This window comes from Streptomyces sp. CB02959, assembly GCF_002803155.1.
Lineage (GTDB): Bacteria > Actinomycetota > Actinomycetes > Streptomycetales > Streptomycetaceae > Streptomyces.
Genome location: NZ_NNBP01000009.1, coordinates 115,344 through 172,636 on the forward strand (window position 1 = coordinate 115,344; position 57,293 = coordinate 172,636).

Genomic DNA, 57,293 nt, shown 5'->3' on the forward strand with positions numbered 1-57,293 from the left:
AACCGGGAAAAGCCCGCTGAGCCGCCAGCACCCGGTCCTGCCAGCGCACGAATTCCGGTTCCTGGTCGGGCCGGACCACATGGGAGATCACCGCCGTCACCGAGTCGTGTACCGGGGTGCCGCCGACGAGGACTTCCTGGGTGGGGGGCTCCTCGAACAGGTCGCCGCCCTGCTCGATCAGTTCGTGGCGGGCCTCGGAATCCAGCCAGGTCGACAACTGGTCGAGGTGCGAGAAGCGGAAGACGACGACCCACTCGTTTCCCCCGGCGCCGGCGGAAGCGCCTCCGGGGGAATCCGGCGGATACAGCTCCGTACCCTCGAATCCGGCGAACCCCCGCACGGTCTCGCTCGTCCGATCCTGCCAGCGCCGGTAGTCGTCCTCACGACCCGCCCGGACCTTCTGCGAGATCACGACGGTCGCGACGTCGCTGCGGGAGCCACGGCTTGCACGGGAACTCACCCTTACTAGACTAAACCAGAAAAGGACATACGGTACAAACTTCCACCTTCGAATCGTTGAATCGTCGAGGTTCCGCTCGAAGTGCGGGTCTCCGGTGACGTGAAAGTCCTTTCGGCGTGGAGGTTCTTTTGACGTGGAGGTTCTTTTGACGTGAAGCACGGGGCGCGAAAGCGGCTCCTGCTCATCGGGGTTCATCCGCCCATCGAGGATCAAGCGCGACGCTCTGCTCGGAGGCACCGATCATGGGGCACAGAGAATTCATGGCCGAGGCGGTCGCGTTGGCCGCCGAGTCCGTCGAGAAGGGCTGGGGCGGTCCGTTCGGCGCGGTGATCACCCGCGACGACCAGATCATCGCGCGGGGCCAGAACCGCGTGCTGCTGACGGCGGATCCGACAGCGCACGGCGAGGTGGAAGCCATCCGCAAGGCGGTGCAGTTCCTCAACCCCGAGGCGCCCACGGTCTCCGAGGAACACCGGAACGAGTACACGCTGGAGTTGGTGCCCCGTCCGGCGGGGTCTCCGGACGTCCTGCCGGAACGTGCGCGCATGCTCCAGGGCTGCTCGATCTACACCAGCGGCGCCCCCTGCCCGATGTGCATGAGCGCCATCTACTGGTCGCGGATCGACGCCGTCTACTACAGCTGCGACTGGAAGGCCACCGAGACGATCGGGTTCAGCGACGCCTTCCAGTACGAGGACTTCCGGAAGCCCCCCAGCGAGCGGAGCATCACCATCGCGCAGATGTATCCCGAGTTGGGCGCCCATGCCTACCAGGCGTGGGCGGACAAGCCGAACCGCCACCCGTACTGACGGTCTTCCCTCCGTACGCCCGGGAGCACCGGATGGACCTCGACACCATCACCGCGGTCGTGACCGCACCCACCCGCGCGGCCCAGGCGACCTGGAAGCCGGGCGACGCCTGGCTCGCCGGCGGCACCTGGCTGCTCTCCGCGCCCCAACCGCGGCTCCGCCGCCTCATCGACCTGCGGGGTTTCGGCTGGCAGCCGTTCCGGGTCGACGCACACGGGTTGGAGATCGCGGCCACCTGCACGCTGTCCCAACTCTCCGACATCACCGCACCGGTGGAGTGGACCGCGGCCCCGCTGATCGCCCAGTGCCGGCAGGCGCTGCTGGGGTCGTTCAAGGTCTGGAACGAGGCCACCGTGGGCGGCAACCTGTGCCTGGCGCTGCCCGCGGGCCCGATGATCTCGCTCACCGCGTCCCTCGACGGCAGCTGCACCATCTGGCGGCCCGACGGCGGAGCCCGGCAGGTCGCAGCGGTCGACTTCGTCACCGGTCCGCAGCGCAACGTGCTGGCACCCGGCGAGCTGCTGCGCTCGGTCACCCTGCCGGCCTCCGCGCTCCGCTGCCGTACCGCCTTCCGCTGTATCTCGCTGACCCCGCAAGGCCGTTCCGCGGCGCTGCTCATCGGCAGGCGGTCCCCGAAGGACGGTTCGTTCGTGCTGACCGTGACCGCCTCCACCGTCCGCCCGGTGCGCCTGGCGTTCCACGGACTGCCCGGGTCGGCGGAGCTCCGCGCCGCGCTGGAACGGGCCGTCCCGCCGCGGCTCTACCACGACGACGTGCACGGAGCCCCCGCATGGCGGCGGCTCATGACCCTCCGGTTCGCCGAGGAGATCCGGTCCGAGTTGGCGTCGTCACGACAGGAGGAGGGACGGCGATGAGGGTCGAGGTCAACGGCCGGTTCTTCACCGGGGAGCCGCGCCCCGGGCAGTGCCTGCGCAGCTATCTGCGGGAGCTCGGCTGGTTCGGCGTGAAGAAGGGCTGCGACACCGGGGACTGCGGTACGTGCACCGTGCACGTCGACGGGCGGCCCGTGCACAGCTGCCTCTTTCCGGCGTTCCGCGCGGCCGACCGCCGGGTGACCACGGTCGAAGGGCTCGCCGACGAGGCCGGGTTGCATCCGGTGCAACGGGACTTCCTGGCGGCGCAGGGTTTCCAGTGCGGCTTCTGCACGGCGGGGTTGATCATGACGGTGGCCGCGCTCGACCCCGGGCAACGGCAGGACCTCCCCGCGTCGTTGAAGGGGAACCTGTGCCGGTGCACCGGTTACCGTGCGATCGAGGACGCCGTCCACGGAGTCGTACGGGTCGAGGAGGATGCCGAGGGGCAACCGCTGGGGCGGAACCTGCCGGCGCCCGGCGGCCCGCAGGTGGTGACCGGCACGGCCCGCTACACCCTCGACGTCCACGTCGAGGGCCTGCTGCACATGAAGCTGTTGCGTTCGCCGCACGCCCACGCCCGGATCACGGCGATCGACACCGGCGCCGCCCGTGCCGTGCCCGGAGTGCGGGACGTGTTCACCCACGAGGACGCACCGTCCCGGCCGTACTCGACGGGGCGGCACCAGGACCTCACCCTCGACCCCGCCGACACCCTGCTCTTCGACGACGTCGTCCGCTTCGCCGGGCAGCGGGTCGCGGCAGTGGTGGCCGACAGTGCGGCCGCCGCGGAGGAGGGCTGCCGCAGGCTGGCCGTCACCTACGACGTACTGCCCGACGTGTTCGACCCCGAGGTGGCGATGACGCCCGGTTCCCCGGTGCTGCACGGCGACAAGGGGCCCGCGCAGCACCTCGCGGACGCCGGCCGCAACATCGCCGCCGAGGTGCACGGGGACATCGGCGACGTGGCGGCGGCCTTCGCGACGGCCGACGTCATCCACGAGGACACCTACGTCAGCCAGCGCCTCCAGCACGCGCACCTGGAGACCCACGCCTCGATCGCCTGGCTGGACGCCGCCGGCCGCCTCACCGTGCGGACCAGCAGCCAGGTGCCGTTCCTCACCAGGGACGCCCTGTGCACCCTCTTCGACCTGCCGAGGGAGAAGGTGCGGGTGCTGTGCGGTCGCGTCGGCGGCGGTTTCGGGGCCAAGCAGGAGATGTTCACCGAGGACGTCGTCGCCTTGGCGGCGCTGCGCACCGGGCGGCCGGTGCAGCTGGAGTTCACGCGTGCCGAGCAGTTCACCTCCACCGCCGTCCGCCATCCGGTCAGTGTGCGGGTCAAGGCCGCGGCCCGGCGCGACGGCACCCTCACCGCACTGCAACTGCGGGTCGTCTCCAACACCGGCGCCTACGGCAACCACGCCAGCACCGTGTTCCACGGCTGCAACGAGTCGATCGCCGTCTACCGCTGCGCGAACAAGAAGGTCGACGGATACTCCGTCTACACCAACACCGTGCCCTCCGGGGCCTACCGCGGATACGGGCTCAGCCAGACGATCTTCGCCGTCGAATCGGCGCTGGACGAACTCGCCCGTGCGCTGTCCATGGACCCGGTCGCCTTCCGCGAACGCAACGTGATCCGGCCCGGCGATCCGATGCTGAGCTTCAGCGCCGAACCGGACGACGTCGAGATCGGCAGCTACGGCCTGGACCAGTGCCTGGCGCTGGTCGGCGAGGCGCTGCGGCGCGGCAACGGCGTCCGGCCGCCGGAGGGGCCGGACTGGCGCTTCGGGCAGGGCATGGCGCTGGGGATGATCGACACGATCCCGCCCTACGGGCACCACGCCGAGGCCCGGATCTCGCTACGCGCCGACGGGCACTACGAACTGGCCGTCGGTACCGTCGAGTTCGGCAGCGGTACGACGACCGCGCACCGGCAACTCGCCGCGAGCATGCTCGCCACGCGTCCCGAGCGGATCCGCATCGTGCAGGCGGACACCGACCGGGTCGGCCACGACACCGGGGCGTTCGGCTCCACCGGGATCGTGGTCGCGGGACTGGCGGCCACCCGGGCCGCGGAGGCGCTGCGCGCACGCGTCCTGGCCGCCGGGGCGCGCTACGCCGGTGTCGAGCCGTCGGCATGTGCGCTCGCCGGCGACCACGTGCGCTGCGGTGAGGCCCGTATCCCGCTCGCCGACCTCGCGACGCGGTCCCGGGCCGCCGGTCAGGAGTTGTCCGCGACCGGGACGAGCGAGGGCTCCCCCCGTTCGGTCGCGTTCAACGTCCAGGGTTTCCGGGTCGCGGTGCACACCGGAACGGGCGAGGTCAGGATCCTGCAGAGCATCCATGCGGCCGACGCCGGCCGGGTCGTCAACCCGATGCAGTGCCGCGGGCAGATCGAGGGCGGCGTCGCCCAGGGCGTCGGCACGGCCCTGTACGAGTCGCTGCCGCTGGCCGAGGACGGACAGCCCGTCACGACCTCCTTCCGCGACTACCACGTTCCGACGTTCGCCGACGTGCCGCGGACCGAGGTGTACTTCGCCGACACCGCGGACGTGCTGGGGCCGCTGGGCGCCAAGTCCATGAGCGAGAGCCCGTTCACCCCGGTCGCCCCCGCCCTGGCCAATGCGGTCCGGGACGCCACCGGGATCCGCTTCGGCACCCTCCCGTTGTCCCGTGACCGCGTCTGCCTGGCCCTCGCCGCCGAGCGCGAGGCCACCGCCGGGGCGTATCTCACACTCGGGCAGCGGTCCTGAGGTCGCGGTCGAAGGCGCGGATGTCCTCCTCCGTCAGGGTCGTCCGGATGTGCGCGATGGCCTGGAGGTAGTCGCCGGTGAGCCGGGCCGGGTCGACGGCCTCCTCCTCGCCCGAGGCCAGATGGCGTTCGAAGGCGCTCTGGGCGGCGGTGCGCGCCGCGTACTCGATGTCCGCCGGGGTGAAGCGGTCACTGGCCTCGACCAGCGCATCGAGTTCGATGCCGGCCGCGCGGTCGGGACCGATGTAGCGGATCCAGATGGCGCGTCTGGCCTGGGGGTCGGGCGGGCCGACCGGGATGAGGTAGTCGAAGCGGCCGGGGCGCAGGAACGCCGGATCGAGGGACCGCACGACGTTGGTGGCGCAGATCAACAGCCGGCGTTCGCCCCGCCGGAACTGCGGGATGAGCTTGAGGAGTTCGTTGGTGACGCGGTGTGCCAGCGTCGTCGGATCGTGCCGCTCGGAGGCGATCTCCTCCGCCTCGTCGAAGAACAGCACGGCCTGCTCCAGGTGCTCCACGCGGGCGAACAGCCGGCGGAGCCCGGCCGCGACACCGTGTGCGTCATCGGCGAGCTGGTAGGGGAACACCTCGATGAACGGCCAGCGCAGCCGGGAGGCGACCGCCCGCGCGAAGGTGGTCTTGCCGGTTCCGGGCGGGCCGAAGAGCACCACGGCGCGGGGCGGCACCAGCTGGTACTGCCCGGCGACCTCGGGGTGCTCCAGCGGGAGGACCAGGCGGCGTTCGATCAGCGTCTTCTCGGCGCTCATGCCCGCGATGCTGTCCCACAGGCCGTCGTCCGGGACCACCCCGCCGAGCTGGTCGAGCAGGGTGGCCTCGGCGGAGTCCGCGGCCAGCTGCTTCTCGACGTAGCACAGGTCGGGACGGCTCACGTATCCGGCGCGGGTGAACGCCCGCTGCCCGGCCTCGTCGTCCGGCAGCAGCGCCCCTATGCGGCGCACCCCGGACCGCCCCAGCCGCTCTTCCAGGGCCGTCAGCAGCGCCTGCCCGACGCCGTGCCCCCGCCACGGCCGGCCGACCGCCATCCGCAGGACCCAGGCCCGTTCCTGTGCCATCAGGGTCACCGCGGCGCCGATGATCTGGTCCCCCACCACGGCCACCACGGCAGGCGCCTCGGCGTGCAGTGCGCTCACCGCCTCCCCCAGGGTCGCCGCCAGGTCCACGCCGGTGTCCGGCGCCTCCTCCCAGATGCGCACCACCTGGTCCAGATCACTCTCCTCCAGCGCGCGGACCCGCCATGGGGACATTCCTCATCACCTCTCCCGAGTGATGTCGATGGATCGCGCCTCGGAGCGTCGGGGGCGGGCCGCTCCACCCGGTGAGGAGCGGAACACGGACCGGCGTCACCGGTCCTCCTGGTCGTCGATCCCCTCTCCGCGATTGTCACTCGCCCCGCTGTGTGCCGCGAGGGACGGGCGGGGCTCGCGGCCGGGCCTGGACGTTTCGTCCATGCCATCCGGGGCCGGATGTGCCGGCCGGCCGGTGAAGCGCCGCGCCGGATCCTGGCCGCCCGGCCCGATGCGGCCGTCAACTACGGCTGGGACAGGGCGATTTGGCGGGCACGGAGCGCGGCGGACCGGCCGGGCCGCCGGCCGCCGCCCGCCGCGGGGGTCTGGGCCGGGGCGCGGCCGCCCCGGGCCGCCGGGGCGGCGGGGGGGGGACGGCCGTGCCCGGGCATGTGGCCGGGGCCGCCCGATCGCCACGTTGCGCATGCGGACCACCCGGTTCGGTGATGGGCTGGTGCCATCTGCCGTGCAGCAGCTGACATTGGAATATGCCCCTCCCGCTCCACGCGGTGACCGCACGCCCGAGTACCAGGGACACCGGTGCCACGTGGGCGAAGCCCTGTGCCGTCCCCGTCCGCCCGCGCTGCCGGCCCGTGCCCGCAGAGGAGAACAGTGATCACCGACACCGCCCGCCGCCACACCGGGGCCGAGCGCGCCAACGAGATGACCTACGAGCAGCTGGCCCGCGAACTGCTGCTGATCGGCCCCGCGCCCGCCAACGAGGACCTCAGGCTGCGGTACCTCGACGTACTGATCGACAACGGACTCAATCCCCCCGGACCGCCCAAGCGCATCCTGATCATCGGCGCCGGTATCGCCGGTCTGATCGCCGGTGACCTGCTGACCCGCGCCGGACACGACGTGACGATCCTGGAGGCCAACGGCAACCGGGTCGGCGGGCGGATCAAGACCTTCCACACCAGGAAGGGCGAGCCGTCGCCGTTCGCCGACCCCGCGCAGTACGCGGAGGCGGGCGCGATGCGCCTGCCCAGCTTCCACCCGCTGACCCTGGCGCTGATCGACAAACTCGGCCTGAAGCGGCGGCTGTTCTTCAACGTCGACATCGATCCGAAGACCGGCAACCAGGACGCGCCGGTCCCCCCGGTGTTCTACAAGTCGTTCAAGGACGGCAAGACCTGGACCAACGGCGCGCCCAGCCCGGAGTTCAAGGAGCCGGACAAGCGCAACCACACCTGGATCCGCACCAACCGCGAGCAGGTGCGGCGCGCCCAGTACGCCACGGACCCCTCCAGCATCAACGAGGGCTTCCACCTCACCGGCTGCGAGACCCGGCTGACCGTCTCGGACATGGTCAACCAGGCACTGGAGCCGGTGCGCGACTACTACTCCGTGAAGCAGGACGACGGGACCCGGGTCAACAAGCCGTTCAAGGAATGGCTGGCGGGCTGGGCCGACGTCGTCCGCGACTTCGACGGCTATTCGATGGGGCGCTTCCTGCGCGAGTACGCGGAGTTCAGCGACGAGGCCGTCGAGGCGATCGGCACCATCGAGAACATGACCTCGCGCCTCCACCTGGCGTTCTTCCACAGCTTCCTGGGGCGCAGCGACATCGACCCCCGCGCCACGTACTGGGAGATCGAGGGCGGCAGCCGCATGCTGCCGGAAACGCTGGCCAAGGACCTGCGGGACCAGATCGTGATGGGTCAGCGGATGGTGCGGCTGGAGTACTACGACCCCGGCCGCGACGGGCACCACGGCGAACTCACCGGTCCCGGCGGCCCGGCCGTCGCCGTGCAGACCGTTCCCGAGGGGGAACCGTACGCGGCGACCCAGACCTGGACCGGTGACCTGGCGATCGTCACCATCCCGTTCTCCAGCCTGCGGTTCGTCAAGGTGACCCCGCCGTTCTCGTACAAGAAGCGCCGCGCCGTCATCGAGACCCACTACGACCAGGCCACCAAGGTGCTGCTGGAGTTCTCGCGGCGCTGGTGGGAGTTCACCGAGGCGGACTGGAAGCGGGAGCTGGACGCCATCGCACCGGGTCTGTACGACTACTACCAGCAGTGGGGCGAGGACGACGCCGAGGCAGCGCTGGCGCTTCCGCAGAGCGTCCGGAACCTGCCCACCGGGCTGCTGGGCGCGCATCCGAGCGTGGACGAGAGCCGGATCGGCGAGGAGCAGGTGGAGTACTACCGCAACTCCGAGCTGCGCGGCGGGGTACGGCCGGCCACCAACGCCTACGGCGGCGGTTCCACCACCGACAACCCCAACCGCTTCATGTACTACCCCTCCCACCCGGTGCCCGGAACCCAGGGCGGTGTGGTGCTGGCCGCCTACTCCTGGTCGGACGACGCCGCCCGCTGGGACTCCTTCGACGACGCCGAGCGCTACGGCTACGCCCTGGAGAACCTCCAGTCGGTGCACGGCCGCCGGATCGAGGTCTTCTACACCGGCGCCGGCCAGACCCAGAGCTGGCTGCGCGACCCGTACGCGTGCGGAGAGGCGGCGGTCTACACCCCGCACCAGATGACCGCTTTCCACCTCGACGTGGTCCGGCCCGAGGGGCCGGTGTACTTCGCCGGTGAGCACGTGTCGCTGAAGCACGCCTGGATCGAGGGGGCGGTGGAAACCGCCGTACGCGCCGCCATCGCCGTCAACGAGGCACCCGTGGGGGACGCGGGCGTCACCGCGGCCGCCAGCCGCCGCGGGGCCGCCGCGGCAACGGAACCGATGCGAGAGGAAGCACTGACGTCATGACCACCTCCCCGACCTGCACGGTGGCCGAGTACCTGGCCGTCCGGCTGGAACAGCTCGGCATCACCCACCTGTTCGGCGTGCCGGGCAACCACCTGGGCCCGTTCCTGTCGACCCTGCACGAGAAGACCAAGGTGCGTTGGGTGGGCACCCCCACGGAGGGCGGCGCCGGCCAGGCAGCGGACGCCTACGCCCGGGTGAAGGTCGCCGACGCGGAGATCGAACTGGGCGAACAGGGCGTCGGCGCGGTCGCGGTCACCTACGGCGTGGGCGCCTTCAACCTGCTCAACGCCATCGGCGGCGGCTACACCGAGTACATCCCGCTGATCGCGATCAACGGTGCGCCCACCTACGAGCAGTGGATCAACCAACGGGCGATCGGCCTGCTCACCTCGCACATGTCCCAGCGCCCGGAGAGCAACCTCGACGTCTACCGGCAGGTGACGGTGGAGGCCCAGACGATCTCCAACCCCGGGCTGGCCCCCGGTCAGATCGACACCGCGCTCGTCGCCTGCCTCTCCCACCGCAGGCCGGTCTACCTGGAGTTCATGGAGGACGTCTGGGAGGAGAGCTGCCCGGCGCCGCAGGGCCGGCTGAGGCGACAGGAACGGCCGCTCACCCCCCAGAACGAGAAGATGCTGAGCGCCGCGGTCACGGCGTGCGTGAAGCTGGTGAAGGAACACGGCGGCAACCCGATCCTGTGGGCCGGCGAGGAGATCGACCGCTTCAACCTGGCCGACTCGTTCGAGGAACTGGTCCGGGCCACCCTCATCCCGTACTGCACGACCGTCGGCGCCAAGTCCGTGATCTCCGAGGACACCCCCGGCTTCAGCGGCGTCTACAACGGCAAGGCCAGCAATCCGGACGTGGCCGCGGTGTTCCAGAACGCCGGCTGCCGCATCGGACTGGGCACCTGGGCGACGTCGAAGAACCTCGGCGGGAAGCTGTCCATCGGCGACGACTGGGCGGTCGCCGCCCATGAGGGGGTGCATGTGGGCGCCTCGTACTTCCCGGACGTCCAACTCGCCCAGTTCATCCCGGCGTTGCGGGACGCGTTCGTCGAGGAGTTCGGCATCGGGCACTTCTCCGCCGACTACTACGCCGACGCCCACCGGGCCGGCCTCGACGTACCGGACAGCATCGGCGCCTTCCTGGACACCCTGGCCGGCGGCCCCTACCCGCCACAGCCGACCTACGACAGCTTCTTCCGGCACATCAACGACTTCCTCGCCACCCAGACCACCGAACGCTCGGGTCAGCGCACCACCCCGTTCACCGTGATCAGCGACGCCGCGTTCGCGCTGATCGGCTCGATGAACCTGCGGATGCCCGAGCGGGCCTCGTACGTGGCGCAGAACAGCTGGCTGTCCATCGGCTACTCGGTCGGCTTCGCCACCGGGGTGGGCCTGGGCCGCCTGGAGGCAGGCAAGCGGCCGATGGTCTTCGTCGGCGACGGCTCGTTCCAGGAGACCTGCCAGGAGATGTCCACACACGTCCGGCACGGCCTGAAGCCGGTGGTGTTCGTCCTGGACAACGAGGGCTTCTACGGCATCGAGCAGATGCTGGTGCACCCCTGCTACTACAAGCCGAACGGCGCACCGCCGTCCGACGGGGCGGACTTCTACAACGAGCTCCACCCCTGGCACTACGAGAAGCTCGCCGAGGTCTTCGGCACCGACAAGCAGCCGATGCACGGGTGCGCCGTCACCACCCACGACGACCTCACCGCACTGCTCAAGAAGATCGGCGAGCCCAGCAACCCGATCAACCGCGGCCCGATCGTCGTGCGGGTGGCGCTCCCCCGGCGCGACTACCCCGAGGCGCTCCAGTACAAGATCGAGGAGAACTGCCCGCCGCCGGCCGGCGCGGTACTGAGGGAGCGGACGGTGTAGCTCCGCACACCACCGGGCACCCGTCCCCGGCCACCGGACCCGCGAACGCCCTCCGGCCCGCCCCGAGCGAGCCGGAGGGCGTCGTGGCGCCCCGATGCCCCTTCCGCGGAAGCTCCCGGCACGGCGGGCCGGTCGGCGGGGAAGGCTCACTGCCATGAGGACCTCCACAGACGAGCCGCACCGGGCGACGGGCCGGACGGTCCCCGGCCCCCGGGCCGTCGCCGCGGGCGCGGTCGGCAACTTCATCGAGTGGTACGAGTTCGGTGTCTACGCGTACTTCGCCACCGTCATCGCGGCCGACTTCTTCACACCACACGGTGGTGGCGCCGCGGAGGCCCTGGTCAGGACGTACGCGACCTTCGCGCTGGCCTTCTTCTTCCGGCCGCTGGGCGCGCTCCTCCTCGGCCGGGCGGGCGACCGCTTCGGGCGCCGGCCGGTACTGATCGCCGCGGTGGCGACCATGACCTGCGCGACGACGCTGATCGGCGTGCTGCCCACGTACGCCACGGCGGGCGCGGCCGCCCCCTGGCTGCTGACGGCGCTGCGGATCGTCCAAGGACTGTCGGCGGGCGGGGAGTTCAGCGGTTCGGTGTCCCTGATGACGGAGTGCGCGCCCGCCGGGAAGCGGGGGCGGTACGGCGCGTGGCAGTCGTTCACCGTAGCGCTCGGACTGCTCGGGGGCGCCGCCGCGGCAACCCTGGTGACGGCCGTGCTGTCGGAGGCGCAGGTCGCGGCGTGGGGATGGCGGCTGCCGTTCCTGGCGGCACTGCCGATGGGGGCGGTCGCCCTGCGGCTGCGACTGGGCCTGGTCGAATCCCCGGCGTTCCGGCGCACCGGGCCCGACTCCGCGGCCGACCCCGTAGCCGCCGGGGGCGTCCCGCCCACGCCCCCGGTGCCCTTCCGGAGCACGGCAAGGGCGGTCGTCCTCGGGTGCGGACGCCTGATGGCCTGGTCGGCGGCCGGCTACACGTTCCTCGTGGTCCTGCCCTCCTACCTCCAGAACACCGTGGGGACGAGCCCAGGGCGGTCACTGCTGGCCACGGTCATCGCCAACCTGGGCTTCGCCGCCACGATCCTCCCGGCGGGCGCGCTCAGCGACCGGGTGGGCCGGCGGACGGTGATGGTCACCGGCGCCGCCCTCGCCGCACTGTCCGCCCTGCCCCTGCTCCATCTCGTCCAGGAGCGGGACTCCCCCCTGTGGGCGACCTGCGGCGCGGTGGCGCTCGCCGGCGCCCTGGTCGGCCTCATGGCCGGGCCGGGGCCGGCGATGCTCGCCGAGATGTTCCGCACGCCGGTCCGCACCACCGGCCTCGGCGTGGCCTACGCGCTGGCGAACGCCGTCTTCTCCGGCTGCGCCGGCCTCCTCGTCACCGAACTCGTCCGGCGCACCCACGATCCCGACATCCCCGCCTACTACGTCATCGCCACCTGCTCCCTGGGCGCCCTGGCCCTGGCCACCCTCCGGAACGACGACCATCGCCGGGGACTGCGCGACTAGGGGGTCTGGTCTGGATCACCGGGCTAACCGGCGGACGACACCGACGATGTGATGCCCAGCCAGGTAGACGGTTGCGGTCTTCCCGTAGCGGGTGGCTATGCCGCGCAACCGGAGCGACCGGATCGGCGTTCAACCGGCGCGGTCGACGAGGAGTCGGTGCGCCGCGGCTGCGTCGGCCCGGGGAATTCGGCGGTGGCGGGTGTTCCGCGGTCCCGAGTGGCTCTTCGGTCATCGCGCACGTACGAGCGGAAGGCCCAAACCGGCCTGCGGTATCGACCCTTATCTGACACATGACCTGTCCGGACATACTTAAGTTGGAGAACGTGGACCACCGGTGTCCTGTCATGTTCAAGTGACGGAAGTCATCCGACACATGCGGGGGAGCATCCGTCACGCGACTGGCGTCATGACGAAGGGACACCGATCTCATGATCTTGGGGCGGCAGCGGGAACAGCAGCAGCTGGCCGATCTGGTCCTCGGCACACGGCAGGGACGCAGCGGCTCGGTCGTCCTGCGCGGACCGGCCGGAATCGGCAAGAGCACGCTGTTGGACGACCTGGCGCACACCGTCCCCCCTGACGTCCGGGTGCTGCGGGTCGTCGGCGTGGAGAGCGAGGTCGAGCTGTGCTGCGCGGGCCTGCACCAGGTGCTGCGTCCGCTCCTGCCGCGGCTGGACCGGCTCCCGGATCCGCAGGCCGAGGCGATCCGCGCGGCGTTCGGGCTGGGCTCGGCCCCCGTCGACCGCTTCCTCCTCTCGCTGGCCGCGCTGACCCTGCTGTCCGACGCCTGCGAGGAGGCGCCGGTGGCGGTGCTCGTGGACGACGCGCACCGGCTGGACCCGGCGTCCGCCGACGCGTTGGTCTTCATCGCCCGGCGGATCGAGGCGGAGGGCCTGGCGATGGTCTTCGCCGCCCGGGACGGCTGCGGCCGCTTCGACGCCCCGGGCCTGCCCGAGCTCGCCCTGGGGCCGCTGCCCCCCGACGCCGCCGAGAAACTGCTGGCCCGTACGGCGCCGGAGGCCGTCCGCGCGGTACGCCAACGCCTGCTGCACGAGTCCGAAGGCAATCCGCTCGCACTGTGCGAACTGCCCGCCGCCCTCACCGCCGAACAGTTGCGGGGCGGCTCCCCCCTCCCCGAACACCTCCCCCTCAACTCGCGTCTGCAGCAGATCTACTCGGACCGCACGGCCCGGCTCTCCGACCGGCACAGCGACGCGCTGCTGCTGGCGGCGATCGAGCACGACGGGGATCTCACGGTGATCCTCGGCGCCAGCGACGACCGGGACGCGGCGACCGCCGATCTGTACGCCGCCGCGGCGGCCGGGCTGATCGAGCTCGACGAGCAGCGCGTGCGCTTCCGCCATCCGCTGGTCCGCTCCGCCCTCTACCAGGCGGCTCCGGTCCGCACTCGCCATGCCGCGCACCAGGCGCTGGCCCGGAGCCTGGACGCGGACGACGAGCGTCGGGTCTGGCACCTGGCGGCCGCGACGATGGGCGCGGACGACACGGTGGCCGATCTGCTGGCCCACTGCGCGGACCGTTCCCGGCGCGCGGGCGGTGTGGTCACCGCAGGTCATGCGTTGCGCCGGGCCGCCGCGTTCGCCACCTCGCCCCGGGCCCGGGCACGTTGGCTGATCGACGCGGCCGCCTGCGCCTGGGAAGCCTCCGATCCCGCGCACGCCCTGCCGCTGCTCGACGAGGCCGAGACGCTGGTCTCCGAGCCCGCGCTGCGCGCCCGGTCGGCCCGGGTGCGCGGCACCGTCATCCACGCCGGCGGCGACCCCGCGCTCGCCTGCCGCACGCTCCTGGACGGCGCCCGCCTCGTCCTCGACGGTGACGCGGGGCTGGCCGAGGAGATGTTGGTGCTGGCAGCCCGCTCGGCGTGGGTGGCGAACCGTCCTCAGGAGGTGGCACGCATCGCCGAGCTCCTGGAGCGGACCCGGTCCTCGACGGGCCGGGTTCCGGACCACTTCCGGGCACAGCTCGCGTATGTGGGCGGTCTGTCGTCCGACGCGGCGCCCCGCACCGCTTCCCCGGCGCACGACCCGCATGCCACCGCCGACCGTGCCCCGCTCTGGTACGGCGCGGCCGACGCCCCGCCGTGGATGTGGCCGCCGTCGTTCCTCCCGCATCTGGCGGGCGACACCGAATCCACCGTGGACGCCTTGCAGCGGGCGGTCGCCACCCTGCGCAAGAACGGTGCGGTGGGGGCCCTTCCGCTGTCGGTGCTCCCGCTCGTCTCGCTCCAGCTCGTCACCGGCCAGTGGACGGCGGCGACCGCCCTTGCGACCGAGGCGCTCCGGCCCGCCGACGAGACCGGGCAGCGTACCGCCGCCGCCGACCTGCGCGCCGTGCTCGCCTGGGTTGCGGCTGCCCGGGGCGACGGCGACCGGTGCCGCGAACTGGCCGAGGAAGCCCTCGACCTCGCCGTACCGCAGGGGAACGCGTCCACCGCGGCGCTCGCGTACTGGGCGCTCGGCCTGAACGCCCTGGCCGAGGGCAAGGCGTCCGGCGCCGCCCGGCTGTTCCGCGAGGTCACCACGCCCGGCGCCCGCGCGGAACACTTCATGATGAGCTGGCTCGTGCTGCCCGACCTCGTCGAGGCATATGTGCGCGCCGGGCAGACGGAGCTCGCCCGGTCGGCCCTGGAGCAGCTGGAACGCTGTGCCGCGCCCGCGGACGTGCCCGCCCTGCACCCCGCATGGCAGCGGTGCCGGGCGCTGCTCGCCGCCGACGACGCGGCGGACGCCCTGTTCGCCGCGGCCCTGGCCGCCGAGGCCCCCTCGGCCTTCGAGGCCGGGCGCACTCACCTGCTCTACGGGGAGTGGCTGCGGCGGGCCCGCCGCATCAAGTCCGCCCGGGACCACCTCCACCAGGCGCTGCGGTCCTTCCAGGCAGCCGGAGCCACGCCCTGGGCGGAGCTGGCGCGCTGCGAACTGCGGGCCGCCGGTGAGCAGGTGGCGGAGCCGGCTCCGGGTCCCGGCGACGGGCCGCAGCGGCTCACCCCGCGGGAACTACAGATCGTGCGGCTCGCCGCCCAGGGGATGAGCAACAGCGACATCGCGGCGCAGTTGTTCCTCAGTCCGCGAACCGTGGGGCACCACCTGTACAAGGTGTTCCCCAAGCTCGGCATCACCTCGCGGCACCAACTCCGCTCCGAGCGGCTGGAGTCGGCGGAGCGGCCTTCGTCCGTGCGCGCCTGAGCGGGCGCGTCGGGCCGCGGTCGTGACCGCGGCCCGACGCCGATTCCGGATCCGCTCAGCCCTGCTGATCGTGCGGCGGGTGCAGCACCGCCTGTCGGAAGGCGTCGAGCCCGGCGGTGTAGCCGGCGTCCGACCGGTCGTCCGGCATCCCGGCGGCCAGGACGTAGAGGGCGGTTTCGCGGATGCCGTCGACGCCGAGGGCGTCCTCCACCTCGCTGTCGCGGAAGGCCGCGGTCTGGAACGGCCCGAGGCCCAGCGCGGTGGCGGTGAGCGCGAAGGTCTGCCCGAGGTGACCGGCGTTCAGCAGCATCACCCGATACGCGCGGGGCGCCCGGTACTTGCTGCTCATGCGCTCGACCACGGCGGTCACGAACACCACCAGCGCGGCGTCGCCGACCCCGGACTGGTCGAAGCACAGGTGTGCCGCCTGTTCGCGGGTGAATGCGGCGTCCAGCATTTCCAGCGAGTGTTCGAGGCAGTTGTAGTGGTAGAGCCCGGGGGTGACCCCGTCGACGGTGAAGATCCCGACGTACGCCTCCAGTTCGTGGCGGGCGCCGCCCGCCGCGCTGGTGCGTTTCATCAGGGCCCCGAAGTCCTGGCCGTCGAGGAATTCGCTGGGGCCGAACACCATCGCGAGCAGTCCGGAGAGCAGCGGCAGCGGCAGGTCCACCTGCGTGAAACTCCGGTGGGTGCGCCGCCGGTAGAGCGTCCGGACGAAATCGGCGTCCGGGTCGAGCGGGACGCGGGGCAGCAGGATCCGGTCCGCGGTCGGGTAGTTCTTGAACAGCGCGGGACGCTTCCCGGCTCGGAAGTCGTCGTTGACCTCCGGTGATTCCGTGTAGTCGGCGTCCTTGCTGGAGAAGTGCAGTGCGGTGGCCTCCGGCGACCAGGTCTCCCAGTGCTCGGCCAGGAGGGCGTCGCGTTCGCTCTCGCCTTCGGAGACGAGGAAACCGTACGTGTGCAGTTCCCGCACGGCCGCGCGGCAGGAGTCCGGGTCGTATTCCGGGAATTCCTTCAGGGCGTCGTCCTCGGTCGTCCATTCGGTGAACGCCGCGAGGACGTCGGCGGCCATCGGGGCGAGCGAGACCGGTGTGCCACCGAGGTAGTTCTGGATGACGAAGGACCCGTCCCGCCAGTAGCAGACGAGGTTGTGTGCGCGCCGCAACAGCATGGATTCTCCTTGAGGATCGGGGGCCGGTGTGCCCGGCCCCCGATCGGTTATCTCGTGATGCCTCAGCGCTGGAAGTGAATCTTGATGGAGCGACCCTCGACCGGCTTGGCAGCGATATCCATCTTCTTCATCACGCACTCCTCTCTGTTGGAGAGCCCGTTCGGCTCGACGCCCAGCAAACCCGCTCGGCGCGGACGGCGGCATCCGTCGGGTGACCGGTCCGACTCGTCCGGTATGCGACGGCGCCGGGTGGGCACTCGCACCGGTCGTGGCCATGGTTTGCCCGGCGCATCGGTAAAGTGACGTGACCGTGTATGCGGACTGCCGCACCGCAGATTTCCCGAGCGCGTTGCGTGATCAAGTCGCCCGACCGATGCGGTGGTTGCGGAATTGCGTCGGACGGCGATGACGGATGCCCCGTCCGACGCGCACCGGCCGTTTCGAACCGGTCGTCCGACTGATGCCGCCGACGGCACGTCATGGGTTGACTGTGCAGCGAGCCAAACGGGCTCACCATCCGAGAGGAGAGCGTGATGAAGAAGATCGAACTCGCTGCCAAGCCGGTCCAGGGTCGCTCCATCAAGGTGCACTACCAGCGCTGAGCGCCCGGGTAGTTCGATCGGGGGCCGGCCTGTCCGGCCCCCGGTCACCCGGAGCCCGCTCCTGCCGCATCCAGGCCATTGAGGGGGCGTGTGGACGGTGGAAATCGACGAGCTCAAAAGCCGGATGGCGAGTGGCGAGCCCTATCTGGCCAGCGACCCCTCGTTACGGCCGTACCGCAAGCGGTGCGAGGAACTGCTGGACCGATTCAACGCCACGGCCCTCGGCGACCAGCGGCAAAGGGAAGCGATCCTTCCGGAGCTGCTGGGGTCCATTGCGCCGGGCGTGCGTGTGGTGCCCAGATTCCTCTGTGAATTCGGGTTCTTCATCGAGATCGGCGAACGGTCGCGGATCAACTTCGATGCCGTTCTTCTCGACTGCGCGCCGATCACCATCGGCGCCGACGTACGGATGGGCCCCCGCTGCCAGCTGTACACCGCCAATCATCCGCACTCCGCCGAGCTGCGGCACGGCATGTGGGAGAGCGCGCAACCCATCCGGGTCAAGGACGGTGCCTGGCTCGGCGGCGGGGTGATCGTCCTGCCGGGCGTCACGATCGGCGCCAACACGGTGGTCGGGGCCGGCAGCGTCGTGACGCGGGACCTTCCGGACGAGGTGGTCGCCGTGGGAAACCCGGCGCGCGTGGTGCGGGCCCTCGGCTGAGGCGTCGCGCGTCCTTCCCCGTTCCGGCCGCGGGACCGGCGTGGCGCCGCGCCACAACGGATTTCCCGGCTGCGCCGGTGAGGGATGGGGACACATGGATTGCTCATTCGACTTCGACGCGGTGGTGTTCGACCTCGACGGGACGCTCATCGATTCGGTGCGGCCGGATTTCCTGGCCTGTGCGGCGCTCTTCGAGGAATACGGCGCCGAGTTCGTCCCCGACTTCTGGGCGCGTGAAGTGTGCGGCCACGTGGGCGGCTACACGGCGCTTTTCGAGGTCCTTCGGCAGCGGGCGGCGGTCGCGTCGACCGATGCGGAGTTACGGGACCGGCTCGCCGCCCAGTGGGACCGCTTCTTCACTCCGGAGCACGTCACGCTGCTGCCGGGAGCGGGTGACCTGCTGGACGAACTCCGTTCTTCCGGGCGGAAATTGGCCGTGGCTTCGTCGTCCGACCGGGAATGGGTCACCCGCTGGCTCCGGCACTTCGCGGTCGAGCGGTATTTCCCGGTGGTCGTGTCGGGCGACGACGTGGCCAGGAAGAAGCCCGATCCGCTGCCGTACGTGAGGGCGGCCGCGGAATTGGGTGTGGCGCCGGAGCGGTGTCTGGCCGTGGAGGACTCGTTGGCGGGGGTGGCCGCCGCCAAGGCCGCCGGATGCACCGTCGTTGCGGTCCCGACCCGGCACACGCGTCATCTCGACCATGCGTCGGCCGACCATGTCGTGTCGGACCTGCACGAAGTGCGGAGGCTGTGGCCGGCCCTCGGTCCGGTGCCGCCGCGGTGAAGGCGCTGTCTTTTCAGAGTGCGTGCGATCAGTAAAGGCGAGAAGAATGCTAAAAGGTTACGTCGCGATCGTCGACGCGAGTCCCGCCGGCCTCTCGGGCGGCCTGGTCTCCGAGTTCGAGAAGGCCGGCTACGCGTCCGTCCACGTGCAGAGCGTGCCCGTGCGCCCGAAGATGTACGAGAAGGTCGTGCCCACCGGCTATGTGGGCGAGGTCGTCCATGACGGCGACCTCGACCGCACCATCGAGCTGCTTTCCGCCTACCAGCCGGTCGCGGTCCTTCCGGACAGCGAGTTCGGTGTCCCCTTCGCGGATCTGCTCAGCGAGAAGCTGGGGCTGCCGACGAACGGGACGGACAAGAGTCTCGCCCGGCGCGACAAGTACGTGATGATCGAGACGATCAAAGCGGCGGGGCTGCGCGGCGCACGGCAGCTGCTGGTCCGGGACGCCGAGGAACTGGCCGCCTGGCACCGGGAACTGGGCTGCCGGATCGTGGTGAAACCGCTCAGCAGCGCGGGCAGCCAGGGCGTGCACTACTGCGACACCCCCGAAGAGGCGGTGCGCGCGTACGAAGCGCTGGCCGGCACGGAGAACATCTTCTCGATGCCGAATGACACGGTGCTGGCGCAGGAATACCTCGTCGGCACCGAATTCGCGATCAACACCGTCAGCCGGGACGGGAAGCACCATGTGTGCGATATCTGGACCGCGACCCAGATCACCGCGAACGGGGTCCTCGACCTCTGTGACGGTCTGGTCCTGCTGCCGCACAAGGGCGAGCGGATCGACCGGGTCGTGGCCTATTGCGAGCAGGTCCTGGACGCGATGGACATCCGCCACGGACCGGCCCACATCGACGTCAAGCTGACCCCGTCGGGTCCGTGCCTGATCGAGATCGGCGCGCGCATGGGAGGCGGGTACACCGACCATTACGCGCGGATGGGCATCGGGGAATCGCAGTTGAACTGGACGGTGGACGCCTATACCGATCCGGAGCGGTTCTTCGCGCGCCGCCCGGAGCGTTACGAGGTCCGGCAGTTCATCGCCGGCGCGCCGATGATCTCGCCGGTCGAGGGGACCCTGCGGGGATACCGGGGCCTCGACGACCTCAAGAAGTTGGAGAGTTACCACGGTGTGCGGGAATTCCGCCGGCCCGGCGACCGGATCGTGCCGACCGTCGACGACCTGACGTATCCCCTGCTCGTCGAATTGCGCCACGACGTGCTCGATGTCGTGCTGCGCGACCTCGCCACCGTCCGCTATCTCGACGGCAAAGAGTTCTACGACGTCGACTGACCGTGCTCCCCCGGGATGGCCGAGGAGTGAGAGAGGAGAGTCGATGACCGTCGCCGCCCCCGCAGGAACCGAGGGCTGGATACGTCACGTCCTCACCGTCCACTGGGGCGCCCGGTGGGGCGCCGGCGCACTGGCTCCGCTGACCGTCGGCGGCGCCGAGCCCCTGACACACACGGCGGGACTGTGGCACGTCACCGGCCCCGAAGCCGACCACGTCCTGAAGGTGCAGCTCACCGCCGAGGCCGTGCGCGCCGAGCGGTTCGCCCCGCTCAAGGAGCGCGTCCTCACCCACTGCCGCCGCCAGGGGGTCCCCGTCCTGCCGGTGGTGCCGACCGCGGACGGCAGCCCCGGTGCCCGGCACGACGGCGTCGTCTGCGAGCTGAGCCCCCGCAGCGACGGCACGGTCAGCACCGGCAGTCGGGCGCACGCCGCGGCGATCGTCCGCACCGGGTTGGACCTGCGACAGACCCTCGACGGGCTGCCGCCGGGCACCGCCGACGAGCTCGCCACCATCCACCTGCCCCGGCTGGTCGAGGAGGAGGACTGGTCGGCGGCGCTCGACGACGCCGAGCGGCGGCTGCTGCCGAAGGCGGTGGCCGGCCACGACCGCTGGCACCGCGCCGCCGCCGCCGTGCTGCACGAACTGGCCGCCGCCGCACCGCTGTTGCGCCGCGATCCGGTCGGCGGGGCGTCCGGTTCGGCGGCGCGCCCGGCGGTCGTCCACGGTGACCTGCACCTCCAGCACTTCCTGCTGGCCCCGCAGGCCCCGGCACGGGTCGTGGCGGTGCTGGACTTCGACAACCTGCACGTGCAGGACCGGCTGCTGGACCTGGCCTGGCTCGCCGACACCGCGGTGCACGCCTGCGGCGACGACCTCGCCGGTGCCCGCCGGGTCGTGGCCGACTTCGCGGCCGCCGGGCGGCGGCGCGGGCTGCTCGGTCCCGGCGACACGGAACGCCTGATGCCGCTGCTGCTGGCGCACTCGCTGCCGGTGATCGTCGACATCGCCAAGGACATCCTCGACCGCGGCATCCTCGCCGCCCAGTGGCTCGACTACTTCGCACTGCTGTCGCCCGCACGGCGCCGCACCGTCCATCGCCTGCTCACCTGCGCCGACGGCCGCTGACCCCGGCCGCCCGCCGTCCCGAGCGCCCTCCCCCGCCCGCCGTCCGACCCACTCGCCAGCGAGGAGCTGCCCATGACCACCGCCGACCCGACGCCGCTGTCCGCCTGGCCGACGGACCTCTCCGCGTTCTGCTTCGAGGTACCGCACTCGGAACAGTCCCTGCTCTTCGAGTCCGGCAAGGGCATCCGCCTGTCCGACGCGGCGGGCCGCAGCTACCTGGACGCGCTCTCCGGCGTCTTCGTCACCTGCTTCGGATACGACTGCGAGCCGATCGTCCGGGCCGTCACCGACCAGCTGCGCACCCTGCCCTTCAATCCGCCGCTGCACGGCACCAACCGCGCCGCCCTGGAGCTGGCCCGGGCCCTCGTCGACCTCGCCCCGCCCGGCATCACCGCGGCGAAGCTCGTCAACGGCGGTTCCGAGAGCGTGGAGGCGGCGGTCCGGCTGGCCCGGCTGTACCACCGCAGTCACGGCAACCCCGGCAAGGTGAAGGTCCTCAGCTACTACCACGGCTACCACGGAGCCACCTTCGGTTCCCTCTCCCTCACCGGGCGGCCCGACGTCACCCGGTTCGGGCCCGGCCTCCCCGGCGTCGTGCACGTGTGGCCGCCGGACTGCCTGGAGGAGTTCTGGGACGTGCCGCAGGAGCGGTCCGGCGCGCTGGCCGCCGCCATGATCGAGCGGACCATCGAGGCCGAAGGGCCCGACTCGGTCGCGGCGCTCGTCATGGAACCCGTCATCCACCTGCGCGGTATGGCGATCCCGTCGGCCGACTACCTCACCCGCGTCCGCGAGGTGTGCGACCGGCACGGCGTCCTGCTGGTGTTCGACGAGATCGTCACCGGCTTCGGCCGCACCGGGGCGCCCTTCGCCGCCCAGACCTTCGGCGTCACCCCGGACATCCTCTGCGTCGGCAAGGGCATCTCGGGCGGCTACGCGCCGCTGGCCGCCGTCCTCATGGCGGAGCACCTCGCGGCGGTCCTCGGCGAGTCCGGCGGGCCGACGTCGTTCGCCCCCTCGCACACCTACGCCGCCAACCCGCTGGCCTCCGCCGCCGGACTCGCCGCCGTCACCCACTTCCGCGAGGGCGGCTACCCCGACCGGATCCGCGAGCTGTCCGGGTACCTCGGGCCCCGGCTGCGCGATGTCGTCGGCGAGCGGGGGACGGTGCGCGCCGTCGGCCTGCTGTACGGCGTCAAGCTCGCCGGGGGCGCGGCGGACGTCGGCGAGCGGCTGGCCGCAGCCTGTCTGCGGCGCGGCCTGATCCTGCGCGGTCAGGACGACTGGGTGGTGCTGGCGCCCGCCTTCGTCACCACGACCGCCGAGGCCGACGAGATCCTGCACACCCTCGGCGAGGCCCTCGACGAGGTCTGCGGGGCCCACCGGTGAACGCGCTGCGGGACCGCTTCGCCGGACCGGCCCGAGCGGCGCTGGCCCGGCTCACCCCGGCCGAAACGACCGTGGTGCAGCGGGAGTTGGCGGAGTTGGAGCGCGGCGGTCACGGGGGCGGCTCCCTCCTTGAGGGTCTGCGCAAGCTCGCCGCGCAGGTCCCGGAGCGGCTGTACACCGACAGCGCCGACGTCCTGCTGCGCATGCACGAGATAGCCGGCTCGGGCAACCACCAGAGCAACCTGTCGTCGCTGCCACTGGTACGCGCCTGTTTCGCGCTGGGCCTGGTCGACGACGAGGACGGGCGCGGACCGGCCGAACTCATCGTGGGCCGCGGCCACATCGCCCCCGCCTTCTACGCCGAGCACTACGTGCGCGGCACGCTGCCGTTCACCCCGCTGGCCACCCTCCACCAGGGCGGGCTCACCGGGGTCGTCCACCGCGACCTCGGCTTCCGCAACACCATGCGCTACAGCCTCGGCGTCGGCGTGGCCCAGGCGGTCAGCCTGGCCTGGGAACTGACCCGGCGCGGCGAGGACCGCACGGTGGTGTGCCTGGCCGGGGACGGCGAGTTGCACGAGGGGGTCGCCTTCGAGGCGCTGCGGTTCGCCCACGACATGGGCCTGACCAATCTCGTCCTGGTCGTCGACGCCAACGCCAAGGGCATCGAGCCGCTGGCCAAGCCGGTGAACACCGGGTACCTCGGCGCCTACCTGGGCCGGGTGGTGGAGGCCGACGGCCGTGACGAGCACGCCGTGGCGGAGGCGCTCGGCGCGCTGCTGGCCGGCCCCGGGCCCGCGGCGCTGGTGTGCCGGACCCGCAAGGGCGACCACAGCTTCAAACCGGCCGGCGCCGCGACCGCCGCCCCGGCCCGGCCGACGTTCGCCGCGACCGCCGGGCGCATGCTCGCCGCCGAGCAGGAGCGCACCGGGCGCGACCTGGCCGTGTTCACCCCCGACATGGCCGCCCGGTTCGGGCTGCGCGGCCAGGTTCCGTACACCAACACCGGGTTGGCGGAGACGCTGACGGTCGGTATGACCCTGTCGCTGCCGGCGGACACCCTCAAGGTGGTGGCCACCGACGCGATGTACTACATGGACTCGCTGAGCATGCTCACCGAGGCGACCACCAGCGTGCGGAACCTGCTCGTCCTCGCCGGACGCAGCTGGGGTGCCTGGGGCGGCGCCCACAACGCCACCAACCTGCTCGGCCAGCTGCTCCACACCCGGGTCCACGAGCCGGTCACCGCCGGGGAGTTCGCGGCATGCCTGGACCGGCTGCGCCGGGACCCGACCACCGCGCACGTGGTCAGCATGGTCGACGCGCGGTTCGACCCGCCGTCCCGCGACTGCTCGGCCGACATCGACGGCGCGGTCTGGCTGACCCCGCCCGGCGGTGCCGGGACCGAGGCGGCCGTGGTGACGTTCGGCTACGCGAGCGTCCTGGTCGAGCAGGCCAACCGGGACCTCGGGGTGCCGCATCTGCACTGTGCGGCGCTCGCCCCGCACCTCGCCCCCGACGACGTGGCCGTACTGCGGGGCTGCCGGCGCCTGTTGAGCGTCGAGTACAACGGCGCGCGGGGCGGCTTCGGCGAGTTTCTGCGCGCCGAGTACCTGCTGCCGGTGGAGGTGCACGGGGTGCGTCGCGACATCGCCAACCAGGTGCACGCGCGCCAGCTGCCGCTGCACGGTATGACCCCGACCGTGCTGCGGGAACGCCTGGCGGCCCTGCTGAAGAGCCGGGAGGCCGGCCGTGCGCCTGCACACGCATGACTACCGCGCGGCGGACTCCGACGGCATCGTCGACGGCGCGATCCTGATGCACCGCGAGATGTCCGAGCTGCTGACCCGCCGGGGCTCCGTCGCGTGGCACGACCTGACCCGCGGCCCCGACTGCGTGACCGGGGTGGGCGCCGGGGAGACGGTGTACGCGGGTTCGGGGCCGTACGCCTTCCTGTACCACCACTGGCGGGAGCGGACCGGCGGCGACTTCCGGATCGTCCGGGAGGTGCACACCGCGCTGTGGTCCGGCTACTGGGCCCAGGAGGAGCTGTGCGCGCCGTTGGTGCGCCCGGGGGACCTGGCGCTCTTCCCCACCGCGTACACGCGTGAGCTGTTCCTGCGGAACTTCCCCGCGCTCACCGAGGGGGGATCGGCGGTCGCCTACCCGATGCTCGACCGGATGCCGCGGCGCGCGGCCCGCCCCGTGCCGCCGGCCGGACGGCGCCTGCGCCTCGGCTACCTCGGCGCGCTCTCCCTGGCCAAGAACTTCGACCAGGTCCTGTCGGTCTTCGCCCGCTGCCACCGGGAGACCGGCGGGCGGGTGGACCTGGTGTGCGCGGGCAAGCCCAACGCCCCCCGCTGGGAGGCCGACGCGGTGCGGGCGCGGCTCCGGGCGGCCGGGGTGGCCGACGGTTCGGTCCGCATCGAGGGGGTCTGGCCGCAGGCCCGCCTCGCGGAGTTCTTCGACGGCGTCGACGTGCTGTTGTTCCCCAGTACGGCGTCGCGGGAGACCCTGGGCCGCGTCGTCGTCGAGGCCCTCGCGCACGGCGTGCCGGTGCTGGCCGCCGACGTCGGCCCGGCCGTCGAACTGCTCCCCGCCCGGAACCTGGTGCCCACCACGCTCGACACGGCCGGCACCTTCGACATGGGCCGGGTGGGCCCGCTCGGCCGGGTCGACGAGGACGCCCTGGTGGCGAAGGTCCTCACCCGCGACTTCGCCGAGGCTTCCGTGCGCTGCCCGGCGCCCTACACCGACGCGGCGTTCCTGCGGGCGCTCGGCGGCCCCCCGGCCCCCGTGGACACCGCCCACGACCGGGCCCTGCCGGCGGCGATCCGCGTCGCGCCGCGCACCGGTACCGACCCGGCGGAGCGGACCGCGGCGGCCACCCGCCTGTTCCGGGCGTTCTTCGAGCGCCGCGACGACACCGTGACGACCGCCCTGGACGCACTGGCCGCCCGCACCGGCCGGGACGACCCGGCGCTGCGCCGCATCGTCGCCGCGCCGCACCGCAACCTCGCCGACTACCGGGCCTTCCCCCGGCTGTTGGACGCCCTGGTCCTGCCCCCGCTGACCTACACCCTCGCACCCGCCCCGGTGGGTGCCACCACGATGGGAGACACCGCATGACGTCAGACGTGACACCGGACGGGACGACGGATCCGGCGGAACGGTTCGCCGGCGAAGTGGTCCTCGTCGTCGGCGGCGGTCGCGGTATCGGGGCCGCCGTGGTCGAGGGCTTCGCCCGGCGCGGGGCGCAGGTCGTCGTCGCCGACACCGACCGGCTGCCCTCCGCGTACAACCACTACCGCTCGACCGCCGTCACCGGCTACGCCGAGGCCCGCGAGCTGGCCGACCGGCTCGCCGTCGAGGGCCTGTCGGTGACGGCCGCCGCCGCGGACGCCACCGACGAGGACGCGGTCCGCCGTCTCTACGAGGGCATCGCCGACGGTCCGGGCCGCCTCGACACCGTCGTCAACGCCTTCGGCGTGACCCATGTCAGCCCCGTCGAGAAGATGGAGCTGAGCGAGTTCCGGCACGTGGTCTCCGGCAATCTGGACGGGGTGTTCCTCTCCTCGCGGGCGGCGCTGCCGCTGCTGCGCGCCTCCGGGGGCGGTTCGATCATCAACTTCTCGTCCGTTTCGGGCCGTTCCGGCTTCGCGAAGGTCGCGCACTACTGCGCGGCGAAGTTCGGTGTCGTCGGTTTCACCGCCGCCCTCGCCCAGGAGGTCGCGAAGGAGAACATCCGGGTCAACGCGGTCTGCCCCGGCATCGTGCGCTCCAACATGTGGCGCTACCTGCTGTCGGAGTTCGTCCGGCCCGGTGAGACCGAGGACGAGTGCTGGGAGCGGATGCGCGGCATGATCCCGCAGCGCGCGTTCCAGACGCCCGAGGACATCGCCGGCCTGGTGCGCTACCTGGCGTCCGCGCCCAGGGTCACCGGCCAGGCGATCAGCGTGGACGGCGGGATGAGCGCACCGTGACCGCGCCCTCCCGCCCGGTCGACCCGACGGGGACGCGGGCGATCGGCTTCGACGACCCGGGCTGGCGCTTCGACGGCCCCGGCACCGCACCCGTGCGCCACGCCGCGGAACTGCGGGTCCGCGCCCCGCGCGGCGCCGACCTGTTCCGCATGCCGGGCGCGTACGAGGCGTCCGGGATCCCGCGGTTGAGCCGCCGGGTCACGGGCGACCACACCCTGTGGACCCGGGTCACGGTCGACGGGCGGGAGTTCGGGGACGCCGGCGGCATCGTCGTCCACGACGGTGCGGGCTGGTTCAAGGTGTGCGTGGAGCGCACCCGCGCCGGCGGGTGGGCGGTCGTCACCGTCGTCTCCCACCCGGTGTCCGACGAGGCGGCGGGCCCCGTCCTCGCCGGCCCGGACGCCGAGCTCCTCGTCACCCGGGAGGGCCGGCGGTACGCCGTGTTCCACCGCGAACACGACGGCGGGGACTGGCGGTTCGTCCGCACGTTCTTCGGTGCCGACGAAGCGGACGTCCGGGTCGGGCTGTTCGCCCAGGCGCCGTTCTCCGACGCCTGCACGGCCTCGTTCGCCCCGCTCCGGCTCGCCCCCACCGCCCTCGCCGACCGGCGGTGACCGGCCCGTGCCGCCCCTTCCACCACCCCTCCGCACCAAGGGAGTTCCGCTCGTGATCTCGCCGCAGCCCGTCACCGACCTGTTGTGGGCGCACTGGAAGACCAAGATCATGCTGAGCGCCGTCGAGCTGGGCGTGTGCACCGAACTCGCCCAGGGACCGCTGCCCGCGGCGGAACTGTGCGCCCGTACGAAACTGCACCGGCGACCCGCCGCGGACTTCCTCGACGCCCTGGTGGCGCTCGGCCTGCTGGAGCGCACCGGCGACGCGTACGCCAACGCTCCCGAGGCACAGGAGTACCTCGACGCCGGCAAGCCCGCCACGTACCTCGGCGACAGCTTCCTGTCCCGGGGCACCGGCCTCGCCGACGACCTGGTGTCCGTGCTGCGCACCGGGCAGGCGACCCAGGCCCGCCGCGACGGGCGGGACTTCTACTCCGGCACCTACGCCACGCCGGACTCGGTCCGCGCGTTCCAGCGGGACATGACGGCCCTGAGCATCGGATCGGCCCGGGCCCTCGCCGAGCGGTTCCCCTGGGACCGCTACCGCACCCTCGTCGACGTCGGTTGCGCGGAGGGCGCTCTGCCCGGCTGGCTGCTGCGGAGCCATCCGCACCTGACCGCGGTCGGCTTCGACCTGCCGGTGGCCCGCGCTGGCTTCGAGGAGTACACGGCGCGGCTGGGCGTCGCCGACCGCGTCGAGTTCCGGCCCGGCGACTTCTTCCAGGACCCGCTGCCCCCGGCCGACGTCGTCGTGTTCGGCCACGTCCTGCACAACTGGGGCGAGGAGGAGAAGCTCCGGCTGCTGGCGAAGGCGTACGAGGCGCTGCCGCCGGGCGGGGCCGTCGTGGTCTACGAGACCCTGATCGACGACGACCGCCGCAGCAACGCCGTGGGCCTGATCCTCAGCCTGATCATGCACGCGGAGGTGCCCGGCGGATTCGACTACACCGGCGCGCAATGCAGTGCGTGGCTGCGCCGGACGGGCTTCGAGGACACCTACGTCGAGCACCTGGACGGGCCCGAGTCCATGGTGGTCGGCATCAAGTGAGCACCCCGCCGACCGGCCCGGACGACGCCCCGGCCGACACCGACCTGCTGATGTTCTGGAACCTCTACGAGACCGGCATCGAGCGCCTCCAGGGCCGCCACGACCGGTGGCACGCCCAGTGCGAGCTGATCGCCGCCCACCGGCCGCGGGTGCTGCTGACGACCGAGGGCTGGGGCTGGCACCGCGACGGCGGGGCGCTCTTCGAGGACGCCAAGGCGGCCTTCGGGATGGCCGGCGAGTTGTTCACCGCGAAGACCGGCTGCCACCAGGCGGTGTTCTGGCAGCCCGACGTCGAGCGGGTGGCCGTGCAGCACCTCGCCCCCGAGCTGGCCCACTGGCACGGCCACGGCCTGGCCACCCTGCGGCTGCCGGGCTGGACCACGCCATTGCGGTTCCTCGTCGCCCACCTCGACCCGTTCAGTCCCTCGGGCCGGCGCATCGAGGCGGACCACCTGCGCCACCACGCGGATCCCGCCCTGCCGCCGCTCGTGGTCGGCCTGGACGCCAACTGCGTCCCGCCCGGCGACCCCGAACCCGACTGGACCCGGGTGGCCCGGCACCGCCGGGACGATCACCTGCTCCCCGACGAGCGGCGAGCCGACCGGATGCCGCTGCGGCGCCTGCTCGGCTCCCCCACCGAACCGCTGCTCGTCGACGCCGGCGCCCACCTGGGCGACCGGTCGCCCACCTACGGGCAGTTCCTCCCCGGGGAGGCGGAGCGCCGCATCGACCTGTTCCTGCTCTCCCCGTCCCTCGTGCCCGACCTGCTGGCCTACCGGGCCCTGGATCCCCGCCCGGCACCGCCCGGCACCCGGCCCGCCGCCTCCGACCACCGCCCCGTCACCATCCGGCTCCGCCGCCGATGACCCACGAAAGGCGACCGGCCGCCATGCCATCGACCGAACCGGCCCACCGCGCCCGCAGTTGGTGGCGCGACGCCGTCATCTACCAGATCTACCCGCGGAGTTACGCGGACGGCGACGGGGACGGCGTGGGCGACCTCGCCGGGCTGCGGCGGCGCCTGGACCATGTGGCGGCGCTCGGCGTGGACGCGTTGTGGATCACCCCGTGGTACCCCTCCCCCATGGCCGACGGCGGCTACGACGTGGCGGACCCGCGCGGCGTCGACCCGCTGTTCGGCACCCTCGCCGACGCCGAGGAGCTGATCTCCGAGGCGCGGCGGCGCGGTCTGCGCATCCTCGTGGACGTCGTGCCCAATCACGTCTCGGATGCCCACCCGTGGTTCCGGGCCGCGCTCGCCGCCCCGCCGGGGAGCCCGGAGCGCGCCCGGTTCCACTTCCGTCCCGGCCGCGGCCCCGGGGGCGACCTGCCGCCCAACAACTGGCCGTCCGAGTTCGGCGGACCGGCCTGGACGCGCGTCGTCGAGCCCGACGGCACACCGGGCGAGTGGTACCTGCACCTCTTCGCCCCCGAACAGCCCGATCTCAACTGGGCCGACGCCCGGGTACGCGCCGAGTACGAGTCCGTCCTGCGCTTCTGGTTCGACCGGGGCGTGGCCGGCATCCGGGTGGACTCCGCGACCCTCCTCACCAAGGACCCCGCGCTGCCCGACCTGCCCGGCGAGGGGCCGCACCCGTACGTCGACCGGGAGGACCTGCACGACGTCTACCGCGCCTGGCGCCGGATCGCCGACGCGTACCCCGACCCCCGCGTCCTGGTGGGCGAGATGTGGCTCCGCGACCCCGCCCGGCTCGCCCGCTACCTGCGCCCCGACGAGCTGCACACCGCCTTCACCTTCGACTTCCTGCGCAGTCCCTGGGACGCGGACCGGCTCCGCGCCTGCATCGACGCGACCCTGGCGGGCCACGCGGCGGTCGACGCGCCGCCGACCTGGGTGCTGTGCAACCACGACGTGACCCGCACCGTCACCCGCTACGGCCGCGCCGACTCCTCCTTCGACTTCGCCGGCAAGGCCCATGACGTGCCCGTCGACCCGGCCCTCGGCACCCGGCGGGCCCGGGCCGCGGCACTGCTCACCCTGGCCCTGCCCGGCTCGGTGTACCTCTACCAGGGCGAGGAACTGGGTCTTCCCGAGGTGGAGGACCTGCCGGCCGACCGGCTGCGCGACCCGATGCACTTCCGGTCCGGCGGGGCCGACCCGGGCCGCGACGGCTGCCGCGTCCCGATGCCCTGGTCCGGCACCGCCCCGCCGTTCGGCTTCGGCCCGGACGGCTCGGACCCCTGGCTCCCGCAACCGCCCGCCTGGGCGGCCCTCACGGTGGCGGCCCAGCAGACGGCACCCGACTCTATGCTCAACCTGTACCGCTCGGCGCTACGCCTGCGCCGCGCGGCGACCGGCGGCCCGACCACCACCCGTTCCGGCCTCCGCTGGCTGCCCGCCCCCGACGGCGTCCTCGCCTTCCACGGCCCTGGCACTCTGACCTGCTGGACGAACCTGACGTCCCGTCAAGTACCGCTTCCCGCCCGGCACGACGTCCTCCTCTCCAGCGCACCCCTGACCGGCGGCACACTGCCCCCGGACACCACCGCCTGGCTGCGTCCGGCGTGACACCCGGGCCGGCGCGCCCACCCCGGGGCGTCCGCCCGCCCCACTCACCCGTTCCACTCCTCCGCCAGCACGGACCAGATTTCCGTGTCGTGCCGGACGCCCTGGTACGGGAACTGCCGGCGCAGCACCCCGTCGCGACTCATCCCGAGCCGGCGGGCCGCCGCGACGCTGCGCTTGTTGGCCGGCGTCGTCCGCCACTCCACGCGGCTCATCCCGCGCACCCGGAAGGCCCAGTCGATCAGTATCCGGCTGGCGCGGTGCACCAGACCGCGACCCTCCCCCGCCGCTTCCAACCAGCAGCCGATCTCGCAGACCCCCAGCGCGGCGTCGAACTGCGTGAACATCACCCCGCCGACCAGCACTCCGTCCAGCCAGATGCCGTAGATGCGGGCACCGTCCTTGGCCTGGCGGTCCGCGTAGCCCTGGAGGACGTCGACGGCGGACTCCAGGTCGGTGCTGCGCGTCGCCCACGGGATCCAGGGGTCCACCGTCGGCCGCGCACGCTCCATGTGGGCGAGGAATTCCTGCGCCTGCCAGGGCTCCAAGGGGCGTAGCTGGGCGGCGTCATCGAGCGGCAAGGCGAACATGGGGTCCTCCGACTGCATCCAAGGGTGCGTAACAAGCGTTCGGTACGTACTCTAAGCCCATGCCTCCCGCGCCCGTAGATCACGAATCCCGCCGCGAGCACGTCTCCCAGGCGGTATGGCGAATACTGGCCGCCAAGGGGTTCGGCGGCCTGACCCTGCGCGCCGTGGCGGCCGAGATGGACGTCTCCACCGGACTGCTGATGCACTACTTCCCGACCAAACGGGCCCTGGTCGTGCACGCCCTCGAACTCCTGGAGAAGAGCAGCGCGGAACGCCCGCGCCGCGCCCGCCCCCACGAGGGCCTCGCCGCGCTCCGCGCCGTCCTGTTGGACTTCCTGCCGATCGGCGCGGACAACACCGCACGCAACCGGATCTGGGTCAGTTCCTGGGATCTGGCCCTCGCCGACCAGGGCCTGCACGCCGACCAGGCGGAGCGCTACGTCCGCATCCGCGCCACGGTCCGCCCCCACCTGGAAGCCGCCCAGGCACTGGGCGAACTCCCGGCCACCGCCGATCTCGACCAACTCGCCACGACGGTGGTCGCGTTCATCCACGGCCTGGTGGTCCAGGCCCTGTTCGACCCGCAGCGGTTCCCCGCGGACACCCAGGCGGCGACGGTCGACGGCTTCCTCGACACCCTCCGCAAGGGGTGAGCCACGGAAATCCCTTGCGCGCGAACGCGGCGGGCATCAGGGTCTCGGCCATGACGACGATCTCCGTACGGCCGCTGACAGCCGAAGACTGGCCCCTCTACCGCGCCGTTCGGCTGGCGGCTCTGGCACAGGCCCCCGAGGCGTTCGGATCCACGCTGGAGCACGAGCAGGCGTTCACCGACGACCGGTGGCGCGAGCGCCTCACCCTGCGCAACCAGTTCGTGGCGGAGGACGGTGCTGAGGCGTGCGGGCTGATCGGCATCGTCCCGGTCGGTCCGGGTCTCGCCGAGCTGGTGTCGATGTGGGTGCGCCCCGACGCCCGCGGGCGCGGGGTGGCCGACCACCTGGTGCTGGCGGTGCTGCGGTGGGCGGACGACCACGGCTTCCCCCAGGTGCGGCTGTGGGTGGCGCAGGGCAATGACCGCGCGGAGCGCCTGTACGCCCGCCACGGCTTCCAGCGGACCGGCCTGGTGGAACCCGTACGCGAAGGGGAGCCCCAGCTGGAGTTCGCCATGGCCCGCACCGAACCCGGCACGGGCGGGGGCCCGGGGGCATCGGGGCGAGGGTAGTCCGGGGCTTCGCGGCAGCCGTCTGTGGTGCCGCACGGCGGTGGGGCTCGCCGTACCCGAACCGCGGCATCGACGCCGCCAACGGTCCCTACTTGCGATGGAGCGTGCCCGCATTCGGGTGCCTGGCAAGTAGGAGACATGGAGAGGGAAGCCCCTTCGGCAGGGACGGCCGCCGAGTCCGTCGGTCCCGGCATCGCATCGACCGGCGAGCCATGGCGCCGCCCACGACCGCGGCGTTGTGCGCGCCGGTCGCGGTGGTGCTGGCGTACCTGGTGAACGACACCAACCGCCACCGGCGCGGCGCCCACGTGCGGACCCCGTAGATCCGGGGCACCGGACCTCTGCGGTGAGGGACGGCACGCCCCCGCACGGTGATCGGCGGCCGCGGCGGTATCAGCCGTCAGGCCGTGCTTGCCGCCGCTGCCGAGGGGCGTGCCGGGCCGGGCTACCCGGTCAACGCCGCGTGCACCGGGGCCAGTAGGGACAGGTCGTCGGTGGTGACGGTGAGGTGGGTGGCTCCGGCGGACCGCCAGGCATCGGCGAGCGCGCGCCAGGTGTCCGGTCGGCCGGGGACGGGACGGAGGCGGGCCTCCGTCCCGAAGGCGGCCCAGTCACGGCCGGCTCCGGTCACCGCGGTACGCAGCTCGGCGATGAGTGCGGCGCCGCGGTTGACGCGGTTGGCGAGCAGGCCGGACATGGTGAAGCCGTCGGCGAGGGTGGCGATCCGGCGCAGTGCGCCCGGTCTGCCTCCGGTGCGCAGGGTGCCGCCGCCCATCCAGAGCGGTATCCGACGCGGCCGGGGGGTGAGGGTGACACCGGAGAACGCGACGTGCTCGCCGGCGAAGTCCGCTTCCGGCCGGGTCCACAGCAGGCGCAGCGCACGGGCCTGCTCCTCGAAGAGTGCCGCGCGGGTCCCCGGAGCGACGCCGAGCGCGGCGGACTCGGCGGGATCGGATCCGATGGCGATGCCCAGCCGCAGCCGGTCTCCGCTGAGGTGGGCCAGTTGCGCGGCCTGCTTGGCGGCGAGCACCACCGGGCGGTGCGGCAGGATCGTCATCGCCGTTGCCAGTTCGATCCGGGTGGTGACCGCTGCCAGGAACGCCACCAGCGTCAGGCTCTCGTAGGCGGGAGTGCTGGAGACGAGGTGTTCCGGGACGGAGAGGTGGTCGTAGCCGAGGCGCTCAGCGGTCACGGCGAACTCGCGGAGCCCGGCGGGCGAGAGGGCGGTGGGCACGGTCCAGCCGAGGCGAAGGGTCATTTGCGGAAGGTCTCCGGGTCGGCGGTGGAAAGGAACACTGCACGCGGGCGTTCGGCCGGCAGCAGCTGGGAGTTGAGGAGGCGCCGCACGGTCTTCTCCCCGCCGGGCAAGGAGTCGGTGACCGACAGATGGACGTCGAGCACCTGCGTGCCGTCCTCGTTCACCACCCTGGGTACGCAGCGCACCACCCCGGGGATGGCGTGTGCGGCTTGCCGGACGGTGTGCAGGGAGACCTTCTCGCCGCGCAGCACCACGAAGTCCGACAGGCGTCCGTGGAAGGTCAGATAGCCGTCGTCGATCGAGAAGGCGTCCCCGGTGGCGATGGTCCGCGGTCCCAGCAGGACTCTCCCGCTGTGTTCCCCGACCCGTCGCAGCAGTACGGTGTCGGATTCCACCAGCAGTTCGCCCACCTCGCCCTGCACCTCGCGCAGGGACGCGCGCACCCCGGGCAGCGGGCGGCCGACCGAGCCGTACCGGTGCGCGGGCTCGGCGTGCGCGGCCAGGGTCGACACGCGCGGCCCGGCCTCGGTGAGCCCGTAGGTCAGATACAGCTCCGAGGACGATCGTGCGGCCAGCAGGTCCGCCACCTCCGTCGGCGCGAGCCGGTCCCCGCCGACCCCCAGCACCCGCAGCCCGCGCGGCATGAGTCCGGGGTCGGCCAGCAGCTGGCGGGCGATCGTCGGTGTCACCGCCGAGTGGGTCACCCCGTGCGCGGTGACCGCGTCGCGGTACGCGACCGGCGAGAACGGCGGTCCGTCGAGCACCAGTCGCGCCTTGGTCACGTACGCGGCGAACGCCTGCGCCACGAGTGCGTAGGAGTAGTACAGCGGCAGGTTCACCAGCAGGGTGTCCGCCGAGGTGATGCCGGTGGCCCCGGCGTGCAGGCGGGCGTTGTGCAGCAGCGAGGACACCTGGTGCACGCATGCGCTGAACATCCCCGAGGTGCCGGAGGTGGACAGCAGGATCTCGCCCGGCCGGTACGGGGTGGCGGGGTGCCCGGTCGGTACGGCGAACGCGCCGCCCACCGGCGCCTGCGGCCCGGTGCCGGTCCGCCGGGTGGTCACCACCACGCCGGCCCCGACGTGCCCGGCCAGCGCGCGGACCCGCTGCCACGGGGTGCTCGGCGGCACGGCCAGCGGCACCAGGCCCAGCAGCAGCGCCGCAAGCTGCATGCGCAGCAGTTCGACCCCGTTGGCCAGGCAGAGCACGACCGCGTCGCCCGGTGCCGGGCCCAGCCCGGCCAGGTCCGCCAGCACGTCGTCCACCCCGACCGGGGCGCCGGCGTCCGTGCCGGCCCGGGTGGTGCCGACCCGGGTCAGGAAGTCGGCCACCTCGGACCGGGTGAGGCCGTTCACCGGTCCTCCCCGGCGCTGGTCAGGACCTGGCAGCAGCACCTCTCCCGGTCTCCCGCGGCGGATTCCAGGCCGACCAGGATCACGTGCCGGGCGTGGCCGTCCGCGAGCCATCCGTCGATCACCGTGAACGCCACGGGGGCGGCCTGGTCCGGGTGCGCCGCCAGCAGCAGCGACGGCCCGCGCAGCCCGTGGCGCAGGGCGGGCAGTCCGGCCAGCACCCCCGGGTTGGCTCCGGCGAAGCGCAGCGGCGAGACCCTGGAGCGCGGCACCGAGGCGGCGATGCGGCGTATCGTCCGCTCGCTCCCGGTCGCGCTCATGACCAGGATCGCGGTGTCGTCGGCGGCGTCGAGCACGCGCTCCGCGCAGTCCGTCAGCGCCCGGTCCACGGTCTCGGCGACCAGCCAGGCCGCGGGGTCGGCGTAGAAGGACGGTTTGTTGATCGCGTACTCGGCCGGGTCCTCGGCGACGACCGTCGCCGAACCCAGCACCCGTGTGCCCGGCGGCACCTGTGTCACGCCCTCACCCCTTCGAACAGCAGACACGTGTTGAACCCGCCGAACCCCAACGTCAGGCTCAGTCCGGCGCCGGCGCCCACAGGGTGCGCCGATCCCGTGGCCAGCCGCAGCGGTGCCGCCGGTTCGCGCAGCCCGACGACCGGCGGGACCCGTCGGTGGCGGAGTGCCAGTACCGTCGCTACGGCCTCGACGGCCCCGGTGGCGCCCAGGCTGTGCCCGAACGCCCCCTTGGTGGCGAACACCAACGGGCCGTCGCTGCCGAACAGTTCCAGCAGGCTGCGCGCCTCGACCTCGTCGTTGAGCGGTGTCCCGGTCCCGTGTGCGTTGATCACCGCGATGTCGGCGGGGGCCAGGCCCGCGGATGCCAGGCAGCGTTCCACCGCGCGCACCACGGCGCGTCCGGACGGGTCCGGTGCGGTGAGCCCGGCGGCGTCGTTGGCCGCGCCGGCGCCGCGCAGCCGGGCGTACACCCGGGCGCCGCGCTCCCGGGCCGAGTCGGGGTGCTCGACGACCACGAACGCCGCGCCCTCGCCGAGCAGCATTCCGTCGCGCGCCCGGTCGAATGCCCGCAGGCCGGTGGGGCTCATCGTGCCCAGTGCGGAGTGCCCGAGCCGCTTGGCCTCGGTGACCACGTCCACCCCACCCGCCACGCAGACACGCCGCTTGCCCGAGCGCACCAGGGCGTGCGCGACGGCGATCGCGTCCGACCCCGCGGAGCACGCGGTCATGACGCACACCGGCGTCCCCGGGTACCCGATGCCCGCCGCCGCGTCGTCGGCCCAGGTGTGCAGCGCCGGCTCCTTCTCGTCCAACGAGGCGCCGAAGCTGGTGCCCAGCACCAGGCCGACCCCGGGGTCGGCGGTGGACAGGCCGGCGTCCGCGAACACGGAGGCCAACACCTGTCCGGCGAGCACGCGTTGGCGCTCGCCCGCCGGGGTCCCGTACGGCACCGACTCGACGACGGCGGCGAGTGTGTTGCGCAACGGGTGCGGCGAGTCGACCGGCGCCAGACCCGAGTCACCCGCACACAGCCGCTCCCACACCGCCTCCGGGTCCCGGCCCAGCGGAGTGTCCCAGGCCAGCCCGGTGATCACCGGGGTCACCACGGCCGGGCCCGCGCGGGATCGACCTTCGCCCGGCTCATCGCGCCGCGGAACCCGGCGACCGAGCGGCCCTCCACGGTCGCCGCGGCGGAGAAGGCGAAGGTGTGGCCGGACAGCCGGTCCGCGCGTACGTCGAGCACGACCTGGTCGCCGGGCACGACCGGGGCGAGGAAGCGGGACTTGACCGTGCCGACCAGGGTCACCTCGTCGTCGGCGAGCGGGGCGCTGCTCAACTGGTAGAGCAGTACGCCGGATTGGGCGAAGGCCTGCATGGTGTGGCTGCCGGGCAGGATCACCCCCGGGGCCAGGCCGCGCTCGGGCAGGTGCCCGGACAGTGCGCTCATCTCGGCCGAGACGGCGAACATGCTGCGCAGGAACACGCCGGGCTCATGGTCCAGCACCCGGTCGATGAACAGTCGGGGATGGCGTCCGCGCACCAGGGCGGCGATCGCCGAGGTACCCAGCGGCCGGGCCGTGCGGACCGCCGCGGTCGGGGGTGCTGCCGATTCGTTCGTGTGCCGCATCCGGGACGATTCCTCTCAGTGTCTTTCGCAGCGGCGCCGGCAGGGGAACCGCGCGCCGGGTGGCGGGGTCGACGGCGGCGAAGACGAGGTGGCCGGTCACCAGCGGGGTGCGGCCGCCGTCCTCCTCCTCGCGCAGCAGACCGACCGCGAGCGCGAACCAGGCCGCGCCGACGTGGTCGACCCGGGTGTCCGCGACGATCACGTCGCGGTACACGGCGCTGTTGAGATAGGTCACCCGCAGGTCGGCGGCCACCAGGTCGACGCCCGCCGCGCTGAAGGCGGTCAGGCCCGCGTCGTGCGCTTCGAGGTGTTCGGTGCCCGCGGTCTCCATCAGCGAGGTGTAGCGGGAGAAGTGCACGATCCCGGTCGCGTCGGTGTCGACGTGCTCGACCCGGGTGCGGAACCCCGCGCTCACCGCATCGCCCGGGCGCCCGCCGCCACCCGGTCCACGATCTCGTCGGCCTGCGTCGTCGTGGTGATCAGCGGCAGCACGATCCGCAGCGTGGGGTGGACGTAGCGCCGGCCTCCGGAGCGTTTCCCGGCGCCCGCCATGAACTCCGCGTACACCCCCGCTTCGATCAGTTCCCGGCGCAGCTCGCCGATCCGGTCCGCCGCCGCGGCGGTCAGCTCCACTCCGAGCATCGCCCCGGTACCGCGGACCTCGGTGAACACGTCCGGGTGGCGCCCCACCAGGGCGGCGTCGAGCTGCGCGGCCAAGCTCCCGCCGACGTCGGCCGACCGCGCCAGCAGCCGTTCGGCCGCGATGTGTTCGATGCCGTCACGGATCACCGCGCAGTTCAGCGGCCGCAGGTCGGAGGTGGTCACGGCGCCGGAGGAGCGGACGGCCAGGTCCTCCCGGGCGATCACCATCGACGTGGACACCGCGCCCATGCCCAGGAACTTGCCGATGACGGTGATGTCGGTGGGCACCGGCCCGTCGGCGTCGCGCATGGCGAACCAGGCGCCGGTCTTGGCGAACGTCAGCACCTCGTCGGCCACGAGCAGGACGTCGTCGGCCGCGCAGCGCCGCGCGAGTTCGCGCAGGTAGCCGGGCGGTGGCTGGAGAATGCCCGCGTCGCCCTGGATCGGCTCGACGACGACGGCCAGCAGCCGGTCGGCGGACGCGGCGAAGTACTCCGCCAGGGCGTCGGGGTCGCCGAACGGGATGTGTTCGACCCGGACGCCGTACGAACCGGCGGGGTCCGGCACGGGCAGCCCGGCCCGGTAGTACCTGCGGTTGAGCAGCTGCACCAGCCCGCCGGTCCAGCCGTGCCAGGCACCGTGGAAGGCCAGGATGGTGTCGCGCCGCTCCTTGCCCGGACGGTGGCGCAGCCGCCGGCTGTCGAACCGGGACTCCAGGACGAGCCGCAACGCCAACTCGTTGCCCTCCGAGCCGGAGTTGCGCCCGCTGACGTGGTACCGCCCCGCGGGGAAGTGGTCGGTCCACAGCCCGCCTGGGCCGAAGAGCCGGTCGAGGAGTTCCGCCCGTTCCAGCGAGCCCAGTTCGTCGGTGACGTTGCCGACCGCGGTGCCGCGCGTCAGCGCCGCGCGGACGACGGGGTGGTCGCCGCCCAGGGTGGCGCTGGCGTAGCCGCCGCTGGCGTCCAGCAGCCGCAGCCTTCTGCCCCGGTGGGCCGGGCTCAGGTCGACCACGTCGAGCTCCAGGCCGCGCCCGCCCACGCAGGCGAACGGCAGCCGCGCCGCCCCGTAGTGGTTCAGGTGCAGGTCGGTGCCGCGTGCGAGGACACCGGTGGGTTCCCCGGCGCGGTCGTCCCGGGTGACCGGGGCCGTGCTCACGGGGTGGCCGGGGGGAGTTCGGCCCCCGACAGCCGCTCGACGAGCGCGAGTACGTCGCCGAGGGTGGACAGCTCCCCCGCGGCGACGGCCTCGTCGGGGATGTCGATGCCGAACGCCTCCTCACACTGCACGCGCAGTTCCACGAATCCGAGTGAGTCCATGCCGTAGCTCTCGCGCAGGCTGTCGTCGAGCCGCATCTGGTCGATCGGCACCTCCACCAGCACATCGGAGTGCAGAATGCGTTTGATGGTCTGCAAAGAGTTCACCAGGGATTTTCCCCTCAGGGTGGATTCATCCAAAAGGCCACGGCCGGCGTCCGGCATGTGGGCGAGGAAAGGGAGATGAGATCGCGGCGAAAGTCGGGCCGGAGGTGGGCCGGCACCGATCGGAAACATGGCAGCGCCAGCCATTAACGCTCATCGAAGCTAGTTGAGGCTTTACCGCCGTGTCAATGAGGCCCTCGATTTTGCTCGTTATCTATTTTCGCGCACCGGCCGCCACGGGGATTTAGCGCATGAGTTCGGCGGCGTTTCGGCCACTGGCGTTCGGCGGCGGGAATACCGGCCGAACGGAATCCCCCGGTCCGCCGCCCCCGCCCGCGAACCCGGCCCGCAGAGCGCTTCCCGACACAGGTGGGGTCGCGTTTCAGAACGATCGTTATGTACCTTTTACTCCCTATGTCAGGGATTCCCAGCTGGCGCAGACGGGGCTTGCGGTGATGAATCGTCCCTGACTAGCCTTAAGTCGTCTATTTGCCCATCTCGGCCGCTGAGTGCGGGACGAGTCGGCAACCGGGCACCCCGGTGACACCGTCGGGTTTCACGCCCGGAATCCCCTGCGATTCGCTGCAAGCGCATTATGTGATTGCGCTGCCCATTCCCCTCCTTTCCGATGGCCGATCCACGCCCGATCGCCCGGCCGCCGGAAGAAACTTTCGAAGGAACCGCAAAAAGTCATGAGTGTCAGCCCGGACGCCCTGCGCGGCGTCACCCTGTTTGTCGGCGGCCCGATCCAGCACGCCTTGGTGCCCGGCGGAATGGCGACGCCGATCCGCGAATGCCTGAGCCTGACCATCGACCAGTCGCAGCGGGCCGGAGCCACCGTGCTGTCCGCACACGTGGCTGAGCGATTCGGCGCCGACACCGCCTCGTTCACCCCCGAAGAGGTGTCCGTGCGCGACTACGCGTGGATGCGCCAGTGCGATGTCTTCGTACCGGTACTGCCGGTGCTCGACGGCACCCTGCTGCGCACCGACGGCACCCACATCGAACTGGGGTGGGCCAGCGCGCTGGGCCGCCCCATCGTGGGCATCACCGACCAGCCCTTCGCCGAGTCGGCCAGCCACCTGCTCAAGGGGCTCGCCCAGGTCGCCGCCGCCACGTTCCTGTCCACCGAGGAGATCGCCACGGATCCGGCACTGCTGGTCGACGGCGTGCTCGCGGCACTGGGCCGGACCCGGACGGCGGTCTGACATGGCGGCCGCGACACATGTGCTGGGGATCGACCTGGCCAATCCGGTCGTGGTCGGTTCCGGCCTGCTCACCGACCAGGAACGCAACATCCGCAGACTGCTGGACTCCGGCGCGGGCGCGGTGGTCACCAAGACCATCCACCCCAACCCGCCGACCGACCTGGACGAGCGCATCCTCCGGCTGCCCACCGGAATGATCAACAGCACCACCTACTCCAAGCGGTCCGTCGACCACTGGGTGGGCATCCTGCGCGGCCTGGCCCGGGACCGGCTGCCGGTCATCGCGTCGCTGCACGCCGACAGCCCCGCGGAACTGGCCGAGTTGGCGGCCCGGGTGGAGTCGGCGGGCTGCCGCGCACTGGAGCTCGGCATCTCCTGCCTCAACGAGTCGGACGGCCTCGACGACACCCCCGAGCGGGTGCACGCCTACACCGCGGCCGCCCGCGCCGCGACCCGGGTGCCGTTCTCGGTCAAACTGGCCAGCGGCGAGGGCCTGCACGCGCGGGCGTTCGCCGCCGCCCGGGCCGGCGCGGACGCGGTGACCGTCAGCGACACCCTGCCCGCCGCCGCCGTGCACCCGGAGACCGGCGACCTCCGCCTCGGCGGCGTGTTCGGCTACTCCGGACCCGGCATCAAGCCGCTCGTACTGGCCTCGCTGTGGAAGCTGAGCCGAGCCGGGTTCCCCCTGCCGCTGCTGGCCTCCGGCGGCGTGCAATCGGGCCGGGACGTCCACGACTACCTGCGGGTCGGCGCGGTGGCGGCCCAGGTGTACACCGCACTGCACACCGATATGAACCCCACACTCGCCCGGATCGTGGCCGAAACCACCGCACCGGGCGACCCCGACCGCGACTCCGAACCCCTCGCCGGAGCGGACCGGTCCGGGCAGGTGCGGTCATGACCCCCCGATCGGTCGGGCCGCAGCTGTGCGACCTGAGCAGCGCCGAGATCCTGGCCGCCACCGCCGGGCAGACCCTGGCGTGGCCGGTCGGGTCCATCGAACAGCACGGTCCGCACCTGCCGCTGTCCGTGGACACCCTCCTGGCCGACGCCTTCGCCCAGCAGATCGCCTACGAGCTGAACGCCCTGACCCTGCCGGCGCAGTCCATCGCGGCGCGGTCGCTGCCGCAGAGCGGGGGCGGACTGGCCTTTCCCGGCACCGTCCATGTGCGCGGCCAGTCGCTGCTGGCCTTCCTGGAGGACGCGCTGGAGTCGTTGTGCGCCCTGCCGTGGCGCCGGTTGCTGGTCGTCAACGGCCACTTCGAGAACGAACCGTTCCTCTTCGAGGCCCTCGACGAGGTGGGCCGGCGGCCGGCGGCCGCGGGCAAGGAGTTGATCGCGCTGAGCTGGTGGAGCCTGGTCGACACGGACTGGCTGGCCAAGCGGGTGCCGCTCTTTCCGGGCTGGCACGCCGAGCACGCGGGCCTCACCGAGACCAGCCTGATGCTCTACCTCCGCCCGGACCTGGTCTCGGCCGCCCGTCCCGACCACGCCCACCCGCCCCGCCCGGGGATCTACCTGCACCCCGTCGACGTGAACCGCACGACCAACCAAGGTGTCCTGTCGAACACTTCGGACGCCACCGCGGCCCTGGGCAAGGACCTCTTCTGGCACGTGGTCTCGGCCGCGGTCGCCCTGGTGTCCGAGGGCGACGGACTGCTGCGCGAGGAGAAGAAATGACCACGCCCACCCTCTGCGTCAGCAACGCCGTCGACACCCTGCGCGACTTCGCCGTCCGCGCCGACGGCGTCGACGAGCTGCTGTCGGAGTGCTACGCCCAGCAGGACCAGGCGCTGTTCTGGGGACCGTTGGACAAGATGCTCATCACGTACGAGCCGATCGGGGACCTGGACTGGCAGCGGAAGTTCCTGGAGCTCGACGGCGTGGTGAACCTCAGCCCGGCGGGCCGCACCGGCTCGCTGTTCGCCGACGCGCTCGCCGACCCCGAGCTGATGACCGCCGTGGCCGCCCACGCGGGGCCGGGCCGCCGGCTCCGACTGATCCCGCACACCACCACCACCGACCTGTGGCGGTTCGCCGAGGTCCTGCGCACCCGGTACGGCGTGGCGGTCGAGTTGCCGGAGAGCCCGCCGCAGCAGGGCCTGCGCGACCTGCTGGACACCAAGACCGGCCTGCGCGACCTGGCCGCCGACCTCGGCATGGCCGACGGCCCCTGCCGCATCCCTACCGGTACGCACTGCGCCGGGCGGCACGAGGTGCCGGCGGCGGTGCGGGCCATGCTCGCGACGGGCACGCCGTGCATCGTCAAGGCGGACCGCGGCGAGGCGAGCCTCGGTCTGCTGATCTTCCGGCCGGGCGACGACGACATCGCCGAACGCCTGGCCGCCAGCAAGTTCTACGGCGAAGATCCGGTGGTGGTCGAGGAGTTCATCGACGGCGACATCGCCTTCCCGTCGGTGGAGTACATGGTGCCCGTGGGCGCCCCGCCCCACCTGTGCTACACGACCGACATGCTGTTCGAGGGCGCCACACACCTGCGCGGCAACGTCACCGCGCGGGAACTGCGTGACCGATGGTGGTACCGCGCGCTGACCCGGGGCGGACTCCGACTGGCCCAGGAAATGCAACGGCGCGGCTACCGCGGACGGTTCGGCATCGACGCCATCGCCCGCGACGACGTGGTCTACATGCACGACCTCAACGCCCGTCGCACCGGGTCGAGCCATGTGCACGAATTCGGCGAGCACCTCATCGGCCCCGGCTACCTCGACACCCACGCGGTCGGCAACTACGACTTCTACGGGCTTCCGGCCGGGCTGGACCTGCCGGAGGTGCTGCGCCTGCTCGGACGGCTGGTGGCCTCACCCCGGCACGCCGAACGAGGTGTGGTGCCAACCGAGCTGACGGACCTGCGAACTGGCAGACTGAGCTGCATGTTCTACGCCCCGAGCCTGGCCGAGCTGCACGATCTGATCATCCGAGCGAGGGCCGCCCTGGGCCTCCACCGGTGACCACCACCGCACTGACAGTGGTCAAGACCCGACGCTGGCTGGTGCTGGCCGTGGTGCTGCTGTGCTTCCTGCCCGCGGCCATCGACGTCACCATCCTCACCATCACCGTTCCGACCCTCGCCCGCGAACTGCACGCGTCCCCGCCCGAACTGCTGTGGACCGTGGACGTGTACTCGCTCCTGATGGTCGGGCTGGTGCTGGTGAGCGGGCCGTTGGGCGACCGGATCGGGCACCAGCGGCTGCTGCTGGCCGGGTTGGCGGTCTTCAGCGTGGCCTCGGCACTGTGCGCGATGGCGTCCGGGCCACTGACCCTGATCGGTGCCCGGGCGCTGCTGGCGATCGGCGCGTCGATGATCATCCCGGCGACGCTGGCACTCATCCGGCAGACCTTCGGCGACGGCCGCGACCACGCGGTGGCCATCGGGGCGTGGAGCGCGGTCGCCGCCGGAGCCTCGGCGCTGGGACCGGTGGTGGGCGGCTTCCTGCTCCAGCACTTCTGGTGGGGCTCGATCTTCCTGGTCAACCTGCCGGTCGTGGCACTGGCCATGCCCGCCGTGGCGCTGCTGCTCCGCAACAAGATCGAGGCCGAGCGGCAGCCCTGGGAGGCCACCTCCCCCATCCTGTCGATCGTGGGGTTCCTGGGCTGCGCGTACGCCATCATCACCTTCACCCATGACGGCGTGGGGATGGTGGAGGTGGCGGTGCCGGCCGTGCTGGGCCTGACCGCGCTGGTCCTGTTCGTACGACGGCAGCAGCGCACACCGCACCCGATGCTGGACCTGTCCCTGTTCCGGCTGCCCGGGCTGCGTGCCGGAGTGGTGGCCTCGGTGCTGCCGGTGCTGGTGATGGTCGGCTTCGAACTCCAACTGGTGCAGTACCTGCAGTTCGTCGAGGGACTGTCGGCGGAGGAGGCCGCGCTGTACCTGATCCCGATGCCGGTGGCCGCGACGGTGGCGGGCCCGGTGGGCGGAATGATCCTCTCCCGTGTCGGACGGCCGCGTGCGGACGTGCCCGCCGGCCTGCTGCTGGCAGTGACCGGGTACGTCCTGGTCGCTTCCGGCACCGTGGTCCCGCTCGGCCTGGCCCTGATCGGGTTCGGCCACGGTCTGGTCCAGATGGTCGCCTCGAACCTGATCATGTCCACCGCGCCCTCCGCCCAGGCGGGTGCGGCGGCGGGCATCGAATCCGTCTCCTACGAGGCCGGCGCCGGTCTGGGTATCGCCATCTTCGGCACCGTCACCGCGGTGATCTACCGGTCGCTGCTCCCTCCGGGTACGTCGACGTCCCCACTGGAAGCGGGTACGTCCCCGGAGACCGCTCGGGCCTTCGGCGAGGCGTTCCACGCCACCACATGGCTGGCCGGCGCCCTCACCCTGGCCACGATCTTCCTGGCCACCCCGAAATCACCGGCGGCTCACGCGCCGTCCGGGGATCCCGCGTAAGCGCCCGCGCCCGCCCCGCGATTCCCCCCCCGCCCCACAGGACGTCTTCGCCTCGCCCGGCGGCCTGCGCTCAGGCGCCGTCCGTCGACCGCGGCTCGACGAAGGCGCCGGCGGCCGCGGCAAGGGCGGCGGTTCTGGCTGCCTGGCCGGGCAGTTGCGGGTCGGGGGGTGTGCGCAGGAGCACCAGTTGGTGGTACAGCGGCGCGGTGGCGGCGATGAGCAGCCGCCGGGCGTCGGTCTGCGGTGGGAGTGCGCCGCGCCGGACGGCCCGGTCGACGATGGTCTCGCAGCGGGCGTAACGGTCCTCCCAGAGCCGCTGTTGGGCCTGGGCGGCCTGCTCCGAGCGGAACGAGGCGGCGATCAGCGCCACCACGATCGGCGGCTGTGCCGTCAGGGCCGTCTGGATCTCCTCGTTCAGCGCTGTCAGATCGCCTACCAGCGAGCCGGTGTCCGGTGGCTGCCAGTCGTCGTCACCCGCCGCGTCGAGGACGTCGGCGAGCAGGCCGCCGACGTCCCCCCAGCGCCGGTACACCGTCGTGCGGTGCACACCGGCGCGTGCGGCGACGGTGTCCGTGGTCAGCCCGTCGAAACCATGCTCGCCGAGCTCGGCGCGGACCGCGTCGAGCACCTGCGTGCGGATACGGGCGGTGCGGCCCCCGGGGCGTCGGGTCGGCGGCGGCCGGGTGCCTTCTGGCTCTGGTTCCGGGTCTGTGGAAGTCATCAGGAAGTCATCACTCGTAATTGTTTGCTCGTGGGGACGGCGTTATGCCAACATCTTAAAGCAGCAACTGTCGCACTAGTAGCGTGATCGATGCTCTTCCGAAGCGCTCGCCGTAGGCAGGTCCTTCGGCAGCAGGCCCGTCCCCGACCCGGTGACCGGCTCGCTCACCGGGCGGGAACGGCCCGGTCGGCGGACGGGGCCGGGCGGAGCGGGCACGAGCACCCGGAAATCCCCGCGAAAGGAAGCACTTCGTGATGCCGCCTGTTCCCGCCGACCCGACCGTGGTGCACCCGATGCCCGAGCAGCCGCGGGTGGTGCTGCTGAAGCCGCTGATCACCTCGCCGCTGATCGAGGTCGGAGAGTTCTCCTACTACGACGATCCCGACGATCCGACCGCGTTCGAAAGCCGCAACGTGCTGTACCACTACGGGCCGGAGAAGCTGGTCATCGGGAAGTTCTGCGCGCTGGGCGAGGGCGTGCGGTTCATCATGAACGGCGCCAACCACCGTATGGACGGCCCCTCGACGTTCCCGTTCCCCATCATGGGCGGTTCCTGGTCCGAGCACTTCGACCTGATCACCGGCCTGGCCGGGCGGGGGGACACCGTGGTGGGGCACGACGTCTGGTTCGGCTACCGCTCCATGGTGATGCCCGGCGTCCGCATCGGCCACGGAGCGATCATCGCCGCCGGCTCCGTCGTCGTCGACGACGTCCCCGACTACGGCATCGTCGGCGGCAACCCCGCCCGCCTCATCCGCCGCCGCCACAGCGACGCCGACATCAACCGCCTGCTCGCACTGGCCTGGTGGGACTGGCCCCTCCCGCACCTCACCGAACACCTCCGCACCGTCATGTCCGGCAGCATCGACGACCTGGAGAACGCGGCGCCCAGGCTCCCGCAACCGTGAGCCACCCGCGTTCCGGCACGTCGGAGTTCCAGAGTCCAGGAATCGAGTCCTCAACATGCCCGCGTCGTCCCACCGCACCCCGTTCGCCGACTGGCTCCGCACCCACGCCGTCCCGCTCACCCACCTCGACCCCGAGGCGCCACTCGACGACCTGGAGCCGCTGCGCGCCGTCATCGGCGGCGCCCGCGTCGTCGCGATCGGCGAAAGTTCCCACTTCATCGACGAGTTCGCGCTCATGCGCGAGCGCATCCTGCGGTTCCTGGTCGAACGCTGCGGCTTCACCGCCCTGGCCTTCGAGTACGGCTTCAGCGAAGGCTTCCCCCTCGACGCCTGGGCCCAGGGCGAGGGAACGGACGACGACCTGACGGCCCACCTCGCCGCAACGATCCCCGTGGGCGTCGGCGAGCCGCTGCGCTGGATGCGCCGGCACAACCGCACCGCCTCAGCACCGGTGCGTTTCGCGGGCATCGACATCCCCGCGGCCGGCGGATCCCTGCTCCCCGCACTGACCCCGGTCGCCGACTACCTCCGACGGATCGACCCCGAAACCCTGCCGGCGGCCCAGGAGGCGATACGGATCGCCGAAACCTTCGCCGGCGGCTCCGGGGCCGTCGCCGCGCCCGCGTGGGCACGCCTGGCCACCACCGAACAGGACGCCCTCAGCGCGATCCTGACGCGCCTGCTCATCCGGCTCCGCTCCCTCGAACCGCTCTACGTCTCCCGCGGCGACCAGCACGACCACGACATCGCCGTACGCCGGCTCGAAGGCGCCTGCCACGCCGACTACACCTTCCGCGCCATGGCCGGCCTCTTCACCGGCCAGGGGCTGACCGCCGACACCTCGGCCCGCGACAGCTACATGGCCGGTTCGGTCCGGTGGCACCTGGACCGCCTCGAACCCGGAACCCGCGTCGTACTGGCGGCCCACAACGCCCACATCCAGAAGACGCCGGTCTCCTTCAACGGCCACCTCACCGGACTCCCCATGGGGCAGCACCTGCACCGCGCCCTCGGCGACGACTACTTCGCCCTCGCCCTGACCAGCACCACCGGGCACACCGCGGACATGCCCCGCGACGAGAGCGCCCGCTTCGGCTTCACCATCGCCGCCACCGCGCTGGAACCGGCCGAGCCGGGAAGCATCGAAGCCGCCTTCTCCGACGCCGGACTCGGCCTCAGCATCGCCGACTTCCAGCAGGCGCGCCCGCAGACGCAGGGGGACGCCGACCTCACCCCGGGCCCCGACCGCATCCGCATCCAAAGCGCCTACCTGCACACCCCCGTCCTCGAAGCGTTCGACGCCGTCCTCCACACCCCGACCTCCACCGTCGCCGACAACCTCGACACCATGTGAGACGTGCAGGGGTCGCGGCGGCGTTCGCGGCCGAGCAGCCGGCCGGTGGGTCGCGGTCGACGGCTTTGTATCATGTCAACCGTATTGGAAAGAACTCACGGAGCAGCCCGGAGACGTCGACGATGCCCAAGCAGGTGGATCATCGCGAACGCCGCGAGGCGATCGCCCGAGCGCTGTGGCGCGTGGTGGAGCAGCGCGGCGTCGCGCACCTCTCCCTGCGCGAGGTCGCACGGGAAGCGGGCATGTCCCACGGACAGTTGCAGCACTACTTCGCCTCCCGGGAGGCCATGCTGACCTTCGCCATGGACTTCGCGACCGAGCAGGCCGCCTCGCGCGTCGACCGGGGCCTGGCGGAGCTCGGCGACCGGCCGCACCCCCGCGACGTCCTACGGGTGATGCTCACCGGGATGCTCCCGTTGCACCCGGACGCGCGGGCGACCAGCCGGATGAGCGCCGCCTACGTCCTGGAGGCCCTGCACGACGAGCACATCCACGCGCGGGCCCGGCAGGGGATCGCCCAAGGACGCACTGCCGTCGAGCAGTTGGTACGCCGGGCGATCGCCGAGGGGCACATCCCACCGGACCGCGACCCGGTGGCCGAAACCAATCTGCTCCTCGCCCTCACCGGTTTCACCACCCTCATCGAACTCGACGTGATCGGGCCCCAGGACACCCTCGACGCCATCGATCTGCACCTGGACCGGCTGTTCACCGACAGCCCCGCCCGATGACCCGGCGTTGCACCTCGTGGCGGCCGAGACGTGAGCGGCCCTACCGCGTCGACTCCCCCGCCCCGCCGTGCTCCGTGCGCGGAGTGGGCGTGGAGCCGTCCAGCCCGAAGAACGCCGCCGTGTAGTAGCTGGAGCAGATCGCGTCGCGGTAGTAGGTGCCGGTGGTCCCGCACTGGTCGGTGCCTGTTCCGGGGCTGACGGCGAGGCCGTGGGGCATGCCGGGGATCGAGTAGACCTCGACGACCGGCCGGCCGCCGGCGTCGTTGTAGGTGCTCTGCGTGGTGCCGCCGGGGAGGCTCCGGGTGCTCGACGGTGTCTGGCCGACGCCGAGGACGTCGGTCCACTGGTCCCTCAGCTCGGTGGCGTTCACCGGGCGGACTGTGAGATCGGCGGTGCCCTGCGAGATCGCGACCCGCGGCCAGGGGCCGGCGTAGCCGGGGCGGGCGTTGCGGACCTTGTCGCCCCACTGGGCGGGCGTGAGGTGCTGGTCGCTGAGCTGGCAGCCGGACGCCTGGAGCGGAGTGGTGGCGCAGTGGGCGGGCAGTCCGGAGTCGATCGATCCGGCGGCGAAGACGTCGGGGTAGTCGGCGAGCAGGTCGGCAGTCATGCCCCCGCCCGCCGACAGACCGGTGACGAAGACCCGGTGGGCGTCGGAGCCGTACTGCGCCATGGCGTGCCGGACCATCTGGACGAGGGACGCTGCCTCACCGCGGCCCCCCGTGTCCTTGGCGGCGTCGAACCAACTGAAGCACGACAGCGGGTTGTTGGCCGCGGTGGTCTGCGGGAAGACGAGCGCGAAGCCGTACCTGTCGGCGTACTTGGGCCAGCCGGAGTGCGCGTAGTAGTCGTCGGCGCTCTGGGTGCAGCCGTGCAGGGCCAGGACGAGGGGTGCGCCCGGCGGGAGGTCCGCCGGCGCGTACTCGTACATCTGCAGGTTGCCCGGGTTCGGGCCGAAGTCGATGACCTGGTGGAACGTCCCGGCCGCGGCCGCGGCGGCGGGGACGCCCGGCGAGAAGACGCTCAGGCACGCGGCGACGAGGCCGAGGACGACGGCGAGCGTGCGGCGGGTCCGGTGACTGTGCCGTGTGGACAGGTCCATGGTGGCTCCTGGATGTGGGGGGGGACGGTCGGCGCACCGTCCGGCATCGCGTCCGGATCACCTCGCGCAGGATGCCGCCGCGGGCGCCACTTCACCTACTGGTGCCGGACGTTACGAGCCCGGACCGCGGGCGGATATGGGCCGGGTGCCCACGGTCTCCGGTCGGATGTGGCACCGGGCCCCATTGCGCCGCCGCCGGGTCGGAGTGGTCGCGGGGCCGCCGCGAGCCGGTCCCGACGGCATACGGTTCCCACGGCGGCCACGGTATGGCGGTCACTCCCACTCCCGCACGGAGGAAAGTGTGCTGCGCTCCCATGTGCCCGGGACCGAGCCGTTCCTATCGTTTCGGTCATGCAGAGCAGCCACAGCCCCGATGCAGGGGCGTACGCGGCGGGCGATCCGCGCGAAGTCGTCGATCAAGTAGTGGTCGGCGCCCGGTTCCTGGCCGGGCGGACCGCCATGGTCACCGGAGCGGCCGGCGGCATCGGCCGGGCCTGTGCGGTGGCGCTCTCGGCCGCGGGTGCCTTCGTCCGCGTGGTGGACCGCGCCGGAGAGGCGGCCGAACGGCTAGCCGAGGCGATCGGCGGCACCGCCCACATCGTCGACCTGTCCGTTCCGGACGCGGTGGACACGCTCCCCGACGACGCCGACGTGGTGGTCAACAACGCGGGTCTGCAGCACGTGGCCGCCATCCACGAATTCCCGCCGGACCGCTTCGCTTTGATGCAACGGGTCATGGTGGAGGCCCCCTTCCGCATCCTGCGCCGCACCCTGCCGCGGATGTACGAGCGCGAATGGGGACGGGTGGTCAACATCTCCTCCGTCCACGGATTGCGCGCCAGCCCCTACAAGTCGGCCTACGTGGCGGCCAAGCACGCGCTGGAGGGTCTGAGCAAGGTCGTCGCCCTCGAAGGCGCCGAGCACGGGGTGACGAGCAACTGCGTCAATCCTGGCTATGTGCGTACCCCATTGGTCGAGCGGCAGATCGCCACCCAGGCCCGCGTCCACGGGATCCCCGAAGACGAGGTGGTGGCGCGCGTGATGCTGGACCGCACGGCGATCAAGCGACTGATCGAACCGGACGAAGTGGCGCGGGCCGTGCTGTGGCTGTGCACCCCGCAGGCCGGCTGCATCACCGGCACGTCCCTCCCCCTCGACGGGGGCTGGACCGCCCGCTGACCCCCGCCGCGCCGCCCCGGGAGGCGGCACAGCGAAACGACCGTGGCCGGGAAGTACCCGGCCACGGTCGTCTGGGAACCGCTCCAGCGGCGGCACACGCGGTGAGCCGCGCCGCCGCGCTGGGTCACGGAGACACTGCGGTCACTCAGCTCGCAGAGGTGCGGCGGCCGCCCCGGCGGTCGGAGCCGCGGCCACCGCTGCCGGTACCGGCAGCGCCACCCGTGGCCCCGCCGGCTGCCGCCCGTCGACCGGATGATCGGCGGACACCCTTGCCGGAGGCGGCGCCGGCCGCCGTCCCGGCCGCGGCCCGGCGGTCGGAGCCCCGGCCGCCCGAGCCGGAACCCCCGGCGGACCCGCCGGCTCCGGTCCGGCGGGAAGTGCCGCGCCCGCCGGCGGCGGAACCGCCACCGGCCGTCGCCGCACCGGCCGCGGTCCGGCGCTCCGAGCCCCGGCTTCCCGTCCCGGTGGGGGCGGTCTTCGCCGCTCCGGCCCCGCCGCCACTCCGGCGTCGGCGGCCGGACCGCCCACCGCCCTCGGTGCCGGGCTTCCGGTCCGAGCGGGACGCCGCCGGCGTCGCCGGCTGGGGCACCTCGATGGTGACGGCCACGCCGGAAGGCTCGCGGGCACCGGTGATGGTGGCCAGTTCCGTGTCGCTCGACGTGATGCGGGACGTCCGGGGGCGGATGCCCGCGGCCGACATGAGCTGGGTGACGTCCCGCTTCTGGTTGGGCAGGACCAGCGTGACCACGCTGCCGGAACCGCCGGCCCGGGCCGTGCGCCCTCCCCGGTGCAGGTAGTCCTTGTGGTCGGTGGGGGGATCGACGTTCACGACGAGGTCGAGATCGTCGACGTGGATGCCCCGGGCCGCGACGTTCGTCGCCACCAATGCGGTGACCTGGCCGTTCTTGAACTGCTCCAGGGTGCGGTTCCGCTGCGGCTGGGAACGACCGCCGTGCAGTGCCGCCGCGCGCACACCGACGGCCAGGAGCCGCTTGGCGAGCCGGTCGGCGGACCTCTTGGTGTCGAGGAAGAGGATGACCCGGCCGTCACGGGCCGCGATACGCGTGGTGACGGCCTTCTTGTCGGTCTCGTCCAGGATGTGGAGCACGTGGTGCTCCATGGTGGTCACCGCGCCCGCGGACGGGTCCACCGAATGCACCACGGGGTCGGCCAGGAACCGCTGCACCAGGCGGTCGATGTTCCGGTCCAGGGTGGCCGAGAAGAGCATGCGCTGGCCGTCGGGCTGCACGTTCTCGATCACCTTGGTGATCTGCGGCAGGAAGCCCATGTCGGTCATCTGGTCGGCTTCGTCCAGCACCGTGATGCGCACGCCGTCGAGCCGGCAGTCCCCGCGTTCCACGAGGTCGTTGAGCCTGCCGGGAGTCGCTACCAACACCTCCACGCCGCGTCGGAGCGTACCGGCCTGCTTCATGATCGACAGCCCGCCGACCACGGTGGTCAGCCGGAGGTTCACCGCCGTCGCGTAGGGCGTCAGCGCGTCCGCCACCTGCTGGGCGAGTTCACGGGTGGGCACCAGCACGAGGGCGAGCGGAGCCTTGGGTTCCGCCCGGAGTCCGGCCGTCCGGGCCAGGAGCGCCAGTCCGAACGCCAGCGTCTTGCCGGAGCCGGTGCGGCCACGCCCCAGCAGGTCACGACCGGCGAGCGAGTTGGGCAGCGTGGCGGCCTGGATGGGGAACGGAGTGGTGACGCCTTGTGCGGTGAGGGTCTTCAGCAGCCCCGCGGGCATGTCCAGACCGGCGAAGTCCTCGACGGCGGGAAGTGCGGGTGTCGTGCTCTCCGGCAGCCGGAATTCCCTCGGCGCCGACGCGGACGGCGAGGGCGACGAGGCGCGCCGGTTCGACTTCTGGGACCTGCGGGACATGCAGTTATTTGCCTTCCTGGAAACAGCACAAACCGGGGTCCGCACCATGGCGGTGCGGACCCCGGTAAGCGGATACGCGTCCGGCGATCAGGCGGGGACGATGTTCTCCGCCTGCGGGCCCTTCTGGCCCTGCGTGACGTCGAAGGAGACCCGCTGGCCCTCCTGGAGCTCACGGAAGCCCTGGGACTGGATGTTCGAGTAGTGCGCGAAGACGTCGGGGCCGCCGCCGTCCTGCTGAATGAAGCCGAAACCCTTTTCGGCGTTGAACCACTTCACGGTTCCCTGTGCCATGACGTTCTCCTTCTGGTAGGCAGAGGCCCCATCCGGAGATGCCGGTAAAACAAATAATGCGCCATCGGGAGAAACATTTCCGTCAGGCGCACATAGGTTCATGGGTACCACAACTGCAACTCCAAAACCGTAGCACAGCACGGCCGCCCATGGTCAACAGTCGATCGTGAGGAGCGCCAAGCCAGAACCTCCGCCCACCGCCTGAGGCCCGAACCGTCCGCCGACGCCCCCTTTCGGTGACCGTGAGCACCCGGCAGTGACCGGCAGTGAGCATCCTGTCGGTGACTGCACGAACAGGGACGCAATCCAGGAACGCGATCCGGGAACGACGCCCTCCAGGAACGGAACTCCGCACGTCGGCCGTCGACGGGCGGCGACACGTCGCCCCCGGAAGTCGGGGCTTCCGGGGGCGGACGTGGTCATCTGCCGGCGGCTACGACAGCGCGTCGGCCGGGTCCCGCAGGTCCGGTGCGGCAGGTCCGCTGAGGTCTGGGGCGCGGGTGCCGGTGGGGGGCGCGATGATGACGTAGCCCTGCCCCGGGGCTGCGCGGAAGCCGGTTTGCCGGCCCGCCAGGAAATCGGTGACGGGTGTCCTGAGGTGGTAGAGGAGGGTGGAGGAGGGGGTGTCGAAGATCGCCGGGGAGTCGATGAAGAGCGGCGCCTCGGCGGTGACGTAGTGGAGGCCGGCGGTCAGGTGGGCCTCGGTGGTGGGCATGGCGTGCGACTGGGTGCGGTGGTGGACCACCTGGCGCACCATGCGGTCGCAGGCCGTGTGGAAGTCGCGGTCGGTCTCGAGGGTCTGCTCGATCCGGCGGCGGACGGTCTGGTAGGCCGGGACGGTCGTGACCTCGGACAGGGCCCGGACCCGGAAGCGCTTCGCCTCGGGGCCGAGCCGTTCCAGGGAGCGCCGGATCCGGCGGCGGACGTCCTTGAGCGTGCTGCGCACCGACCGGGCGGCGCGCTCGGGGGTGTGGCCGTCCGCGACCAGCATCTCTTCCATGTGCATGTCGACGTAGACCACGTCGATATCGGTGAAGTGTTCGCCGGCCCAGCACAGCAGCGCGGTCAGGCGGTCCTGGTTGAAGTAGCTGTTTCCGCCGCTGATCCCGACGAGCGCGTGATCACCGCGCTTCCAGATGAGCCGGCAGTCCTCGGTGAGCGGTTCCGCGCGCAGGGCGCCGGCGCCTGCCAGTAATTCGGGTTCCATGCCGTGTGTTCCTGGTCTCTTCGGGCCCGCTCAGGCGGGCTTCTCTGTGCCCTGGAGCGCGACGGCCATCTGCAGGCAGGCTTCGTCCAGGAGTCCGGCGAGGTCGACGTCGTCGCCTCCCATCGGGGCGAACATGAAGTCGTCCAGGCGCCCTCGTACGGCGGCCATTTCGGGGCCGAGCGGGCCGTCGGCCTCCAGGATGTGCAGCACCCGGCGGGCGGCGTCGGTGCAGCGGAACGCCCCGTAGTCCGGCGGCTCGTCCAGCAGTCCGCGGCCGCTGCTCAGCAGATAGACCGCCAGCAGGGCGAGTTCCTCACGCAGCCTTTCCTGCGGCGTCCCGGTGTCCCCAGACGTCATAGCTGATCACCTCGCTCTTGTCTCGGCGTTGGGAGGGTGTGGTCCGGTGTGCGGGGTGACCGATGGGGACCGTCAGCATCGGTTCGATGAAGGGCGGGAGGTCCAGCAGCAGGCGGACCGCGTCCTCGCGGAAGCTGCCGACGGGACAGCCGCCGAGGTTCAACGCGTGGGCGGAGAGCAGCAGGTTCTCCACCGCCATCGCCACGCAGAGCTTGGCGGTCTCGTAGATCTTCTGCGAGACCTCGGCGGAGACCCCGGTCATCCGGCGCTTGTCGACGCAGGCGACGACGATGAGGGCGGGGCTGCCGATGATGCCGGGGGCGAAGGCCCGCAGCCGCCGGACGCGTGCGGGGTCGCGTACCACGACAAAGGACCACGCCTGCTTGTTGGACGCGGTCGGGGCCGCGAGCATGCCGGTGAGCATCTGCTCGATCAGGGCGTCGTCGACGGGTTTTGGCGCGTAATTGCGCAACACGGTGCGCGAGCACATGACTCGCAGGATCTCCGGGAGGGTTCCCGGAGAATCGTCGGCAGACATGTCTTTCCCTTCTCTCACTGGTTGTCCCGGCCGGTTGGGCCGGTGGTGGGATACGCCGTACGGGGTGGTGTCGTGCGTGTCGCGGTGAGGACGAGGAATCGTTCCGGTGCCGCCAGATGACGGAGCGGCATACCGGCTTCAGTGAGGGCGGCGGCAAGGGCAGCGGGGTGGCGACTCCGTATGCCTGGGCTCTCGTCGACCGTGGCGGGGACGCGCCGGTGGGCGGGTCCCGTTGCGGGCCGGAGGGTCAGTGGTGTGACGGTGCCGTCGGGGCTCGGAGTCCGGTCCGCCTCGTGGGGCGGGGCGGGGCGGCGCGGTGCTGTCGTCCGTGCGCGCCGAGGGGGGTGGGGTCAGTTCATGGCCGCCGCCCGTACGGACCGTGCCGGATGACCGAACGTGCCTTGGAGCCCTTCCTCGCGAGCCCGACGGAACGCCGCGGAGCCCGGGGCCTGTCCGCCCTGGGATTCCCGCACGTGTCTCCCTCTCCCCACAGTCCTCACATCCCCCGTCCCCCATGGCCCGGACAGTCCGGCCGGCACCCGCTGATCGTGGTGGGCCGGACTTGAAGTTCGGCTGGGTCCGGCCTGAGTGTGGGCCGTGTTTCGGCTGTGCCGGTGCGGGGTGGCGGGTGGCGGTCGGCAGGTGGGGCGAGGTCGCGGGCCCGATTCGAGGACCTGGCGCCCGGACGCCCCGACGCCCCGACGCCCCAGGCAAGTTGGCCCCGTCGAGGTCGGTGAGGTGGGAGAAGGGTGCCGTCGCTTACGGACCCGGAAAGCCGTTGAGGTGACGGCCGCGAGCATCCGTCGGTCGCCGTCCAAGGAGTGTTTGCGAAATTCGCACTGGAGAGAATGCGGAGCCGCTCAAGGCGTTGGCGTTGGCGTGGGAATCGGCGGTGGCCACATCCATGTCGCGGTCGGGCTGGATCCGAATGCGGGGCGAACCGGGGTGGGGGCTGGTATCGGGTGGCGATTCGCGTCCCGGCGGCCGGTCGGCGGCCCGTCTCGGTATCCGTTGAGCACGACACACCGATCGACGGGACCGCGGAAAACCGACAGGCGGGGCCGGAGAGCTCTGAATGGCGACAGCTCCGACCATCGCGAGGGAATTATTCGGCGGAATACTGGCTGGTAAATTCCGACTCGGCGAGCGCGTCGACATGACGGGTCGGACTCTCGTTAAGACCGCACGGACATCAGTCGTTGAGTCCCTCAACCGCGGGCGAAGTCAAGCGCGACGCAGTAAAGCGTGAGCAAAGAACCGCCTCGGCGCTTGACTCCACCATGTCACGATGCGCAACAATATGCAATCAACGCACACCTATATGGATATTCTTCTCTCGAACGGGGGAGTAAATGAAATTCTCGATTTTGGGTCCGGTGCGCATCCATTCCGATCTCATCGAGATGAAACCACCGGCACACAAGGTCAGGAAGATCCTGGCGCTCCTCCTTCTCAATGAATCGCGCTACGTTTCCATTTCCTCCCTCACTCGCGAACTGTGGCCCTATGAACCGCCGAAAAGCGCGGTCGCCACCACACAGACCTACATCGTGCAGTTACGCAAATTATTAGCGGCCGGCCTTGGCGTTTCCTCCACCGAGGTGAGCAAGAAAGTCCTGGAGACCAGTGGGACCAGCTACCGCTTGGATATTCCGGCAGGCTCCCTGGACCTCCACGAATACCGGCTCTCGCTGGCCCGGGCCGAGGCCGCCGTCACGGCCGGAATGGACCGGGAAGCGGTGCAACTCTGGGAACACGCGGAAGGGCTCTGGCGCGGCGACGCGATCGCCGATGTGGAGCACGGCCCACTGCTGCGGGCGGAAGCGGCGTCCCTGCGCCAGTCACGTCTGTCGGCCGAGGAACGCCGGATCGACGCCCAACTGCGCCTCGGTCTGCACCACTCCTCGCTGGCCGAACTCGCCGGCCTGGTCCAGGCCCACCCGTTCGAGGAGGGGCTGCATGCGAAGTTCATGCTGGCCCTCTACCGCAGCGGCCACCGGGGCCGTGCGCTGCAGGTCTACCACGACCTGCGCAAGTCCATGGTCCGCGAACTGGGCGTGGAGCCCTCCC

The 57,293-nt window shown here is 71.9% G+C and carries 50 protein-coding genes (2 of these 50 cut by a window edge); 31 read left to right on the forward strand and 19 right to left on the reverse strand.

Annotated features, from left to right (window positions below; all coding sequences use genetic code 11):
- Positions 1-460 carry the 5' end (the start) of an antibiotic biosynthesis monooxygenase gene (locus CG747_RS16605; RefSeq protein ID WP_257980463.1) on the reverse strand. Its footprint begins 530 nt before the window's first position, so only the first 460 of its 990 coding nucleotides appear in the window; its start codon is at positions 458-460; its stop codon lies beyond the left edge, outside the window.
- A gap of 242 nt (positions 461-702) precedes the next feature.
- Here CG747_RS16605 and CG747_RS16610 point away from each other — a divergent pair, with 242 nt between their 5' ends.
- Genes CG747_RS16610 through CG747_RS16620 form a run of 3 tightly spaced genes read left to right on the forward strand, consistent with a single transcriptional unit; the run spans position 703 to position 4,897 of the window.
- Positions 703-1,269: a nucleoside deaminase gene (locus CG747_RS16610; protein WP_100602509.1), complete on the forward strand. Its 567-nt coding sequence runs from the start codon at positions 703-705 to the stop codon at positions 1,267-1,269.
- 32 nt (positions 1,270-1,301) lie between these two features.
- Positions 1,302-2,144, forward strand: a complete 843-nt coding sequence (locus CG747_RS16615) for a xanthine dehydrogenase family protein subunit M (protein WP_100602510.1) — start codon at positions 1,302-1,304, stop codon at positions 2,142-2,144.
- Entirely contained in the window at positions 2,141-4,897 is a 2,757-nt protein-coding gene (locus CG747_RS16620; protein ID WP_100602511.1) for a molybdopterin-dependent oxidoreductase, read from the forward strand. Before CG747_RS16615 ends, CG747_RS16620 begins: the two co-directional genes overlap by 4 nt.
- Here CG747_RS16620 and CG747_RS16625 read toward each other — a convergent pair.
- Positions 4,875-6,161: an ATP-binding protein gene (locus tag CG747_RS16625; protein ID WP_100602512.1), complete on the reverse strand. Its 1,287-nt coding sequence runs from the start codon at positions 6,159-6,161 to the stop codon at positions 4,875-4,877. The two genes, CG747_RS16620 and CG747_RS16625, sit on opposite strands and share 23 nt — an antisense overlap.
- Before the next feature lie 702 nt (positions 6,162-6,863).
- Here CG747_RS16625 and CG747_RS16630 point away from each other — a divergent pair.
- The 4 genes from CG747_RS16630 (at position 6,864) to CG747_RS16645 (ending at position 15,508) form a co-directional block, all read left to right on the forward strand.
- Entirely contained in the window at positions 6,864-8,918 is a 2,055-nt protein-coding gene (locus CG747_RS16630; RefSeq protein WP_100602699.1) for an FAD-dependent oxidoreductase, read from the forward strand.
- Complete coding sequence (locus CG747_RS16635) at positions 8,915-10,807, forward strand: alpha-keto acid decarboxylase family protein (RefSeq protein ID WP_100602513.1); 1,893 nt, start codon at positions 8,915-8,917, stop codon at positions 10,805-10,807. The genes CG747_RS16630 and CG747_RS16635 overlap by 4 nt, the downstream gene beginning before the upstream one ends.
- 154 nt (positions 10,808-10,961) lie before the next feature.
- The gene (locus CG747_RS16640) at positions 10,962-12,305 is read left to right on the forward strand and encodes an MFS transporter (protein ID WP_100602514.1); all 1,344 of its coding nucleotides are present in this window, start codon (positions 10,962-10,964) and stop codon (positions 12,303-12,305) included.
- Between the two features lie 428 nt (positions 12,306-12,733).
- Complete coding sequence (locus CG747_RS16645; protein WP_100602515.1) at positions 12,734-15,508, forward strand: helix-turn-helix transcriptional regulator; 2,775 nt, start codon at positions 12,734-12,736, stop codon at positions 15,506-15,508.
- A gap of 55 nt (positions 15,509-15,563) precedes the next feature.
- On the opposite strand, the gene CG747_RS16650 is transcribed toward CG747_RS16645, so the two are convergent.
- Complete coding sequence (locus tag CG747_RS16650; RefSeq protein WP_180985573.1) at positions 15,564-16,679, reverse strand: SagB/ThcOx family dehydrogenase; 1,116 nt, start codon at positions 16,677-16,679, stop codon at positions 15,564-15,566.
- A gap of 705 nt (positions 16,680-17,384) precedes the next feature.
- On the opposite strand from CG747_RS16650, the gene CG747_RS16655 reads away from it, so the two are divergent.
- From CG747_RS16655 to CG747_RS16710, 12 genes are all read left to right on the forward strand, one after another.
- Complete coding sequence (locus CG747_RS16655; RefSeq protein ID WP_257980494.1) at positions 17,385-17,942, forward strand: sugar O-acetyltransferase; 558 nt, start codon at positions 17,385-17,387, stop codon at positions 17,940-17,942.
- Between the two features lie 94 nt (positions 17,943-18,036).
- On the forward strand, positions 18,037-18,726 hold the full coding sequence (locus tag CG747_RS16660) for an HAD family phosphatase (RefSeq protein ID WP_100602517.1): 690 nt from the start codon (positions 18,037-18,039) through the stop codon (positions 18,724-18,726).
- Positions 18,727-18,772: 46 nt separating this feature from the next.
- Entirely contained in the window at positions 18,773-20,020 is a 1,248-nt protein-coding gene (locus CG747_RS16665) for an ATP-grasp domain-containing protein (RefSeq protein ID WP_100602518.1), read from the forward strand.
- Between the two features lie 43 nt (positions 20,021-20,063).
- On the forward strand, positions 20,064-21,146 hold the full coding sequence (locus CG747_RS16670; RefSeq protein WP_100602519.1) for a phosphotransferase family protein: 1,083 nt from the start codon (positions 20,064-20,066) through the stop codon (positions 21,144-21,146).
- 72 nt (positions 21,147-21,218) lie between these two features.
- Entirely contained in the window at positions 21,219-22,535 is a 1,317-nt protein-coding gene (locus tag CG747_RS16675) for an aspartate aminotransferase family protein (protein ID WP_100602520.1), read from the forward strand.
- A complete protein-coding gene (locus CG747_RS16680) occupies positions 22,532-24,307 on the forward strand; it encodes a 1-deoxy-D-xylulose-5-phosphate synthase N-terminal domain-containing protein (protein WP_257980464.1) in 1,776 nt (591 codons plus the stop codon). The genes CG747_RS16675 and CG747_RS16680 overlap by 4 nt, the downstream gene beginning before the upstream one ends.
- Positions 24,288-25,664, forward strand: a complete 1,377-nt coding sequence (locus tag CG747_RS16685) for a glycosyltransferase (RefSeq protein WP_100602521.1) — start codon at positions 24,288-24,290, stop codon at positions 25,662-25,664. The genes CG747_RS16680 and CG747_RS16685 overlap by 20 nt, the downstream gene beginning before the upstream one ends.
- Positions 25,661-26,518: an SDR family NAD(P)-dependent oxidoreductase gene (locus CG747_RS16690; protein WP_100602522.1), complete on the forward strand. Its 858-nt coding sequence runs from the start codon at positions 25,661-25,663 to the stop codon at positions 26,516-26,518. The genes CG747_RS16685 and CG747_RS16690 overlap by 4 nt, the downstream gene beginning before the upstream one ends.
- The gene (locus tag CG747_RS16695; RefSeq protein ID WP_257980465.1) at positions 26,515-27,132 is read left to right on the forward strand and encodes a DUF1349 domain-containing protein; all 618 of its coding nucleotides are present in this window, start codon (positions 26,515-26,517) and stop codon (positions 27,130-27,132) included. The genes CG747_RS16690 and CG747_RS16695 overlap by 4 nt, the downstream gene beginning before the upstream one ends.
- A 52-nt stretch (positions 27,133-27,184) precedes the next feature.
- Positions 27,185-28,180, forward strand: a complete 996-nt coding sequence (locus CG747_RS16700; RefSeq protein ID WP_100602523.1) for a methyltransferase — start codon at positions 27,185-27,187, stop codon at positions 28,178-28,180.
- Positions 28,177-29,046 (forward strand): endonuclease/exonuclease/phosphatase family protein, encoded by an 870-nt coding sequence (locus CG747_RS16705; protein ID WP_257980466.1) that lies wholly within the window; start codon positions 28,177-28,179, stop codon positions 29,044-29,046. Before CG747_RS16700 ends, CG747_RS16705 begins: the two co-directional genes overlap by 4 nt.
- A 23-nt stretch (positions 29,047-29,069) precedes the next feature.
- Positions 29,070-30,710: a glycoside hydrolase family 13 protein gene (locus CG747_RS16710; protein WP_100602524.1), complete on the forward strand. Its 1,641-nt coding sequence runs from the start codon at positions 29,070-29,072 to the stop codon at positions 30,708-30,710.
- A 44-nt stretch (positions 30,711-30,754) separates the two neighbouring features.
- Here CG747_RS16710 and CG747_RS16715 read toward each other — a convergent pair whose 3' ends face one another.
- Positions 30,755-31,315 (reverse strand): GNAT family N-acetyltransferase, encoded by a 561-nt coding sequence (locus tag CG747_RS16715; protein ID WP_257980467.1) that lies wholly within the window; start codon positions 31,313-31,315, stop codon positions 30,755-30,757.
- 41 nt (positions 31,316-31,356) lie between these two features.
- Here CG747_RS16715 and CG747_RS16720 point away from each other — a divergent pair, with 41 nt between their 5' ends.
- Both CG747_RS16720 and CG747_RS16725 read left to right on the forward strand, forming a co-directional pair.
- Positions 31,357-31,950 carry a TetR/AcrR family transcriptional regulator gene (locus CG747_RS16720; RefSeq protein ID WP_100602525.1) on the forward strand — a complete coding sequence of 198 codons (594 nt, stop codon included), beginning with the start codon at positions 31,357-31,359 and terminating at the stop codon, positions 31,948-31,950.
- A 50-nt stretch (positions 31,951-32,000) separates the two neighbouring features.
- A complete protein-coding gene (locus tag CG747_RS16725; RefSeq protein WP_100602704.1) occupies positions 32,001-32,519 on the forward strand; it encodes a GNAT family N-acetyltransferase in 519 nt (172 codons plus the stop codon).
- 445 nt (positions 32,520-32,964) lie between these two features.
- Here CG747_RS16725 and CG747_RS16730 read toward each other — a convergent pair whose 3' ends face one another.
- From CG747_RS16730 to CG747_RS16765, 8 genes are read right to left on the reverse strand one after another with little or no spacing between them, the layout of a single operon-like run.
- Entirely contained in the window at positions 32,965-33,777 is an 813-nt protein-coding gene (locus CG747_RS16730; protein ID WP_100602526.1) for a TIGR03619 family F420-dependent LLM class oxidoreductase, read from the reverse strand.
- A complete protein-coding gene (locus CG747_RS16735; RefSeq protein WP_100602527.1) occupies positions 33,774-35,132 on the reverse strand; it encodes a class I adenylate-forming enzyme family protein in 1,359 nt (452 codons plus the stop codon). The genes CG747_RS16730 and CG747_RS16735 overlap by 4 nt, the downstream gene beginning before the upstream one ends.
- The gene (locus CG747_RS16740) at positions 35,129-35,647 is read right to left on the reverse strand and encodes a polyketide synthase (protein WP_100602528.1); all 519 of its coding nucleotides are present in this window, start codon (positions 35,645-35,647) and stop codon (positions 35,129-35,131) included. The genes CG747_RS16735 and CG747_RS16740 overlap by 4 nt, the downstream gene beginning before the upstream one ends.
- The gene (locus tag CG747_RS16745; protein WP_257980468.1) at positions 35,644-36,741 is read right to left on the reverse strand and encodes a beta-ketoacyl synthase N-terminal-like domain-containing protein; all 1,098 of its coding nucleotides are present in this window, start codon (positions 36,739-36,741) and stop codon (positions 35,644-35,646) included. Before CG747_RS16745 ends, CG747_RS16740 begins: the two co-directional genes overlap by 4 nt.
- Positions 36,742-36,746: 5 nt before the next feature.
- The gene (locus CG747_RS16750) at positions 36,747-37,151 is read right to left on the reverse strand and encodes a 3-hydroxyacyl-ACP dehydratase FabZ family protein (RefSeq protein ID WP_100602530.1); all 405 of its coding nucleotides are present in this window, start codon (positions 37,149-37,151) and stop codon (positions 36,747-36,749) included.
- On the reverse strand, positions 37,138-37,689 hold the full coding sequence (locus CG747_RS16755; protein WP_100602531.1) for a thioesterase family protein: 552 nt from the start codon (positions 37,687-37,689) through the stop codon (positions 37,138-37,140). The genes CG747_RS16750 and CG747_RS16755 overlap by 14 nt, the downstream gene beginning before the upstream one ends.
- Complete coding sequence (locus CG747_RS16760) at positions 37,686-39,071, reverse strand: aminotransferase class III-fold pyridoxal phosphate-dependent enzyme (RefSeq protein ID WP_100602532.1); 1,386 nt, start codon at positions 39,069-39,071, stop codon at positions 37,686-37,688. Before CG747_RS16760 ends, CG747_RS16755 begins: the two co-directional genes overlap by 4 nt.
- Positions 39,068-39,337 carry an acyl carrier protein gene (locus CG747_RS16765; protein WP_100602533.1) on the reverse strand — a complete coding sequence of 90 codons (270 nt, stop codon included), beginning with the start codon at positions 39,335-39,337 and terminating at the stop codon, positions 39,068-39,070. Before CG747_RS16765 ends, CG747_RS16760 begins: the two co-directional genes overlap by 4 nt.
- A 689-nt stretch (positions 39,338-40,026) precedes the next feature.
- Between CG747_RS16765 and CG747_RS16770 the strand changes: the two genes are divergently transcribed.
- The 5 genes from CG747_RS16770 to CG747_RS16790 are packed head-to-tail and all read left to right on the forward strand — an operon-like array spanning position 40,027 to position 44,956.
- The gene (locus CG747_RS16770) at positions 40,027-40,542 is read left to right on the forward strand and encodes a nucleoside 2-deoxyribosyltransferase (RefSeq protein WP_100602534.1); all 516 of its coding nucleotides are present in this window, start codon (positions 40,027-40,029) and stop codon (positions 40,540-40,542) included.
- Position 40,543: 1 nt separating this feature from the next.
- Positions 40,544-41,443, forward strand: coding sequence for a dihydroorotate dehydrogenase (locus CG747_RS16775; RefSeq protein WP_100602535.1), 900 nt, complete (start codon positions 40,544-40,546; stop codon positions 41,441-41,443).
- Positions 41,440-42,222, forward strand: a complete 783-nt coding sequence (locus tag CG747_RS16780; protein WP_100602536.1) for a creatininase family protein — start codon at positions 41,440-41,442, stop codon at positions 42,220-42,222. Before CG747_RS16775 ends, CG747_RS16780 begins: the two co-directional genes overlap by 4 nt.
- Positions 42,219-43,514 carry a hypothetical protein gene (locus CG747_RS16785; protein ID WP_100602537.1) on the forward strand — a complete coding sequence of 432 codons (1,296 nt, stop codon included), beginning with the start codon at positions 42,219-42,221 and terminating at the stop codon, positions 43,512-43,514. Before CG747_RS16780 ends, CG747_RS16785 begins: the two co-directional genes overlap by 4 nt.
- Positions 43,511-44,956, forward strand: coding sequence for an MFS transporter (locus CG747_RS16790; RefSeq protein ID WP_100602538.1), 1,446 nt, complete (start codon positions 43,511-43,513; stop codon positions 44,954-44,956). Before CG747_RS16785 ends, CG747_RS16790 begins: the two co-directional genes overlap by 4 nt.
- 70 nt (positions 44,957-45,026) lie before the next feature.
- Here the strand turns inward: CG747_RS16790 and CG747_RS16795 are convergent, their stop codons facing one another.
- Entirely contained in the window at positions 45,027-45,677 is a 651-nt protein-coding gene (locus CG747_RS16795) for a TetR/AcrR family transcriptional regulator (protein WP_100602539.1), read from the reverse strand.
- A gap of 254 nt (positions 45,678-45,931) precedes the next feature.
- Here CG747_RS16795 and CG747_RS16800 point away from each other — a divergent pair, with 254 nt between their 5' ends.
- The 3 genes from CG747_RS16800 to CG747_RS16810 all read left to right on the forward strand — a co-directional run bounded on the left by CG747_RS16800 (position 45,932) and on the right by CG747_RS16810 (position 48,670).
- Complete coding sequence (locus CG747_RS16800) at positions 45,932-46,585, forward strand: CatB-related O-acetyltransferase (protein WP_100602540.1); 654 nt, start codon at positions 45,932-45,934, stop codon at positions 46,583-46,585.
- 55 nt (positions 46,586-46,640) lie between these two features.
- Positions 46,641-47,939 carry an erythromycin esterase family protein gene (locus tag CG747_RS16805; RefSeq protein WP_100602541.1) on the forward strand — a complete coding sequence of 433 codons (1,299 nt, stop codon included), beginning with the start codon at positions 46,641-46,643 and terminating at the stop codon, positions 47,937-47,939.
- 122 nt (positions 47,940-48,061) lie between these two features.
- Positions 48,062-48,670: a TetR/AcrR family transcriptional regulator gene (locus CG747_RS16810; protein WP_100602542.1), complete on the forward strand. Its 609-nt coding sequence runs from the start codon at positions 48,062-48,064 to the stop codon at positions 48,668-48,670.
- Positions 48,671-48,710: 40 nt separating this feature from the next.
- On the opposite strand, the gene CG747_RS16815 is transcribed toward CG747_RS16810, so the two are convergent.
- Positions 48,711-49,769 carry a PHB depolymerase family esterase gene (locus tag CG747_RS16815; RefSeq protein ID WP_100602543.1) on the reverse strand — a complete coding sequence of 353 codons (1,059 nt, stop codon included), beginning with the start codon at positions 49,767-49,769 and terminating at the stop codon, positions 48,711-48,713.
- A 351-nt stretch (positions 49,770-50,120) separates the two neighbouring features.
- Here CG747_RS16815 and CG747_RS16820 point away from each other — a divergent pair, with 351 nt between their 5' ends.
- A complete protein-coding gene (locus CG747_RS16820) occupies positions 50,121-50,948 on the forward strand; it encodes a 3-hydroxybutyrate dehydrogenase (protein ID WP_100602544.1) in 828 nt (275 codons plus the stop codon).
- A gap of 145 nt (positions 50,949-51,093) precedes the next feature.
- On the opposite strand, the gene CG747_RS16825 is transcribed toward CG747_RS16820, so the two are convergent.
- The 5 genes from CG747_RS16825 to CG747_RS16845 form a co-directional block, all read right to left on the reverse strand.
- Positions 51,094-52,830, reverse strand: a complete 1,737-nt coding sequence (locus tag CG747_RS16825; RefSeq protein WP_100602545.1) for a DEAD/DEAH box helicase — start codon at positions 52,828-52,830, stop codon at positions 51,094-51,096.
- Positions 52,831-52,917: 87 nt separating this feature from the next.
- On the reverse strand, positions 52,918-53,121 hold the full coding sequence (locus tag CG747_RS16830) for a cold-shock protein (RefSeq protein ID WP_016578941.1): 204 nt from the start codon (positions 53,119-53,121) through the stop codon (positions 52,918-52,920).
- A gap of 433 nt (positions 53,122-53,554) precedes the next feature.
- Positions 53,555-54,328, reverse strand: a complete 774-nt coding sequence (locus CG747_RS16835) for a tRNA-dependent cyclodipeptide synthase (protein ID WP_100602546.1) — start codon at positions 54,326-54,328, stop codon at positions 53,555-53,557.
- Between the two features lie 30 nt (positions 54,329-54,358).
- Entirely contained in the window at positions 54,359-54,685 is a 327-nt protein-coding gene (locus CG747_RS16840; protein WP_100602547.1) for a DUF6092 family protein, read from the reverse strand.
- Positions 54,642-55,175 (reverse strand): nitroreductase family protein, encoded by a 534-nt coding sequence (locus tag CG747_RS16845; RefSeq protein ID WP_257980469.1) that lies wholly within the window; start codon positions 55,173-55,175, stop codon positions 54,642-54,644. Before CG747_RS16845 ends, CG747_RS16840 begins: the two co-directional genes overlap by 44 nt.
- Positions 55,176-56,575: 1,400 nt before the next feature.
- Here CG747_RS16845 and CG747_RS16850 point away from each other — a divergent pair.
- Positions 56,576-57,293: the 5' portion of an AfsR/SARP family transcriptional regulator gene (locus tag CG747_RS16850; RefSeq protein WP_100602549.1), read on the forward strand. It continues 65 nt past the right edge of the window; only the first 718 of its 783 coding nucleotides appear in the window; its start codon is at positions 56,576-56,578; the stop codon falls past the right edge of the window.

Bases quoted from the DNA above. Each gene is read 5' to 3' on its own strand.
- CG747_RS16610 (WP_100602509.1), top strand. From the start codon at position 703: ATGGGGCACAGAGAATTCATGGCCGAGGCGGTCGCGTTGGCCGCCGAG.
- CG747_RS16615 (WP_100602510.1), top strand. From the start codon at position 1,302: ATGGACCTCGACACCATCACCGCGGTCGTGACCGCACCCACCCGCGCG.
- CG747_RS16620 (WP_100602511.1), top strand. From the start codon at position 2,141: ATGAGGGTCGAGGTCAACGGCCGGTTCTTCACCGGGGAGCCGCGCCCC.
- CG747_RS16625 (WP_100602512.1), bottom strand. From the start codon at position 6,161: ATGTCCCCATGGCGGGTCCGCGCGCTGGAGGAGAGTGATCTGGACCAG.
- CG747_RS16630 (WP_100602699.1), top strand. From the start codon at position 6,864: ATGACCTACGAGCAGCTGGCCCGCGAACTGCTGCTGATCGGCCCCGCG.
- CG747_RS16635 (WP_100602513.1), top strand. From the start codon at position 8,915: ATGACCACCTCCCCGACCTGCACGGTGGCCGAGTACCTGGCCGTCCGG.
- CG747_RS16640 (WP_100602514.1), top strand. From the start codon at position 10,962: ATGAGGACCTCCACAGACGAGCCGCACCGGGCGACGGGCCGGACGGTC.
- CG747_RS16645 (WP_100602515.1), top strand. From the start codon at position 12,734: ATGATCTTGGGGCGGCAGCGGGAACAGCAGCAGCTGGCCGATCTGGTC.
- CG747_RS16650 (WP_180985573.1), bottom strand. From the start codon at position 16,679: ATGCTGTTGCGGCGCGCACACAACCTCGTCTGCTACTGGCGGGACGGG.
- CG747_RS16660 (WP_100602517.1), top strand. From the start codon at position 18,037: ATGGATTGCTCATTCGACTTCGACGCGGTGGTGTTCGACCTCGACGGG.
- CG747_RS16665 (WP_100602518.1), top strand. From the start codon at position 18,773: ATGCTAAAAGGTTACGTCGCGATCGTCGACGCGAGTCCCGCCGGCCTC.
- CG747_RS16670 (WP_100602519.1), top strand. From the start codon at position 20,064: ATGACCGTCGCCGCCCCCGCAGGAACCGAGGGCTGGATACGTCACGTC.
- CG747_RS16675 (WP_100602520.1), top strand. From the start codon at position 21,219: ATGACCACCGCCGACCCGACGCCGCTGTCCGCCTGGCCGACGGACCTC.
- CG747_RS16690 (WP_100602522.1), top strand. From the start codon at position 25,661: ATGACGTCAGACGTGACACCGGACGGGACGACGGATCCGGCGGAACGG.
- CG747_RS16710 (WP_100602524.1), top strand. From the start codon at position 29,070: ATGCCATCGACCGAACCGGCCCACCGCGCCCGCAGTTGGTGGCGCGAC.
- CG747_RS16715 (WP_257980467.1), bottom strand. From the start codon at position 31,315: ATGCAGTCGGAGGACCCCATGTTCGCCTTGCCGCTCGATGACGCCGCC.
- CG747_RS16720 (WP_100602525.1), top strand. From the start codon at position 31,357: ATGCCTCCCGCGCCCGTAGATCACGAATCCCGCCGCGAGCACGTCTCC.
- CG747_RS16725 (WP_100602704.1), top strand. From the start codon at position 32,001: ATGACGACGATCTCCGTACGGCCGCTGACAGCCGAAGACTGGCCCCTC.
- CG747_RS16730 (WP_100602526.1), bottom strand. From the start codon at position 33,777: ATGACCCTTCGCCTCGGCTGGACCGTGCCCACCGCCCTCTCGCCCGCC.
- CG747_RS16770 (WP_100602534.1), top strand. From the start codon at position 40,027: ATGAGTGTCAGCCCGGACGCCCTGCGCGGCGTCACCCTGTTTGTCGGC.
- CG747_RS16775 (WP_100602535.1), top strand. From the start codon at position 40,544: ATGGCGGCCGCGACACATGTGCTGGGGATCGACCTGGCCAATCCGGTC.
- CG747_RS16780 (WP_100602536.1), top strand. From the start codon at position 41,440: ATGACCCCCCGATCGGTCGGGCCGCAGCTGTGCGACCTGAGCAGCGCC.
- CG747_RS16785 (WP_100602537.1), top strand. From the start codon at position 42,219: ATGACCACGCCCACCCTCTGCGTCAGCAACGCCGTCGACACCCTGCGC.
- CG747_RS16795 (WP_100602539.1), bottom strand. From the start codon at position 45,677: ATGACTTCCACAGACCCGGAACCAGAGCCAGAAGGCACCCGGCCGCCG.
- CG747_RS16800 (WP_100602540.1), top strand. From the start codon at position 45,932: ATGCCGCCTGTTCCCGCCGACCCGACCGTGGTGCACCCGATGCCCGAG.
- CG747_RS16805 (WP_100602541.1), top strand. From the start codon at position 46,641: ATGCCCGCGTCGTCCCACCGCACCCCGTTCGCCGACTGGCTCCGCACC.
- CG747_RS16810 (WP_100602542.1), top strand. From the start codon at position 48,062: ATGCCCAAGCAGGTGGATCATCGCGAACGCCGCGAGGCGATCGCCCGA.
- CG747_RS16815 (WP_100602543.1), bottom strand. From the start codon at position 49,769: ATGGACCTGTCCACACGGCACAGTCACCGGACCCGCCGCACGCTCGCC.
- CG747_RS16820 (WP_100602544.1), top strand. From the start codon at position 50,121: ATGCAGAGCAGCCACAGCCCCGATGCAGGGGCGTACGCGGCGGGCGAT.
- CG747_RS16825 (WP_100602545.1), bottom strand. From the start codon at position 52,830: ATGTCCCGCAGGTCCCAGAAGTCGAACCGGCGCGCCTCGTCGCCCTCG.
- CG747_RS16830 (WP_016578941.1), bottom strand. From the start codon at position 53,121: ATGGCACAGGGAACCGTGAAGTGGTTCAACGCCGAAAAGGGTTTCGGC.
- CG747_RS16835 (WP_100602546.1), bottom strand. From the start codon at position 54,328: ATGGAACCCGAATTACTGGCAGGCGCCGGCGCCCTGCGCGCGGAACCG.
- CG747_RS16840 (WP_100602547.1), bottom strand. From the start codon at position 54,685: ATGACGTCTGGGGACACCGGGACGCCGCAGGAAAGGCTGCGTGAGGAA.
- CG747_RS16845 (WP_257980469.1), bottom strand. From the start codon at position 55,175: ATGTGCTCGCGCACCGTGTTGCGCAATTACGCGCCAAAACCCGTCGAC.